The sequence below is a fragment of the Streptomyces sp. NPDC104761 genome (genome assembly GCF_055583445.1).
This window is the reverse complement of sequence record NZ_JBVJNZ010000001.1, coordinates 966,277-1,023,484: the sequence shown is the minus strand read 5'-3', so window position 1 is coordinate 1,023,484 and position 57,208 is coordinate 966,277. Positions and strand designations below refer to the sequence as shown.

Below are 57,208 nucleotides of genomic sequence, written 5' to 3'. Positions count from 1 at the left end.
GGTGCGGGCCTCCACGGCCAGGCCCGCACTGCGCAGGGCCGTGTGCAGGGTGTCGTCGGGCTCGGTCATGAGCGTGCCCGGCATGCCCTGGTGGACGGCGCCGGGTCCGGGCTGGACCACGTTGTAGGGCACCATCCCGGCGAGCACGGTGTGTCCCGGCAGGGCGGGGCGCAGGGTGGCGGGGTTGTGCAGGCCGTTCTGGAAGCTGACCACGACGGCGCCGGGGGCGAGGTGGGCGGCGAGGTCCTTGGCGGCGGCCTCGGTCCCGGCGGTCTTGACGGTGACCAGCACATAGTCGGCGCCGGCCGCGGCTTCGGGCTCGGTGGCGAGGGTCAGCCGCTCGGGCGCGAGGTGCACGGGCGGACGGGCGCCGACGGTGAGGGTGAGCCCTCGCTCACGCAGTGCCTCCATGCCGGAGGGGCGGCCGATGAACACCACCTCGTAGCCGGCCGCGACGAGGTGGCCGCCGAGATGGCAGCCGATGCTGCCGGCGCCGAGGACGGCGAAACGGGGCTTCGACACGGGTGACCTCCGGTGCATCGACGGTGGCGGCGCGGTTGCGGCCCGGACCGGTCGGCCACCCTAGCGTTCTCGGAGGGCTCGTCGGTGGCCTGTGCCTTCTCTGGTCCCCGGTCACCGCGAGCCTGCGGCCACCAGGGTCGCGGTGATGGGTTCGAGCTCGGTGATCAGCTCGTCGAGTTCGGCGGGGGACAGGGCGACGTAGGGCGGGGTGGCGAGTTCGTCGGTGAGGGTTTCGATGCGTTGTTTCGTCGCGCGGCCGGCGTCGGTGAAGTGGCCGTCGGAGTCGACGAGTCCGCGTTCGCGCAGGCCGTCCATGACCGCGGCCAGGCGCTCCTTCGGCAGGTGGTGAATGCGTCCGAAGGACTCCGGGGGGTGGATGCCCTGTTCCAGAGCGCAGAGCACGTGGGCCTCCGTGCCGCCGATGCGCGCGCCGACGAGAGCGGCGATGTGCCCGTCGCCGCGGTGCTCGCGGAGCATGGTCGCGGAATGCCACAGCCGGGCGACGGGATCGGCGGGTACCTCGAGGGTGCGCATGCCGGCGTACATCACCCGCCCTTCGGTGGGGGCGCTCGTCGCGGCCTTGGTGGTCAGGTCCGCGGCGCGCGCCAGGCCCGGTGAGTCGGCCGGCCCCGCGCCGAGGATGCGCCGCAGGGACGCCACGCTGCCCCGCTGCCGCGCGGCGAGGGACGCCTCGGGCGGGATGGTCTCCCATGCACGGGGGATGTGCCGTGCGGCTTCCCCGTCGGCGAAGTTGTAGAAGGCCGCGTGCACGACGTGGGCCGGCACGCGTCCCAGTGGTGCGGCGCGGCTGGCGAAGTAGCCGTCCCAGTATCCGCGGTGGCCGAGTGCGGCCAGCTCCTCGTTGCACTCTTCGGCCAGGTAGGTGACCAGGCAGATCGGCTCCAGGAGCTCGAACATGCGCCGGGCGATGTGAGTCATCGGGTGCAAGCGGGTGTTGCCCATCGGTCTCTCCGTTGGTGAGGTGTGCCGGCTTGGACCGTCCGGCACACCGAAAGTCATCGGCGGCCGAGGAGAGGCGGTGCGGAGGGGCATGCGTGCCGGCGACCGGCCGCCGCGCTGGTTCTGGAGGCCGTCCCGGCGACGCGTGCACCCGCTCCCCCGGCCGGCCTCACACCGAGAACTCGCGTATCACCGTGTTGCGGAACACCGCGCTGCCGCCGATCGTGAACAGTGCCAGCCGATTGTCCAGCAGGTACGGGAACACCTGGCTGGTGTGCACGTAGCGGCCGTCGTCGACGAACATCTCCACCGACGTGCGGTCCACCAGGATGCGCAGCCTCACCGTGCCGGCGGCCGGGTCGAACGGGGTGTGGCTCTCCTGCCACTTGCCGGACGTGTCGGCGTTGATCGTGTTGCGTCGGTTGAGGAAGGCGTAGTCGGCGTAGATCCCGGCGTCGATGTGCCGGCCGCCGTCGGGTGAGCGCCTCAGCTGGAGGCCGGCGCCGGTGAGCCGGGACCAGGTGATCTCGGTCGTCACCTCGTAGGAGACACCGGTGTAGTCGAGCACCTTGGTGCCGTCCACGGTCACGTCGCCCAGGTCCACGGTGCGGGAGACATGCGAGTCGAGGCCTGCGACGGGACGGGAGGCGAGGTAGTAGGTGCTGTCGGACGCCTTCTGCAGGGTGATCTCGCGGACGACGGAGTCGGTGCCGTTGAAGCCGTCGCAGTCGATGGTGGGGGTGGTGTGGGCGTAGTCCCAGTCGTTCACCCAGCCGATCGCGTACCGGGCGGCCGCGTCCACCGCGCCGCGGGCGTCCCGCTTCTCGAAGGTGACGGCGGCGTACCAGTCCCAGCCGTGGTCGAGCCACTGGGGGTCGTTCGCGTCAGGGGTGAACGCGCTGCCGTCGAAGGAACCCGTCCAGTAGGCGTACGTGTTGGGCAGCCCCGAGCCCTTGCCGTTGGCGCTCGCGCCGAGCACCCACTTGACGGTGCCGTCGCCGGCGGTGATGCGGAACAGGTCGGGGCACTCCAGGACGCCGATGCCGTCGTGGACGAATCCGTCCGCGTATGTCCAGGACTTGAGGTCGTCGGAGTGGTAGAAGCCGATCTTGTCGTTCTCGGCGAGGGCCATCACCCAGCGGTCCCGGTCCTCGTCGCGGATCACCTTGGGGTCGCGGAAGTCGGCGACGCCCGGGTTGGGCAGGACGGGGTCGGTCCCGTGGTTGCTGAAGGTGACTCCGCCGTCGGTCGAGTAGTACAGGAACTGTTCCTGGTGGTCGGTGCCGCCGCCGGGGGACATGGTGACGATGACGACGACCGCGCCGGCGCCGAGTCCGGCCGTGTTGCCGGTGTCGACCACCGCGGAACCCGACCAGAGGTCGCCGTTGGGGGTGGTGTCCTTGGGCACGGCGACCCCGCGGTCGGTGAAGGAGACCAGGTCCTTGGTGGTGGCCAGGCGCCACGCGGTACCGACGGCGCCGGTGAAGTAGTCGGCGTTGTAGAGGTAGTAGTAGTGGTACTCGCCGTCGATCCAGACGGGCCGCTGCGGGTCGTTCTTCCACTGGTCCGGAACCGTGAAGTGGTACGCGGCGCGGTAACTCGCCCCGCTCGCGGCGGCCTTGGCCTTCCTCTTGGTCGCGGCTCCGGGCTGCGGAGCGGCCGTGGCCGTTCCGGCGGGCAGCAGTGCGGCGGCGGTGCCCGCCGCCGATCCCGCGAACAGTGCTCTCCTGGACATCCCTGATGTTCCGGGCATGACGCATCGTTCCTCTCATGACGGCTCGTGAGGGCGCGTGGCGGCTCGTGTGAACGAGGACTGTAGACCTAACTCGTTAAAGGTCAAGCGTTCCCGACCCTTGACAGGCCTGTTGGGCGGTTCCCATCATCTGGGGCATCAACCCTGATCTAACACGAGTTAGGCCCGTTGGATGACTGACTCGCACCTCCCCCGCCGCACGCTCCTGCGGTACGGCGCGTACGGGGCGGGAGCGGCCGCCCTGGCCGCGACCGCCGCGAGCTGGGACCGGCTCACGGGAGCCGACATCCCCGGCCGCGACGACGGCTCCCTCGTCGTCGCCACCCTCGGCTCCGCCTTCGACCCGGCCACCGTCGACGCCCTCGCCAAGGGCTTCCACCGGCTCCACCCGGACATCCCGCTGCGGGTGAACGCGGTGCAGGCCGTCGACTGGTCGGATTTCTTCGCGAAGATCCTCACCCAGATCGCCGCGGGCAGCGCGCCCGACCTGGTGTACGTGGCCACCGAGGGCGTGCAGCTGTTCGCCCGGCGGCTCGGCGTGCCACTGGACCGCTGGGTACGGCGGGACGCGGCCGAGTTGCGTGAGTACTTCGCCGACGTCCACCCCTCGCTGGTGGAGTCGATGATGTACGAGGGCAACCTCTACCAGTTGCCGATGGAGTTCAACGCCGCCGACATGTACCTCAACAGGCAGGTACTCGAGCGGGCGGGCGCGGGATTCCCGGCGGCCGACTGGAGCCGCGACGACTTCACCGCGCTGCTGCGGGAGATGAAGCGGGCCGGCGACGCGCACTTCACTCCGTACTTCTGGACCAACCGGCTGTGGGGCGGCGTGGTGCCCTGGCTCTTCGCGAACGGCACGAACCTGCTCCGGGAGTCGAAGGCGCCCGGCGGCTCCTGGCTGTGGGACGCCTTCTATCCGGCCGCCGACCGGCGGGGGCGCGGCGGGGGCTTCCGCTGGACCACCCCGCAGGCCACCACCGACCGGGTCGAGGAGGCGTACGACTATCTCGCCTCCCTCGTCCGGGAAAACCTGTGCACCCGGCCCGAGGGCGGCAACGGCAGCAACCTGGTCGGCGTGTTCTCCACGAGCCGCGTCGGCGTCACGCCGGCGGGCGGATTCTGGGCGGGCGGTCTGCATCTGGCCGGCATGCGGGCCGCCGACTACGACGTGCAGTACTTCCCGCGCTGGCGCACCCAGCGCCACCAGTTCGGCGCGGCGGGCTACGCGCTGCTGCGCACCTCGAAGAAGCAGGAAGCCGCCTGGGAGTTCATCAAATACGCGGCCCGCAAGGACACCATGACCCGGCTGTTCCAGGGCAACCAGACCACCCCGGCCCGGCGTTCGATGCTGAACGCCGCCCGCTACGCCGCGAGCGGCCCCGCGCACTGGCAGGTCTTCTACGACACCCTCGACCGGTTCCCCGACACGGGCCCGATCCCCGCGCCACCGCAGGTCGCCGAGGTGACCGACGTCCTGCTCAAGTACACCGGCACCGCGCTGGCCTCACCGCGTGCGGTGGGTCCCGCGCTGCGCCGGATGCAGGGCGCCCTGGAGCAGGCCATGGAGCGTGAGGTATGACGAACACCCAGGTCCCGGCCGTACGTCCACGGCCCTCCGTGCCACCCGCCGTCGTCGTGCGGCGCTCCGTCCGCGACCGCGGCGCCCGGCTGCTGGCCGCGCTGTTCCTGGCGCCCACGATCGTCGGCATCGTCGTCTTCACGGTCGTGCCGATCATCGGGTCCCTCGTGCTGAGCCTGTTCCACTGGAACGTGATCGACCGGCCGCGCTTCGCCGGCGGCGCCAACTACCGTACGACGTTCACGGACTCGACCGTCCTGGTCTCCTTCCGCAACACGCTCCTGTTCATGGTCCTCGCGGTCGCGCTGCAACTGCTGATCGCGCTGGTGCTGGCGCTCGCGCTGACCGGGCGGATGCCGGTGTGGCTGCGCTCGGTGTTCCGGTCGGCGTTCTTCTTCCCTCTGGTGCTGTCCGCCGCTTCGATCTCGGTGGTGATGAAGTACCTGTTCAACCAGGACTTCGGGGTGGTGAACTGGCTGATCGGCGTGGTCGGCGTCGCGCCCGTGCCTTGGCTGACCTCGGAGCACGCGGCCATGGCCACGGTGATCCTGGTCTACGTGTGGCAGCAGTTCGGATTCTCGTTCCTGCTGTTCGTCGGGGGTCTGAACAACATCCCCAAGGAGATCCACGAGGCCGCCGCCCTCGACGGCGCGAGCGGCCTGCGCAAGCACCTCGGCATCACGCTGCCGCTGCTGTCGCCGACGCTGCTCGTCGCCTCCGTGGTCGGCATCATCAACGCCCTCCAGGTCTTCGAGCAGCCCTACGTCCTCACCGACGGCGGACCCGGCGACGCCACCCGCACCGTGGTGATGGTGATCTACGAGAGGGCCTTCGAGCAGCTCGACTTCGGCGAGGCGTCCGCGGTGGGCGTGCTGCTCTTCGCGCTGATCATGGCGGTCACCGCCCTCCAGTTCCGGCTCAGCCGGCGTTACGTCCACTACCAGTGAGCCGGTGAGCCGCATGAGCCAAGCAACCCTGTCCCTGAGCCGCGTACGCCACTCGCTCGCCCCGTGGGCCCGGATCGCCGGACTGACCGTGTGCGCCCTGCTGACGCTCGGCCCGGTCATCTGGACCGTCTCCACCTCCCTGCGCACTCCGGCCCAGTCCTTCGATCTGCCTCCGCAGGTCATCCCGGCGCACCCGACGACCGCGGCCTACCGAGGGGTCTTCCAGCAGATCGACGTGTGGCTGCTCGCCCTCAACTCCGCGCTGGTGACCGCACTGATCGCCCTCGGCCAGATGATCACGGCAGGTCTCGCCGGATACGCCTTCGCGCGCCTGGAGTTCCGTTTCAAGAAGCCGCTGTTCGGCCTGGTCCTGGCGACGATGATGGTGCCGTTGCAGGTCACCATCGTGCCCGTGTTCCTGGTGCTGAAGTCGATGCACCTCACCGACACACTCCTCGGCCTGATCATCCCGGCCTTCCCGACCGCCTTCGGCACCTTCCTGATGCGCCAGTACTTCCTCGGCATGCCGAAGGACCTGGGCGAGGCGGCCATGCTGGACGGCGCGGGGCCCTGGCGGATCTTCCGCTCGGTGTACGCGCCGCTGGCCGCACCCGGCCTGGCGATCGTCGGCGTGCTGGCCTTCAACTACCACTGGAACGAGTTCTTCCGCCCGCTGATCCTGGAGACCTCCAGCCAGAACTACACGCTTCCGCTGGGCCTGGTCTCTCTCCAGGGCAACCTCGGCACCGGGTCGATCTCGGTGGTCCTGGCCGGGGTCGTGCTCTCGATGCTCCCGGCCGTCGCCGTGTTCGTCGTCGGCCAGCGCCCGCTGCGCGAGGGCATCACGTCCGCAGGAGTCAACCGTTGAGCCATGACCCCAACACCCCGCGTCTCAGGGTCCGTCCGTCCACCGGCTGGATCAACGACCCCAACGGGCCGTTCCGCTGGCGGGACCGCTACCACCTCTTCTACCAGCACAACCCCGACGCACCGGTACACGCGAACGTCCACTGGGGACATGCCTCCAGCGCCGACCTCGCGCACTGGGAGCACCACCCGATCGCGCTCGCCCCGACGCCCGGCGGCCGCGACGAGGCCGGCTGCTGGTCGGGCTGCGTGGTCGACGACGACGGCACACCGACCGCTGTCTACACGGGAGTCGACCGTGCCCATGCCGGCCTCGGCGCCATCTGCCTGGCGCGGGCGGCGGACCCGGACGACGAGCGGCTGACCGAGTGGAAGCCGCTGCCGACGCCCGTGGTGACCGGGCCGCCGCCGGGACGGGACGTGGTGATGTTCCGCGACCCGTTCGTCTTCCGCCACGCGGACCGGCGCTGGGCCCTCGTCGGGGCCGGGGACGCCGACGGCACGCCGTCCGTCCTGCTCTACGACTGCGACGACCTGGCCGACTGGCGGTTCGCCGGTGTGCTGCTGGACGGCAGGGATCCGGTGGCCGTCGCCGCGTTCGGCGACAGGGCGGTGGGCTGGGAGTGCCCGCACCTGTACGAGACCGCGGGCGGCGACCACGTCCTCCTGGTGTCCCTGTGGGACGGGGATCCCTGCTCGACCGGATACCTGACCGGCCGTCTGCAGACGGACGGCCTGGGAACGTTGAGGTTCGTGCCGCGCACCGGCGGCCGGCTCGACCAGGGGCGGGACTTCTACGCTCCCGCCGTGCTCCAGGAACCGGGCCGCACACTGCTGTGGGGCTGGTCGTGGGAGGCCCGCCCGCAGGACGAGGTGCACCGGGCCGGATGGGCCGGCGTACTCACCGCGCCACGGGTCGTCGACGTACACCCCGACGGTTCACTGCGCGTCCGTCCGGCCCCGGAGCTCGACCTGCTCCGCCCGGCCGAGCCGTTCGTCACCGCGCCGGGCCGGGTTCCGCTGCCGACGACGTACGACCTGACGGTCACCGCCTGCGAACCGACCACGGTGAGCCTGCTCCGGGACGCGTCGGGCCGGAGCCTGGCCCTCCGGGCCGACCCGGCCGGCGGAACCGTCGTCCTCGACCGCAGTGCCTGGCCCCGGACCGGCAGGGAAGGTTCCGCCCCGATCACCGTGCACGTGCCGAAAGCGCCGGAACTCGCGCTCCGGCTGCTCGTCGACGGCTCGCTCCTCGAACTCTTCGTCGGGGAGCGGGCGATGGTCACCGAGCGCGTCTACCGGCGCCCGGGTGACATCGCCGAGCTGGTGGTCGAGGGGCCCGGTGCCCGGGTCACCGGCTGGGCGCCGGAGCCACGGAGGCGCGGCTGACCACGGGGCAGGCCAGACGCCGGACGGTCGCGGGCGGCGTCCGGCCGGTGTCGATGGCGTCCAGGAGCAGCCGGGCCGCCGCCTCGCCCATCGCCCGGTGCGGCAGCGCGACCGAGGTGAGCGGCGGGGTGAGGAACGCGGCCATGTGCTCCTGGTCGTCGTAACCGACCACCGACAGATCGGCGGGGACGTCGATCCCGAGCCGGGTCGCGGCGTGCAGGACGCCCGCCGCGACCCGGTCGTTGTAGCACAGGACGCCGGTGGGGCGGCGGTCCGGTCCGACCCCGTCGAACAGGCGCAGCGCCCCCGCGTATCCCGCCGAGATCTCCCCGCCGCCGCGCACGATCCACTTCTCGGGCACGGTGACGCCCTCGGCGCGCAGCGCGTCGCGGAAGCCGCGGGTGCGTTCGGCCGAGGCGATGTCGTCCAGGCCGCCGATCACGGCGAGCCGGCGGTGGCCCGCGTCGAGCAGCAGGCGGGCCGCGGTACGGCCACCGGCGCGCTCGGCGGGGACCACGGCGGGCAGGGAGTCGTCCTCGGGCAGGCAGTTGGCCAGCACGGAGTGGGTGCGGTGCAGGCCCTCGGGGACGCGGACCCGGCGCAGCGACATGGCCGCGTAGACGATGCCGTCCACGCGCCGGTCGAGCAGCTCCGCGACGGCCGCGTCCTCCTTGGCAGGGTCACCGCCGGAGTCGACGGTGAGGACGAGATGGTCGCTGCCCCAGGCCGTCTCCATGGCCCCGCGCAGCAGCCGGCCGGCGAACGGTGAGGACGCGATCTCGTCGGTGACCAGTCCGATCACGGCCGTACGGCGACGGCGCAGACCGCGGGCGACGGGATCGGGGCGGTAGCCCAGCTGTGCGGCGGCCTGCCGGATGCGGTCCTGGGTTGCGGGCGAGAGGTTGCCCTCGGCCCGGCCGTTGAACACGAAGGACACCGCGGTGTGCGACACGCCGGCGAGCCGGGCCACGTCCCGTGACGTCGGGCGCCCGGTGCCCGTGCTCCTGCTCTCCTCGGCACCGCCCACGCCGTCCGCCGCCCTCGCCCAGCCCGTCCCTGTCGATCACCGCCCACCCTATCCGCGGGGAGTGTCGCAGCACACGGGAGATCCCCGGGGTGCCGCGGGGTGGGCGTCCGTCGTGATCACCGGATCCCCCCGCAGGGCGGAGACCGCTTAGGACCGGGCGTCTGCTTCGCGGAGGCCTGCTGGGCGCACGGCGGGTGGACTCGCGCGGTCTGTCGGCTGGTGGTCAGCCCGGACTCATGCCGTCGCAGCGGTCGGGCGCCCGCCGCGATGTGCCGGGTGGCGGGTCGAGCCCACCGGACGACGGTCCTTGCGGGCCACCACCCAGGGCAGCTCCCGTCAGCCCCCGGACGCCGCCAGCGTCACCGACTTGTACTCGACGTACTGGGCGAGCCCCACCGCGCCGTACTCGCGGCCGATGCCGCTGGCCTTGTGGCCGCCGAAGGGGCCGTCGAAGGAGATGGGCGCGCCGTTGACGGTGACCGTCCCGGTGCGCAGGCGGCGGGCGACGTCGAGGGCGTGGGTCTCGTCGGCGGACCACACGCCGCCGGAGAGGCCGTACTCGGAGTCGTTGGCGATCCGCACCGCGTCGTCCTCGTCGTCGTAGGGGATGACCACGAGGACCGGGCCGAAGATCTCCTCCTGGGCGATCCGCAGGGAGTTGTCGACGTCGGCGAAGACGGTCGGGGTGACGTAGTTGCCGTTCTCCAGGCCCGGCGGAACCTGCGGGCCGCCGGTGACGAGCCGCGCGCCCTCCCTGATGCCGAGTTCGATGTAGTCGCGCACGCGCTGCTGCTGGTCCCGGCGGACCATCGGGCCGATGAAGGTGCCGGGGTCGGCCGGGTCGCCGACCTTGAGCGATTCCACCAGGTCCTTGAGGGCCGTGACGACGTCCTCGTACCGGCTGCGCGGCGCGAGGACGCGGGTCTGCGCGATGCAGGCCTCGCCGTTGTTGAGGAGCGAGGCGAACTTCAGTCCCGGCACCGCCCGTTCGAGATCCGCGTCCGGCAGGATGATCGCGGCGGACTTGCCGCCCAGCTCCAGGCTGACCCGCTTCAGCTGTTCTCCCGCGATGGCGGCGATCCTGCGGCCGGCCCGGGTCGAGCCGGTGAACGCGATCTTGTCGACGTCGCGGTGCGAGACGAGGTACTCACTGGTCTCCCGGTCGGCGGGCAGCACGCTGATCACGCCCTCGGGCAGCCCGGTCCGCTCCAGCAGCTCGGCGAGCAGCCCCATGCTCAGCGAGTTCTCCGGGGACACCTTCAGGACGACGGTGTTGCCGGCCAGCAGCGCGGGGATGATCTTCGCCATGGCCGCCGAGAACGGGGAGTTCCAGGGGATGACGGCGGCCACGACACCGACGGGCTCGCGGCGCACCACCGTACGGACCGCCGGGGCGGACTCCAGCGTCTCCTCCCAGCCGAACGCCTCCGCCGCCCCGAGGTAGGCCTCGGCCTGCCGGGTGAGCCCCGGCTGGCCGGCCCGGGTGAACCAGCGGGCCGAACCGTTCTCGGCCGAGATGACGTCGGCGATCCGCTCGGCGTCGGCCTCCCGCAGGGCGTTCAGCCGCCGTACGAGGGCGATCCGCTCCGCGGGCGCGGTGTGCGGCCAGGGGCCCTCGTCGAAGGCGGCGCGGGCGGCGGCCACGGCCCGGTCCACGTCGGCGGGCCGGGCCTGGGCGGCACGGCCGATGACCGCCTGGTCGTGCGGTGAACTGATGTCGAGGAGTGCCGGGTCGCTGGGCTCAGCCCACGAGCCCGCGATGTAGAGACGGTCGTACGTGATCATGTGCGTTCTCCGAAGGGTTCGAACGGCTCGGTGCGGTCATCTGTCACTTCAATGTAGCACTTATGAAAGTGTTCGCCTCAGACATGCGTCACAAGGTGCGACAGGTTCCACACGTGTGGATATGCTCTGGCGCGTGAGAGCCGACGCAGCACGCAATCTGGAAGCCGTTCTGACCACCGGGGCCCGTATGCTCGCCGTCGATCCGGGCGCGAGCATCGCCGCGATCGCCGCCGAGGCCGGTGTCGACCGGCGCACCGTCTACCGGCGGTTCGCGTCCCGCGAGGAGCTGCTCGCGGCCATCTACGAGGCGCGGTACGACGCGGTCGAACGGGCCGTCGAGAACGCCCGGCTGCGGGAGGCCCCGGTCGCGGTGGCGCTGCACCGGTACGTCGAGGAGATCATCGACGTCAACCGCACATGGCCGGTGGAACTGACCCGTCTGAAGGCCGACGACGCGATCCGGGAGCGGCGCGACGCCCTGGTCCGAGAGGTGGACGACTTCCTGCGGCGGGCCACCGAGGAGGGGCTGCTCCGCGCCGACCTGCCGCTCGCCTGGGCGAGTTCACTGCTGCCGCAGCTCATGCATCTGGCCTCGCGGGAGCTGCCCGAGCTCGGCGCGGCCCAGGCCGCCGACACGGTCGTCGACACCTTCCTGCGGGGGCTCGGGGCGCGGTGATCGTCACGGGGGTTGTGGCCGGCCCGTGCGTCTGATTGGGTACCGCGCGACGGAACAGGGGTGGGCGGCGTGGATCAGGCGGCAGGGCAGGACGTGCGCGGGGCGCTGCCCGCGGGGCTCGGGCAGGCGATACGGCGTACCGCCGCCGACATCACGGCCGTACTCGACGGGGTCGCCGACACGAGCGGGGCGGTACCGGGTTCGCGGTGGACGGTCGGCGAGGCGGCGGCCCATCTGGCGCTGGCCAACGAGCTGATGGCCGACCTCGCCCTGGGCCGGGAACGGCCGTACGGGGACGGCACGCCGCAGAGCCTGGCGGCGGCCAACGCCGAGTCGCTGGCCGTGTTCGGCGAGCGCCGGGCGGCGCCGCTCGCCGCGATGATCAGCGAGCAGGCGGAGCGGTGCGCCGACGCGCTGGCCGCGACGGCCGACGGCCCGGCGCCGGTGACCCCGCTCGGCCCGATGGAGCGGTCCGTGCTCGCCTCCTACCTGCTCACCCACATGCTGGGCCACGGCTACGACCTCGCCCGCGCGGTGCGCCGCCCGCACATGATCGACGCCGAACGGGTCGCGTGGTGCGTGCCGTTCCTGCTCTCGGTGATGCCGGCCGTCGCCGACGGCACGGCCACCGCCGGTCTGACCGCCCGCTACACGATCCGGCTGCGCGGTGGCGGCGCCTTCGGCGTCGCCCTGGCCGACGGCGCCGTACAGGTGGCACCGGAGCCGGCCGGCCACCCGGACTGCACGATCCTCATCGACCCGGTCGCCTTCCTGCTCATCGCCCTCGGCCGCCGCAACCCGTGGCTCGCCATGGCCCGGGGCCAGGTGTTCGCCTACGGCCGCAAGCCCTGGCTCGGTCCCCGCTTCCCCGCCCTCTTCGTCGCGCCCTGAGCGCCCGGCCGCCACGGCCACCGCCGTTGCCGTTTCCCCGCCCCCGGCGTCGACTCACCGGTCCGGCGGCACGGCGGCACCGCCGCCGCGCACTGACCCGGCCCGCTCCCAGCCGTCCCCCGTGCGGACCAACCCCGCTCGTCCAGAAGAGGCGCGCGGGCGTGACCGGTGTGACCGTGGTGGAAGGTATGGGCGCGCGCACGGATCCGAGGAGGCTGCATGGCCGAGGGAATGGTCGACGGCAGAGCGCCCCGCACTGCCCTGGTGGACGGCTCCGGCCGTCCCGTGCCGACCTTCGAAGCGATGAGTGCCGTCGCCGATGCCGTGCTCTACGAGGGTTACCTCCTCTACCCCTATCGGCGGTCGTCACCGAAGAACCGTGCCCGCTGGCAGTTCGGAGTCCTCTTCCCCCGCGACTGGGCGGAGGCGGACGGGCCGGTCAGACCGGGCGTGTCGGGTTCGGCGGACTCCTGGTACCAGCGGACGGAGTGCCTGCTGCGGGTGCGCCGGCCGGACGCGGTCGTGCGGCTGCGGGTGCGGTATCTGCAACTGCAGCACAAGCAGGTCGAGGACGCCGACGGGCGGCCCGTCGAGTCGCTGGCCTGCGGCGACGGGACCGTGCAGCTGACCTTCGAGGAGGCGGCGGCCCGCGCGGCCGACCTGACGGCCGCGCTGGACGAGGGCGAGCACAGGTTCGCGGTGGGCTCCCCGGCCGGTACCGACACCGAGGAACTGCCCGGCGGCGCCGGGCGGATCGTCCGCCACCGGGCGGAGGTGCGGGCGAGTACCGTCCTGGTGGCCGAGCGGCTCGGCGAGGACCTCTTCCGGCTCCGCGTACGCACCGCGAACGACGGGTGCGTGGGGGATCCGGGCGCCCCGCGCGACCTGGCCCTGCGGCACGCGCTCATCGCCACCCACACCCTCCTCGGCGCCGAGGGCGCGGAGTTCGTCTCCCTGGTCGACCCGGGCCGGGCCCTGAAGGAGGCCGCCCGGAGCTGCCGCAACGACTTCACCTTCCCGGTGCTCGGCGGCCCGCCCCCCGCCACCGCCGCCGAGGACGGCTCGGCGTCCGCCCTGCTGCTCTCCTCGCCGATCATCCTTCCCGACCACCCGCAGGTGGCGCCGGAGAGCCCCGGCGACCTGCACGACGCCGGTGAGATCGACGAGATCCTCACCCTGCGGACCATGCTGCTGACGGACGAGGAGAAGCGGGAGGCCCGGGCCACCGACCCGCGGGCCGCCGAGATCCTCGACCGGGTCGACACCATGCCGCCGGAGGTCTTCGAGCGCCTGCACGGTGCCATCCGCTCGCTCGAGCCGGCCGGCGGGGCGGCCTCCCCCGGCGGGCGTCCCGCCTGGTGGCAGGAGGGTGGCGACGACGGGCTCTCGCCCGCCACCGACACCGTCCTCGTCGACGGGATGCGGGTCGGGGGCGGCAGCCCGGTGCGGCTGCGCCCGCGCGGCAGGGGCGCCGACGCCCAGGACATGTTCCTGGCCGGCCGGACCGCGACCGTCGCCGCCGTCTTCCACGACGTGGACGGCAGCACCCACCTCGCCGTCACCGTGGACGACGACCCGGCGGCCGAACTGCACGGCTGGTACGGCCGCTTCCACTACTTCCGGCCCGACGAAGTCGAGCCGCTCGGGGGCACCGACGTCCCGGACCCAGCGGCGGCTGCCGAGCCGTCCCCGGGGCCCACTCCATCGGAGGCCTAGCGTATGAGCACCAGCAAGAACGGCACGACGGCCGTCACCGGCGAAGCCGGCCGGACCGACGGCGAGCACCAGGGGTTCGACGAGATCACCATCCTCTGGATCTCCGAGGGCATGAGCTGCGACGGCGACACCGTCTCCGTGACGGCCGCCGACCAGCCCTCCATCGAGGACCTGGTCCTGGGCCTGATCCCGGGCATGCCCAAGGTCAACCTGGTCAACAAGGTGCTCTCGCCGAGCCTGGGCGGGGAGGACTTCCTCGCGCCGTACCGGGCGGCCGCGCGGGGCGAACTCGAGCCGTTCATCCTCGTCATCGAGGGCTCCATCCCGAACCAGAACATCATCGAGGGCGACGGCTACTGGACGTCCTTCGGCAACCACCCGGAGACCGGTCAGCCGCAGACCCTCAACGAGTGGATCGACGAACTGGCGCCCCGGGCCTGGGCGGTGGTGGCCGTCGGCACCTGCGCCACCTTCGGCGGCATCCACGCGATGGCCGGCAACCCGACCGGCGCCATGGGCCTCGCGGACTACCTCGGCTGGGACTTCAAGTCCCAGGGCGGGCTGCCCGTGGTGAACATCCCGGGCTGCCCGGTGCAGCCGGAGAACTTCATGGAGACCCTGGTCTGGGTGCTCTACCACGCGGCCGGCACCGCTCCCCCGCCGCCGCTGGACCACATGCTGCGGCCGCAGTGGCTGTTCGGCCGCACCGTCCACGAGGGCTGCGACCGGGCCGCCTACTACGAGCAGGCGACCTTCGCGGCGGACTACAACTCGCCCAAGTGCCTGGTCAAGACGGGCTGCTGGGGTCCGGTCGTGAACTGCAACGTGCCCAAGCGGGGCTGGATGGCCGGTATCGGCGGCTGTCCGAACGTCGGCGGCATCTGCATCGGCTGCACCATGCCGGGCTTCCCGGACGCGTTCATGCCGTTCATGGACGAGCCGCCCGGCGGCACCCTCTCCTCGCTCGCCATCAAGCCGTACGGGGCGGTCATCCGCCGGCTGCGCGGCTTCACCAACGAGCTGGTCAACCACGAGCCGAAGTGGCGCCACAACAAGCGCAAGCTCACCAGCGGCTACGCCCCGCGCTGGCGCCCCTGACGCGCCACGGCCAGTCCCCCCACCCAGTCCCCCACAGCAAAGGTCAGCGAACGCCGATGACAACCGAGGCCCGGCAAAAGGGGCGCAAGCCCGCGCAGATCGTGGACATGTCCTGGGATCCGATCACCCGGATCATCGGAAACCTGGGCATCTACACGAAGATCGACTTCGCCAACCGGGAGGTGGTGGAGTGCCACAGCACCTCCTCCCTCTTCCGCGGCTACTCCGTCTTCATGAAGGGGAAGGACCCGCGCGACGCCGGGTTCATCACCTCCCGCATCTGCGGCATCTGCGGCGACAACCACACGACGTGCTCCGACTACGCCCAGCAGATGGCGTACGGCGTGAAGCCGCCGCCGCTGGCCGAGCACATCGTCAACCTCGGCGAAGCGGCCGAGTACATGTTCGACCACACGATCTTCCAGGACAACCTGGTCTTCGTGGACTTCTGCGAGCAGATGGTCAAGGCCACCAACCCGACCGTCCTGGCCCGCGCGCAGAAGACGAACGCGCCGCGCGGTGACATCCACGGCTACCGGACCATCGCGGACATCATGAAGGCCTTCAACCCCTTCGAGGGCGAGGTCTACAAGGAGGCCCTGAAGGTCTCCCGGACCACCCGCGAGATGTTCTGCCTGATGGAGGGCCGCCACGTGCACCCCTCCACCCTGTATCCGGGCGGTGTCGGCACCATGCCGTCGCCGACCGCGTTCACCGACTACCTCAGCCGGCTGATGCACGTCATCGACTTCGTGAAGAAGGCCGTCGCCATGAACGACGACGTCTTCGACTTCTTCTACGAGGCGCTGCCCGGCTACGAGGAGGTCGGCAAGCGCCGTGTCCTGCTCGGCTGCTGGGGTGCCTGGCAGGACCCGAAGGTCGTCGACTACCGCTACGAGAACATGGAGCGCTGGGGGCGGGCGATGTACGTCACCCCGGGCATCGTGGTCGACGGCGAGCTGGTCACCAACAGCCTGGTCGACATCAACCTCGGCCTGCGGATCATGCTCGGCTCCTCGTTCTACGAGGACTGGGTCAACGAGGACCCGTTCGTGACCCACGACCCGCTCGGCAACCCCGTGGACATGCGCCACCCGTGGAACCAGACGACCCTGCCGGTGCCGCAGAAGCGGGACTTCGAGGGCAACTACAGCTGGGTGATGAGCCCCCGCTGGTTCGACCAGCGCACCGGCGACCACCTCGCCCTGGACACCGGCGGCGGCCCGCTGGCCCGTCTCTGGTCGACCGCGCTCAGCGGCCTCGTCGACACGCCGTACATCAAGGCCACCGGCAGCAGCGTGCGGATCTCGCTGCCCAAGGGCCCGGAACTGCCGGAGACCACGCTGGAGTGGAAGATCCCGAAGTGGTCGAACACCCTTGAGCGCGACCGCGCCCGGCCGTACTTCGTCGCGTACGCGGCCGCCATGGCCCTGCAGTTCCTGGACGAGGCGATGGGCCTCGTCCGGTCCGGCGACACCAAGGTGTTCGAGGACTTCGAGGTGCCGGACGAGGCGATCGGCTGCGGCTTCCACGAGGCCGTGCGCGGGGTCCTCTCGCACCACCTGGTGATCAAGGACAAGAAGATCGCCAACTACCACCCGTACCCGCCGACCCCGTGGAACGCCAGCCCGCGTGACAAGTTCGGCACCCCGGGCCCGTACGAGGACGCCGTGATGGGCCAGCCGATCTTCGAGGAGAACGGCCCGGACGACTTCAAGGGCGTCGACATCATGCGCACGGTCCGCAGCTTCGACCCCTGTCTGCCGTGCGGGGTCCACATGTACACGGGCAAGGGCAAGACGCTCAGCGTCACGCACTCGCCGGTGTACGGGGCGAACCATGGCTGACGGACGGCTCGACGGCCCGGCGGTCGAGTCCCGGCTGGCCCGGCTCGACGGGCTGCTGGAGAGCCTGGAGTCCGCGCCGGGGCCGACCGGCGGCTCGGCCGTCGAGGCGGTGCGGCTGCTGACCGAGGTCTACGGCGAGGCCCTCGCCCGCGTCCTCGACCACGCGGACGCGCCGCTGGCCGGGCGGCTCGCCGACGACGAGCTGCTCGACCACCTCATGGTCCTGCACGGCATCCACCCGGACCCGCCCGAGCGCCGGGCCGCCCGCGCGGTCGAGCGGCTGCGCCCCGCCGTGCGGGACCGCGGCGGTGACGTCGAGTGGGCCGGCGTGGAGGGCGAGGTGGGCCGGGTGCGGCTGGCCACGGGCGGCGGTTGCGGCTCGGGGTGCGGCGGAGGTACCACGGAGGTGACCGACGCCGTCCGGGAGGCGGTGCTCGCCGCGGCCCCCGAGCTGGCCGACGTGCAGCCGGTGCCGGAGGCCCCGGCGCCCGCCTTCGTCCCCCTGGACTCCCTGCGCCGGCCACAGGAGGCCCGGTGACCACGCGGACGCCGCCCGGCGGAGCCCTGGCCCGTCTCATCCGCTCCTCGGCCGACCTGCGGCCGGCGGCCGGGGCGGCGGAGGTGTGCGACCTGTGCGCCGAGCCGCTGTCGCAGGACCATCCGCACCTGTACGACACCGGGCAGGCCGAGGTCCGCTGTGCCTGCCGGGCCTGCTCGGTGCTGTTCGCCGACGCGCGGCACGGCACCGGCGCGGGCGACGGCCAGTTCCGGCTGATCCCGACCCGCCGGGTCCGCCTGCCCGAGGTCGACACCGCGGCCCTCGGGGTCCCGGTCGGCCTGGTCTTCTTCGTGCCGCGGGCGGACGGCTCGGTCACCGCCGAGGGGCCGAGCCCGGCCGGGGCCATGCGCTGGGAGGTGGACGCGGCGGCCTGGCAGCGGGCGGTCGCCGGCTGCCCCCCGCTGGCCGGCATGACCCCCGATGTCGAGGCGCTGCTGGTGAACACCGTGCACGGCCTCGACCACCACTGGATCGTCCCGGTCGACGACTGCTTCCGCATGCTCGCCGTCGTCCGCCGGGAGTGGCGCGGCCTGTCCGGCGGTGGCCGGATGTGGCCGGCCGTGGAGCGTTTCTTCGAGGAGCTCACCGAGCGGCCCTGAGCCGAGCGGCCTCGGGGAACGGCAACACCGGAAGAGCAGGAAGGAGAACCCCATGGGCAGCATCAGGACAGGCCGCGCGCAGGCGAGGCCCGACACGCCGTCCCACGTGCCCGGTATGCACCAGGGCAACAGGGGCCCCTACACGAAGCAGACCGGACACCACCCGGACGGCACCGCCGACGCGCGGCGCTCGACCAACATCCACTGGAAGCGGCACGACGTGCTGCTGGACGTGATGCCGAACATCCCGCCCGGATGACCCAGAACGACAGGGAGTCCCCCGCATGAACCGAATGGACCACATGAAGCTGCACCGCAGGAGGACGGGTACGGCGGCCCAGCGTGTCCTGACCGCCGAGGTCGCGGTGGTGGGCGCGCTGCTGCTGGCGCTGTTCGTCACCGAGATCCCCAGCATGATGCGCGAGATGAGGATCTGGCGGATCGCCGGCGGGCTGCGCGCCGGTCACCGCTATCCGTGAGCCGGTCGTGCACGAACTGTCGATCGCGACCGCGATCGTGGAGCAGGCCGACGAGTGGGCCCGGGCGGACGGCGCGGACCGTGTCCGCACGGTGACCGTCCGGGTCGGCGAACTGTCCGGGGTCGTCCCCGACGCCCTGGACTTCGCCTTCGAGGTGGCCCGCGACGGCACCGCCCTCGCGGACGCCCGGCTCGTCGTCGAGCAGGTGACCGCGCACGCCTGGTGCGGGCCGTGCGCCGAGGAGTTCGCGGTGGGCATGCCGCCGTTCTTCTGGTGCCCGCGCTGCGACCGGCCCTCCACCGAGCTGCGCTGCGGCCGCGAGCTGGAGATCACCGCGGTCGAGTGACCCCGCCGGTGCCCTGGACGTCCGGGGCACCGGCGGGGTCATCGCCCCCCCGGGGGGGCTGCCGTCAGCAGATGCGGGGCAGTTGCTCGCCGAGCGGAAGATCGACGACCCGGGTGCCCCCGAGTCCGGTCGACACCACCACCATCCCGGGGTGCTCGGTCACGCACTCCCCGATCAGGGTCGCGCCGGCCCCCTGTGGATGGGCGCGCATCGCCTCCAGCACCGCCTCGGCGTCCGCCGGCGGGACGAAGGCGACGAGCCTGCCCTCGTTGGCGACGTAGAGCGGGTCGAGCCCGAGGAAACCGCAGGCCGCCGCGACCGCGTCCGGTACCGGCAGGGCGCGCTCGGCGAGCCGGACCCCCGTGCCCGAGGCGCGGGCGATCTCGTTCAGGGAGGCGGCCAGGCCGCCGCGGGTCGGGTCGCGCAGAACGTGGACGTCGGGGGTGACGTCCAGCATGGTCGCGACCAGGTCGGCCAGCGGCGCGGTGTCGCTGGCGATCTCGACGCCGAACTCCAGCCCCTCGCGCACGCTGAGCACCGCGACACCGTGCAGGCCGATCGGCCCGCTGACGATGACCGCGTCGCCGGGCCGGGCCCGCTGCGGCCGGATGTCGACGCGCTCGGGGACCAGGCCGACGCCGGCCGTGGTGACGTACACCCCGTCCCCGTGGCCGCTCTCGACCACCTTGGTGTCGCCGGTGGCGATCGTGACTCCGGCCGTCTCGGCCGCCGCGCCCATGGCCCGCGCGACGCGTTCGACGACGGACAGCTCGACGCCCTCCTCCAGGACGAAGGCGGCGGAGAGATAGGCGGGCCTGGCGCCGCTCATCGCCAGGTCGTTGACGGTGCCGTTGACGGCGAGGTCGCCGAGGCAGCCGCCGGGGAAGAACAGCGGCCGTACGACGTAGGAGTCGGTGGACAGGGCGAGGCGGGCGCCGCCGAGCTGGAGGACGGCGGAGTCGGTCATCCCGGCGAGGAGGGCGTTGCCGTAGGCGGGGGCGAAGATCTGCTCGATCAATTCGGCGGAGAGGGCGCCGCCTCCGCCGTGGCCCATGACCACGACCGGCTGGTCGCGGATCGGCGCCGGGCAGCTCCAGTTCGCGGGGTCGACGACGGTCTGCTCAGCCAACGGGGTTCATCTCCTCGCGCGGGAGCGCCGGTTCGGACATCCGGCGGTAGAGGTGGTAGGCGGCGCAGGCGCCCTCGCTGGAGACCATGGTGGCGCCGAGCGGGGTGCGCGGGGTGCAGGTGGTGCCGAAGGCCGCGCACTCGGTGGGCTTGATGAGCCCTTGCAGGACTTCGCCGGCGCGGCACTCGGCGGGTTCCTCGGTGCGGATGCCGGTGACGTCGAAGCGGTGCTCGGCGTCGAAGGCGCGGTAGGCCTCGCCGAGCCGCCAGCCGCTGCCGGGGATGCGGCCGATGCCGCGCCAGTTGCGGTCGGTGACCTCGAAGACCTCCTCGATCATCCGGATGGCGGCCGGGTTGCCGTCGGCGCGCACGGCGCGGGCGTAGGCGTTCTCCACCCGGTGCTCGCCGCGCTCCAGCTGGCGGACCGTGCGGCGGATGCCCTCCAGGATGTCGAGCGGTTCGAAGCCGGTGACGACGACGGGCACCCGGTGCCGTTCGGCGAGTTCGGGGTACTCGGCCATGCCCATCACGCTGCACACGTGCCCGGCGGCCAGGAAGCCCTGCACCCGGCAGGCGGGGGCGGTCATGATGGCCTCGATGGCCGGGGGGACCCGGACGTGGGAGACCAGCAGGGTGAAGTTGCCGAGGCCGAGACGTCTGGCCTGGTGGACGGCCATGGCGTTGGCGGGGGCGGTGGTCTCGAAGCCGATGGCGAAGAACACCACCTGCTTGTCGGGGTGGCGGCGGGCGAGCTGGAGCGCGTCGAGCGGCGAGTAGACCACGCGGACGTCGCCGCCCTCGCCCTTGACCCGGAACAGGTCCCGGTCGGTGCCGGGGACCCGCAGCATGTCGCCGAACGAGCAGAAGATCACGTCGGGGCGGGCGGCGATCTCCAGCGCCTTGTCGATGCACTCCAGTGGGGTCACGCAGACCGGGCAGCCCGGCCCGTGGATCAACTCGACCTCGTCCGGCAGGAGTTGGTCGATGCCGTGCCGGATGATGGAGTGGGTCTGGCCGCCGCACACCTCCATCAGGGCCCAGGGCCGGGTGGCGGTGGCCCGGATCTCGTCCAGCAGCCGGCGGGCCAGCGTGGGGTCGTTGAACTCGTCGAGGTACTTCACCGGGCCTCGCTCCCCTCGGTCTGCTGAGCCGCCTGCCGGGCCGCCTGCTGCCAGGCGTCGCCGAACTCCTCCTCCAGGAGCCCCAGTTCCTCGAAGAGCTTGAGGGAGGCCAGGGCCGACTCCTCGTCCAGGCGCTGCAGGGCGAAGCCCACGTGGACGATGACGTACTCGCCGACCTTGACGTCCGACACGTACTCCAGACACGCCTGCTTCTGCACCCCGCCGAAGTCGATCAGGCCGGTGAGGGGATCGGCCGTGTCGTCGATGCGCACGACTCTGCCGGGAACTGCCAAGCACATGGGTCACTCCGTCTCGTCGCTGACTGCCTTGCGTCGGTCGTCGTCGGGCCGCGGCCCGTGGGCCGCGACCACCAGTTGCCCGAGCGCCAGTCCGCCGTCGTTCGGCGGTACTTCGCCGTGCCGCAGGACCGTGAATCCGGCGTCGTGCAGCAGGTCCGCGCTCGCGTCCTCGAGGAGCGTGTTGGCGAAGACTCCTCCGGTGAGGGCGACGGTGTGCGCCCCGGTGGCCCGGCGCGCTCCGCGGCACAGGTCCAGGACCGCCCGCGCGACCCCGCGGTGGAAGCGGGCCGCGATCACCGGCACCGGGGTGCCGCGCCGCAGGTCGGCGATGATCGCGCACAGGGCGGGGCCGGGGTCGAAGGGGTCGCCGAAGGGGTACGCGGCCCTCTCCGCGCCCCAGGCCGCGCAGGCCTGCGCCTCCAGCTCCAGGGCTGCCTGCGCCTCGTACCCGGCGCGGTGGCACACGCCCGCGAGGGACGACACGGCGTCGAAGAGGCGCCCCATGCTGGAGGTGGCCACGCAGCCGACCAGGTTCGGCAACTGTCGCTCCAGCAGCCGGAGTTCCTCGGGGGAGCAGGCGGCGACGCTGGGCAGGTCGGCGTCCCAGGGCAGGCCGGCCGCCCACAGCCGGGCCAGGGCGGTCCGGCAGGGGTTGGCGACGCCCGCGTCCCCGCCGGGCAGCGGGGCCGGGGCGAGGTGGGCGAGGCGCCGGTAGCCGGTGTAGTCGGCGAGGAGCACCTCGCCGCCCCACACGGTGCCGTCGTCGCCGTAGCCGGTGCCGTCGAAGGCGACGCCGATGACGGGGGCGGTGCCGTCGAGGCCGGCCTCGGCCATGGCGGAGGCGATGTGGGCGTGGTGGTGCTGGACGAACACCGGTCTGCCGAGCCGCAGCCGGGTGGCGCGGCGGCGGGCCCAGGCGGACGAGTGGTAGCCGGGGTGGCGGTCGGCGGCGACGACTTCGGGGCGGACCCCGGTCAGCCGGCGCATGTGCCGTTCCGCCCGTACGGCCGCCTCCAGGGTGGCCAGGTCACCCATGTCGCCGATGTGCGGCCCCAGCCAGGCCAGGTCGCCCTCGCCCACGCACAGCGCGTTCTTGAGGTCGCCGCCGGCCGCCAGCGCGGGCCGGACCGGGACCGGCAGGCGCAGCGGGCGCGGCGCGTAGCCGCGGGAGCGGCGCAGGACCTGCTCGGTGCCGTCGGCGCGGACCCGCAGCAGGGAGTCGTCGCAGGGCGAGGCGATGGGCCGGTCATGGGCGAGCCAGGCGTCCACGAGGCCGGACAGCCGGGCCAGCGCCTCGTCGTCGTCCGTGACGATGGGCTCGCCCGAGCGGTTGCCGCTGGTCATGACCAGGACGCGGGGGCCGGGCGGGTCGCCGGGGAGGCCGAAGAGGAGGGTGTGGACGGGGGTGTAGGGCAGCATGACGCCGAGGTGCGGGCTGCCGGGGCAGACACCGGGCGCGAGCCGGGCGGCGGGGCGGGGGCGGAGCAGGACGATGGGGCGCCGGGGGCCGGTGAGCGCGGCCCGCTCGGCCGTCCCGATCTCGGCGATCCGTTCCGCCTCGGCGAGGTCGGCGCACATCACCGCGAACGGCTTGTCGCCGCGTGCCTTGCGGGTGCGCAGGGTGTCCACGGCCCGGGCGGCGGAGGCGTCGCAGGCCAGGTGGTAGCCGCCGATGCCCTTCACGGCGACGATCCGTCCCGCGGCGAGCAGTTCTCGTGTCCGTGCGAGGGCGTCACCGCCGCGAGCTGCTCTCACCCCGCTGCCGGCGGCGGGCACCAGCCGCAGCCGGGGGCCGCACTCCGGGCAGGCCACGGGCTGCGCGTGGAAGCGGCGGTCGGCGGGCGCCTCGTACTCCCGGGTGCAGGCGGGGCACATGGGGAAGCCGGACATGGTGGTGGCCGCGCGGTCGTAGGGCATGCCGGTGGCGATGGTGAAGCGGGGGCCGCAGTGGGTGCAGGTGATGAAGGGGTGGCGGTGCCGGCGGTCGGCCGGATCGGCCAGTTCGCGCAGGCAGTCGGCGCAGGTGGCGGTGTCGGGCGGGAGGAGGGTGCGGCCCGGGGCGGACTGTTCGGTGGCGCGGATGGTGAAGTCCGGGTCGGCCCCGGTGGCCGGCAGCTCCTCGACGGCCACGGCGGTCACGATGGCAAGGGGCGGCGGCTCGCCGGCGAGCCGCACGCAGAACCGTTCCACGTCGGCCCTCGCGCCCTCGACCTCGATGAGGACCCCGCTCGCCGTGTTGCTGACGAACCCGGTGAGTGCCAGGTCGGCGGCCAGCCGGTGGACGTAGGGGCGGAAACCCACGCCCTGCACGGTCCCGCGCACCGTGACGCGCCGGCGGACCGCCGTCGTCGTGGCGGGCGCCGTCACGAGGCGGTCGGGGCGTGGACGTGACCGTGCGGGTGCGGGGCGAGCGGCGGCCGGTGCGCCGGGGCGCCGTCCCGTACGGCGAGCACCCGCTCCAGGATCGTGTCGACGCCCTCCCCGGTGCGGGCGCAGGAGCGCACGATCTTCACCCCGGGGTTGACCCGCCGCACCTGCTCGGCGAAGGCGGTCTCGTCGAAGCCGGCCGGTCCGGCGAGGTCGGTCTTGGTGAGCACGACCAGGTGCGCCGAGCCGAAGGCGGTGGGGTACTTCGCGGGCTTGTCCTCGCCCTCGGTCACCGCCATCAGCACGATCCGCAGGTGCTCGCCGAGGTCGTAGGAGGCGGGGCAGACGAGGTTGCCGACGTTCTCCACGAACAGCAGCGCGGTGTCCGGCGGCAGCCAGCCCTCCAGGTGGCCGCGGACCTGCCGGGCCTCCAGGTGGCACAGCCCGTCGGTGAGCAGCTGCTTCACCGGCGCTCCGGAACGGGCCAGGCGCTTCGCGTCGTTCTCGGTGGCGAGGTCGGCGGTGAAGGCGGCGACGGGCACGCCCCGCTCCCCGGCCCGGGCCAGCACCCGGCCGAGCAGCTCGGTCTTTCCGCTGCCTGGGCTGGAGAGCAGGTTCACCACGCCGACGCCGCGCGCGGCAAGGTCGCCGCGCAGGCTGGCGGCCAGGCCGTCGTTCCTGGCCAGGACGGCCCGGGTGACCTCCTCCGACTGACACATGGGGACTCCGCTCCGGTGTTGAGGTTCGTCTGCCGCGGGCCGGTGGGGGCCCATCGCGCCCACACGGCGGCGGCCGCCCATCGGCTCAGCCCCGCACCCCCGCCGGGGCGCGTCCGCTCAGCGATCCTCCGCGCCGCCGGCGGCTGTCGGCGGGCGACCGGCCGCGGCGGGGGCCGCGGATTCCTCCGGGCGGTCCAACGCGGGCGTGACCAGGGGGTCGGCGAGCAGGGCCGGGACCAGGGTGTGCAGGGCGGCGACGGCCCGTGCGACCGCGTCCCGGACGGGGGTGCTGAGCCCGGGGGCGATGTCCTCGTCGCCGCGCGGCGGTTCCCCGGGCTCGCAGGCGAGCACGAGGACGCGCGGCAGGGGCTCCTCGCCCAGGTGGGCGGCGAGGGCGAGGACCTTCGCCGGGTCCATGCCGTGCGCCTCGGGCGGGGCGGCCGCGCGGCGGCCGGGGAGCTCGGGCTCGACGAGGGACAGGGTGCCGGGGCGTTCGCCGCGTACGGCCGCGTCCACCAGCAGGACCACCGACCATCCGTCGAGCAGGGTGTAGGCGAGGTCCATGCCCCGGATGCCGAAGTCCCGGACCAGCGCCCCGGGCGGCAGGGGGCGCTGGTCCAGGGCGCGGATCACCTCGGGGCCGAAGGCGTCGTCGCCGAGGAAGATGTTGCCGACGCCCGCCACCAGCAGCCGTGTCACCGGGCACCGCCCGGGACCTTGCGGACGAAGTCGGAGCGCAGCGCGTGGTAGGCGGCGTCCGGGTCGAAGAACAGGGCGTGCATGCGGGCGAGTTCGTCCTTCCGGTACTCGGCGAGCGGCCGTTCCTCCTCGTGGACCCGGCGCGCCGCGGCCTTGGCGGCGATCCGGCGGCCGAGATCCGGGGTGGCGGCGAGCTCGGCCGCCAGCCGCTCGACCTCGGCGGTGAAGCCCTGCGCGGGGACCGGCAGCAGCCGGTCGACGAGCCCGGTCCTGGCGGCGGTCGCGGCGCTCACCGGCCGGGCCTCCTCCGTCAGCCGCCGGGCCGTCTCCGCGCCGACGCGGCGCGGCAGGGAGTACGTCCAGAACTCCGAGCCGTACAGGCCCATCCGCCGGTAGTGCGGGTTGAGCACGGCACCTGCCCGGCACCAGACCTCGTCGGCGGCGAGGGCGAGCATGACGCCGCCGGCCGCCGCGTTCCCGCCGAGCGCGGCCACGACGAACCGGTCGGTGGTCCGCAGTACGGCCTCGACCAGGTCGTCCATCGCGTCGAGGTTGGCCCACGACTCCTCGGCGGGGTCCGGTGCGGCCTCGATGACGTTGAGATGGATGCCGTTGGAGAAGAAGTCGCGGCGGCCGCCGAGCACCAGGACCCGGGTGGGCCGGGCGAGGGCGTACCGGTAGGCGGCGAGCAGGCGCCGGCAGTGGCCGGTGCTCATCGCGCCACCGGGGAAGGAGAAGCTGACGAGGCCGACGTCGCCGTGCTGCCGGTAGCTGATGTCGGTCCAGGTGCGGCGCTCCGGGGGCAGTTCGAGCGGGGCGGGGCGCTCGGGGAGGTCCGGGTCGAGGACGTGGGTGGCGGGACGGCGGAAGGGGGCCGGGTCGCCGGAGTTCTTGCGGGGGCGCAGCTCGGGGATCCAGACGGCGCCGTCGCGGGTGGCCCGGCAGACCGCGCCCGCCCGGGTCGCCAGCAACTCGCCCGGCTCTCCGCGCAGCCGGTCCTCCGGGTGGCCGCCGTGCAGGAACACCTCGCGGCCGAGGAGTTCGTCCAGCACCCCCGGCTGCGAGTCGGCCCCGCGCAGCTTGCGCAGCACCGTCGCGGTGTCGTCGGCCGCCCAGTCGATCCGGCGCCGCTCCTGCCGGAAGGCGTCCCGCCAGACGACCTTGCCGTGGATCGCGGGGTCGCTCTGCGGCCGAGGCTTGTACGAACCGTCCGCGTACCGGCGTACGGCCCGGTGGACGGCGATGAGGGCCGCGTCGGCGGCCTCGTTGCGGTAGAGGTCGCTCTTGCCGACCGGCGACACCGGGAAGGTCTCGCTCGCCCAGACCGCGCCCGCGTCCATGGCCGCCTCGGCCTGGAGCACGGTCACCCCCCACTCGGCCGCCTGGCCGGCGATGGCCCAGTCGAGGGAGGACGGGCCCCGGTCGCCGAGCGGTCCGGGATGGACGATGAGGCAGGTGTGCTGCTGCCAGACGTCCTCCGGGAGTGCCGTCTTCAGCATCGGCGCGATGATCAGCTCCGGGTGCCGGTCCCGGACGGCACGGCGGACGGCGTCGGGGCCGTTGCCGGCGAGGACGACGTCCACCCGGTGGCCGAGGTCGGACAGTTCGGCGCAGACCCGTTGGGACAGGCTGTTGAACGCACTCGCGACGAGCAGAATGTCCATGGTGCGGCATATTCGTCGCTTCGACGGCTCCCGGAAAGGACCCGTGCGGCGTTTCGCCCGCCGTCCTGCGCCGGGCGGCCCTGTTCGGGCGGCGGGAACGGGAAACGGGGACCGTACGCCGGGCCCCTGGCGCGAAGATGGGTGCGCCCGTGCCGAGCGATCCCTCTTTGGAGCGTGCCGCGTGACGTCGTCGGACCGTGTCTGCGAACGATTCGAGGAACTCCTGGACACCCGCCCGGAGATCCTGCGGGAGGCAGCGGAGGACTTCGGCCGGCTGGTGTGCGCGCCGCCCCTGGGGGTGCTGCGGCCCTGGTCGGCGGCCGCGGTCCGGGACGCGCTGGCGTACGCCGGGCCGCGCGGGATCCCGGTGGCGGCGCGGTCCGGCGGTCACTCGATGTACGGCCAGGGGCAGGCGCCCGGCGGGATCGTCCTCGACCTGCGCGGGCTGAACGCGGTCGGTCCGGTGACCGGGGACCGGGTGGAGGTGCAGGCGGGCGCGCTGTGGCGGGACGTGCTCGCGACGACCCTGCCGTACGGGCTCGCGCCGCCCGTCCTCACCGACTACCTCGGTGCCGGCGTCGGCGGGGTGCTGAGCGTGGGCGGGCTGGGCGGCGCGAGTCACCGGCACGGCCTGGTCGCGGACTCGGTCCTCGAGCTGGAGGTGGTGACCGGCGCCGGTGAGCACCTGGTCTGCTCGCCGGAACGCCACGGGGACCTCTTCCACGCGGTCCTGGCCGGCCTGGGCCAGGTGGCGGTCGTCGTCCGGGCCGCCCTGCGCCTGTCCCCCGCACCCGCGCTGGTCCGCCGCTACTGCCTGTACTACCCCGGCCTCGACGCCTACCTGGCCGACCAGCGCCTGCTGGCGGCCGACGGGCGCTTCGCCTACCTCGAAGGCCAGGCCCGCCCCGCCGAGGACACCGCCGGCGGCTGGACGTACATGGTGGAGGCGGTGGCCGCCCACCGGGGAACGGTCCCGCCCGACGACCGGACCCTGCTCGCAGACCTCGGTTTCACCGCGTGCGAGACGGAGGACCTCGGATTCGCCGAGTTCGCGAACCGGGTCGCCGCCGACGAGGAGGTCCTGCGCGCGACCGGCGAGTGGTTCCACCCGCACCCCTGGCTGAACCTGCTGCTCCCCGACGACACCGCCGCGTCCGTCGTGACCGGCGTGCTCACCGACCCCGCCTTCCGGGACCTGCGTGAGAACGGCTTGGTCCTGCTCTACCCCCTGCTCACCCGCACCCTGCGGGCCCCGCTGTTCCGCCGCCCGCGCGGCGAGGTCGTCCACCTCCTCGCCCTGCTGCGCACCGCCGCCCCGGGCAGGGCCGACCCGATGGTGGCCGCCAACCGTACGGCCTACGGGCACGCGCGGGCGAAGGGCGCGGTCGCCTATCCGGCCAACGCGCTGCCGATGTCCCCCGGCGACTGGCGGGAGCACTACGGCAGCGGGTGGGGCACCCTGGCCGAGGCGAAAGGCCGCCACGACCCGCACGGCGTCCTGGGCCGGGGACACGGCATGGGCTGGTGAACGGCGGCGCAGAATCGGTGCGCCGGAGGTGTCGATCGCGCGGGGTGCCGTTCGTCGGTGGGGTGCAGGAAGCTTGTGAGGACCGGGAGGAACCATGAAGTACATGCTGCTGGTCTGCGGCGACGACACCGCTGACGCGTCCGGGATGGCACCCGTCGAACCCTGGGTGGAGGAGCACGGCGTCCGGCACGGGACCCGGTTGTACGGCCACCGGCTGCAGCTGCCGGACCGGGCGGTCACCGTACGGGTGCGGGACGGCGAGGTGCTGCGGACCGACGGGCCGTTCGCGGAGACGAAGGAGTACGTGGCCGGGTTCGACGTCGTCGACTGCGGCAGCCTGGAGGAGGCCGTGCGGATCGCCGCCGCGCACCCCGTGGCCACCATCGGGGCCATGGAGGTGCGGCCGTTCTGGGACGAGGGGCTGATGGAGGACGCGGAGACGGCCGTCCGCCGTCTCGACGCCGAGCTGACCGCGGCCGCCCACGACCGGGACGTCGACCGGATGACGGCCTGCTACGCGCCCGACGTGGAGGTCTTCGGAACCGCCGGTGCGGAGGTGCGGTCCGGAACCGGCGCGCTGCGCAAGGCGGTCGAGGCGTGGTTCGCGGCGCTGACCGGGCCGGTCCACCGCGAGGTGCTCGAACTCCGTGTGCGTCCCGGGGAGGGCAGCACCTTCAGCCACGCCCTGGTCCGCGTCCACGGCACCCGGGTGACCGGGGAGCCCCTGGACCGGGTGGTGCGGGTGACCACCGGCTACCGGGACACCGGTTTCAGCTGGCTGATCGCCCATGAACACGTCTCGGTGCCGCGGGAGGCGCAGCAGTCGTGAGGTACGTCCTGTTCCTCTGCACCCCGGTCGGCGGCGAGGAGCTCGGCCCCGCCGAGATCGCCGGGGACCCGCGCTTCGCCTCGTACGTCCACGAGGTGCCCGGCCGGGACGTCGGCAGGGGCGGTGCCCGGCTGCGACCCGGCGCCGACGCGACCACCGTGCGGGTCAGTGGCGACGAGGTACTGCTGAGCGACGGGCCGTTCGCCGCGACCGAGGAGTACATCGCGGGGTTCGACGTCGTCGAGGTCGCCGACCTCGACGAGGCGATCGCGCTGGCCTCCCGGCATCCCGCGGCGCTCGCCGGCGGCTCGGTCGAGGTCCGGCCGGTCTGGGAGTGAGCACCACGGACGAGGTCGAGGCGGCCGTCGCCGCCGCCTTCCGCGAGGAGTGGGCCCAGGTCGTCGCCACCCTGATCCGGGTGACCGGCGACTGGGACCTCGCCGAGGAGTGCGCGCAGGACGCCTTCGCGCAGGCGCTGGACCGGTGGCGGCGCGACGGGGTGCCGGGCCGCCCCGGCGCCTGGCTGACCACCACCGCCCGCAACCGCGCCCTGGACGTGCTGCGCCGGGAGGCGGTGGGGGCCAGGAAGCTGCGGGAGGCTGCGGTGCTGGCACGGGACGAGGGACCGTACGACCCGTTCGATCCGTACGACCCGTTCGGCGAGGGCGGGGAGGGCGGCGAGGGTGACGGCGGCGGGGTGGCGGACGACCGGCTGCGGCTGGTCTTCACCTGCTGCCACCCGGCGCTGCCGATCGAGGCCCGGGTCGCGCTGACGCTGCGCACCCTCGCCGGGCTGACCACGGCCGAGATCGCACGCGCCTTCCTCGTCCCCGAGGCGACGATGGCGCAGCGGCTGGTGCGGGCCAAACGGAAGATCCGCAACGCCGGCATCCCGTACCGGGTGCCGCCGGCGCATCTGCTGCCCGAGCGCACGACGGGCGTCCTCGGTGTGCTGTACCTGCTGTTCAACGAGGGGTACGCGGCCACGGCCGGTGACGACCTGGTGCGGGCCGGCCTGTGCGCCGAGGCGATCCGGCTGGCGCGGCTGCTGGCCCGCCTGATGCCCGACGAGCCGGAGGTCGTCGGGCTGCTCGCCCTGCTGCTCCTGCACGACGCCCGCCGGGACGCCCGGGTGGACGCGGCCGGCGACCTGGTCACCCTGGAGGACCAGGACCGCGCGGCCTGGGACCGCGCCGAGATCGACGAGGGCACCGCGCTCCTGGACGGCGCGCTGCGCCGGGGCCGCCCCGGCCCGTACCAGATCCAGGCCGCCATCGCCGCCTGCCACGCGACCGCGCGGGCCGCCGCCGACACCGACTGGGCCGACATCGCCGGCCTCTACGGGGAACTCCAGCGCTACGTCCCCTCGGCCGTGGTCCGGCTGAACCGCGCGGTCGCCGTGGGCATGGCCGAGGGCGGGGAGGCGGGGCTCGCCCTGGTCGCGGAGCTGGAGGCGGCGGACGACCTGACCGGCTACCACCTGCTGTCCGCGACCCGGGCCGACCTGCTGCGCCGCACGGGGCGGCTCCGGGAGGCGGCCGAGTCCTACGCGCGGGCGCTGGAGCTGGCGGAGAACGCGGCGGAACGCAGGTTTCTGACGAAGCGCCTCGCGCAGTGCCGGCCGGACTGAGCGCTCCGCCGGGACTGTCGCGAGCTGCCGTCCGCCGCCTGCGGACAGCCGCGCCGTCGTGGCTGGTCGCGCAGTTCCTCGCGCCCCTTCGGCGTTTTCGACCGCCGCGGCCCTCGCCACACCCGCCTGGGCGCCCGGGGGGTTCGCCGCAGGCCCCGGCCGGGGGCTGCCCCCACGTCGAATGCGGCAGCCCGCCGGAGTGAGCGCGGGACGGGCCGTGCCTAGCGTGAGGGCACATGGCAACGTTTCCTCTGAAGTCCGCCCTGGCGTTATCGGTGGCGGCGCTCGTACTGGCGTCCGCCCCGGCGGCCCTCGCCCGGTCGTCGCCTCCGGGGCCGGCCGGGCGCTGCGACATGCACGACGGCGTCCGAACGGCGCTGGCCCGGCTGACCGCCGACGACCACATCTCCGGAGCCTCGGTCCTCGCCGACGGCCCGTGCGGGCGCTGGACCGGGACCTCCGGTAGGGCCGACCTGCGCACCGGCCGCCCGATGAACACCACCGACCGGCTGCGTGCCGGAAGCGTGACCAAGACGTTCACCGCGACGGTCGTCCTGCAACTCGCCGCCGAGCACCGGCTGTCCCTCGACTCCACCCTCGACCACTACCTGCCGGGCCTGATCGACGCCCACGGCTACGACGGCCGGCGCATCACCGTACGGCAACTCCTGCGGCACACCAGCGGGTTGCCCGACTATCTCGACGCACCCGAGTGGGAGCACCCCGAGCGGCTGCGGTACCGCCACTTCGAGCCGGGTGAGTTGATCGCGCAGGCCCTGCGCCTCCCCCACCCGGAGGGGTCCTGGCACTACGCCACCACCAACTACCTGGTCCTGGGCCTGGTCGTCCAGAAGGTCACCGGGCACCGCCCCGAGGACGAGATCAGCAGCCGGGTGATCCGGCCCCTCGGGTTGCGCGACACCTACTGGCCGGGAGACGACACCCGTATCCGGGGGCCGCACTCCCACAGCTACTTCACGTCCGGCGCCGGGCGGCGCGTCGACGGCACCGACTGGAACGTGTCCTTCGGCGGAGTCGGCGGTGCCCTCGTCTCCACACAGGGCGACCTCACCCGCTTCGCCACCGCGCTGCTCGGCGGACGGCTGCTGCCGGCCGCGCAACTCGCCGAGATGCAGCGGACGGTGGCCGCCGATCCGGACCGGCTGTGGCCCGGTGCCCGGTACGGCCTGGGGCTCATCTCGTCGCCGCTGTCGTGCAGCGGGGTGTGGTGGGGACACGCCGGGACCGTGCCCGGCGGGCACCGCGCACTGGTCGCCGTCGCCCCCGGCGGACGCAGCGTGGCCGTCGCCCTGAACCAGGTCCCGGACAGCCTCCAGGCCGAACTGGACTTCCAGGACCTCGTCGACAAGTCCCTGTGCGACAGCGAAAGGACCTCCGCATGACCGGCTTCGCGGCCACGGCCGCCCTGGCCTTGGCGGGCGCTCTCGCCCTCGGCACCACCACACCGGCCGGCACGACCGCCCCGGACCCGCTGGCCCGTTACCACCACCAGCACCTCACCTGGAGGAGCTGCGTGCTCGGCCCCCACGACACCACCGGCCGGGACCTGGAGAAGGCGGGCGCCCAATGCGCCGACGTCACCGTGCCGTTGGACTACGCCGACCCGGACGGACGGACGATCACCGTCGCCGTCTCCCGGATCAGGGCCACCGACACCGCCCACCGCGTCGGCGCGCTGCTGCTCAACAGCGGTGGCCCGGGCGGGCAGACGCTCGGTGACCCGCCGTGGGTGCGGGAGGCGATGAAGGACACCGGCAAACGGTACGACGTGGTCGGCGTGGACCCGCGTTTCGTCGGGCGCAGCATGGCCATGGACTGCCACTGGCCCACCGGGTCGGGGATCCGCGGCCCGGGGCACGACCGGGCCGGCTTCGACCGCTCGACCGACTTCGCCGAGGAACTCGCCCGCGACTGCCGGAAGCACGAGGGCGACGTCCTGCCGTACGCCACCACCCGGAACACCGCGCGGGACATGGACGTGATCCGCGCGGCGCTCGGTGAACGGCGGATCTCCTACCTCGGCTACTCGTACGGCACTTACCTGGGCGAGGTGTACGCCACCATGTTCCCGGACCGCACGGACCGGGTCGTGCTGGACGGCGTGGCCGATCCCGACCGGTACGGCCCCCGCCTGCTGCGCGGCTCGGAGTCCGCCAACCGGCACGCGCTGCGGGACTGGGCCGCCTGGGCCGCCGCCCGCGACACCACGTACGGTTTGGGCCGCAGCCGGGACGCGGTCCTGACCGTCGTGGACCGCGTCCAGGCCGCCGCCGGGCGCGCGCCGCTGCGGGTGGGCGGCTACCGGGTGGACGACGGCGTCGCGCCGATGGTCGTCTTCAGCGGCCTCTCCCAGGACAACGACGCGGCGTACGGCGACCTCGCGGCGGCGGTCCGCGACCTGCGCGACGCGGCAGAGGGCAGGACCGTCGACCCGAGTCCCTGGCTCGCCGACACGCTCGGCTTCACGCTGACCGGCTCCGAGTCGGCGTACGGCAGTGTGCAGATGGCGATCCTCTGCGGAGACGTCGCCGCGCCCCGCGACCCGGAGACGTACTGGCGTGACGTCCGACGGGCACGCGCGCAGGACCCGTTGTTCGGTCCCGTGACCAACAACATCGGGCCGTGCGCCTTCTGGGACCCGCCGCGCGAGCGCCCGACCACGATCAGGGACGACCTGCCGGCTCTCCTGGTCAACGCGACCGGCGACCCGCGCACCGTCTACGCGGGCGCCCGGGCGGTGCACCGCGGCTGGCCCAGCTCCCGGCTGGTGACGCTGCGCGGTGCGGACCAGCACGCGGTGTTCGGGGTCTACGGCAGTGAGTGCGCCGACGCGGCGGTCAACGCGTACCTCGCCACCGGGCGACTGCCGGCGACGGACGTCAACTGCGCCGCGCGTCCTGTGCCAGCGCCCTGAACTCCGCCCACCGCACCCGTGGCCTGGGCAGGCCCCGTCGGCGCAGATAGCGGTCGGTGGCCTGCCTCGTGCTGCGCAGCACGCTCACCGCGTCGCTCACCCGGCCCGACCCCATCGGCTCCACCACCTTGCCCGGGACCAGCACCCAGCCGGAACCGGCCGCCCGCAGTTCGCCGCGCACGAGGGCGTTGTGCATGTGGTTGAGGCGTTCGTCGTGCCGGTGCACCAGGAGGGCGGCTGGGCCTTCGGTGGCCGGGCAGTCGGCCGGTACGTCCACGGCGAAGCCCTCGCCCGTGGGTACCGGCCGGGTCCGGGCGAGGAGCGGCGCGCCGGAGGCGTCGCGCGCGGCGAGCACGGCCGTCGGGAAGCGGGCGAGCTGCGCGGCGCCGACCAGTTCACCGGGCGGCGCGGCGGGCGTGGCGAACGCCGGCAACGGGGAGCGCACGACAACCTGTTGCGGCGTCACGGTGATCAGCAGGCGCAGGTAGTACCAGTCCATCACCAGCCGCATCGGTGCCGTGACGTACGACCTGCTGTGCGGCTGCCGTTCGAACAGCATCCGCCAGTAGTCCTCGGCGCCCTGCGGGCCGGTCATGATCTCGTCGGGGCACTCGGCGCGGCCGCCGACGAAGATCTGCGGGGGCTGCTCCAGGCCGCTGCCGGTGGGGTCGGAGAAGAGCAGGGCGACGCGGCCGTCCCGGCGGATGTTCAGCGCCTTCTGCGCGAACGCCAGGGAGGTGCTGAGCAGCAGCGTCCCGTCCGGGCGGCGGCGCACGGCCGTCGGCCAGGCCAGCGGGGTGCCGTCCCGGCCCAGGGTGGCGAACTCGCAGGTGCGGTAGGCGTCGAGGACGTCGAGCGGCGCGGAGTCGATGAGGGCCACGGTCTACTCCCCGTCCAGCGGGGCACGCATGCTCCGGCGGTAGGCGGCGTACTGGCGGCGGCCGACGGCCCGCCACAGCAGGCGGCCGATGAGCGGGGCCTTGCCCAGGAAGAAGGCGGTTTCCTCGGGAGTGGCCTCCTCCAGGATCGCACCGAGGGCCAGCAGGCGCTTGTTCTTGGGCAGCCCTTCCAGGCCGCGTTGTCCGACCAGTTCCCATTCCGGGACGGTGAGATGCTCGGCGACCAGCGGGAGCAGCGAGCGCTCCTCCTCGTCGAGGTGCTCGAGCAGCGCGATCCGGTGTGCGTCCAGGGCCAGCGCCAGTTCCTCGCCGGGTATCCGGTCTCCGGACCGCTCCCACAGGAGCAGCCACTCGTCGACCGCCGCCAGGGTGCGGTCGATCGCCTCGTGCTGCTCCGTCATCCGGTCCACCAGCGCCTCGTCGTGCGCGGCCCGGTCCCGCAGCAGCGGCCAGAGCAGTTCGTCCTCGGCGTGGTGATGGTGGTGCAGGCCGAGGGTGTAGTCGCGCAGGGCGGCGGCGACCCGCGCCGCAGCGGTCCGGTCGCCGTCGGGCACGGCACGCACCAGCCGGGGCAGCAGGGCCGACTCTCTGCGGAAGACGCGGTGGACCACGACCATCTCGTGGGTGTGCGGACGCTCTGTGGGGGCGGAGGCGCCGTGGCTGCTGTTGAGGGACACGCTTGCTTGCTCCAACATTCCGGTGTGTGCAATGAGTTGCCCACGGTCGCGCACACCTCTTGGCGTCCGCTTGGCGCCCGGCTTGGCAGCCCCGTCCAGTACGCGTTTAACGTCTGTTGACAGGATCGACGCAGTGCTCGGGTAGATTCCGGCGGCGTGCTGCGTTTGCGAGTCCTGGGTCCGCTGGGTGCCGAAGCCGCGGGGACGCCCGTCGAGTTGGGCGCCCCGCGGCAGCGCGCCGTGCTGGCGCTGCTGATCGCGGCCCGGGGCGGTGTCGTCCCGGTGGACCGGATGACGGACGCGCTGTGGCGGGGTGAGCCGCCGGCCAAGGCGGGGGTGTCGCTGCACGCCTATCTGTCCAACCTGCGCCGGTCGCTGGAGCCGGCACGCCCGCCGCGGGCCCCGGCCACCGTCCTGGTCACCGTGGCACCGGGGTACGCGCTCCGGCTGGCCGGGGACGCGGTGGACGCCTGGCGGTTCGAGACCTGGGTCGGACGGGCCCGCACCGCGCCGGCCGAGGAGGCCCGGCGGCTGCTCGCCGAGGCGCTGGGCTGGTGGCGCGGACCGGCCTTCGCCGAGCACGCGGACGAGGAGTGGGCCGCCGCCGAGGTGGCCCGGCTGACCGGGCTGTACGCGGAGGCCCGGGAGCTGGCCGTGGCCGCGGATCTGCGCACCGGCCGGGCAGCCCAGGCCGCTTCCGACGCCGAGTCGCTGGTCCGGGACGCTCCTCTGCGCGAGGAGGGCTGGCGGCTGCTCGCGCTCGCCCACTGGGCCTGCGACCGGCAGGCGGACGCCCTCGCCGCGGTGCGCCGCGCCGGCGCGGTCCTGCGCGCCGAACTGGGATGCGATCCCGGGCCCGCCCTGCGGGAGCTGGAACACGCGGTGCTCAACGGGCGGTTGGACGTGTTGCGCGCGGTCGTGCCCGAGCCGGCCGCCGCACTCCCCGCGCGCACCGGCCCCGGCCTGTTCGTCGGCCGGGGCCAGGAATTGCGCGCCCTCGCCGGGGCGGCCCGCGGCGCACGCGACGGCGGCGGACTGGTGCTGGTCACGGGCGCGGCCGGGGCCGGCAAGTCCACGTTCCTCGACCGGGGCGCGGGCCGGCTGCGCGAGGCCGGCTGGCGGGTGGTGGTCGGGCGCTGCCCCGAGTACGAGGGAGCTCCGCCCGCCTGGGCCTGGGTGGAGGCGCTCGGCGCGCTCGCCCGCGAGGTGCCCCCGGCCAGGCCCGAGGAGCTGACGGTGCTGCTGCGGGAGCCGGAGAGCACGGCCGTCCCCGCCCCGGACGGCGAGGCCAGCGCCGGCCGCTTCCGCATGCACCGCGCCTTCGCCGCCTGGCTGCGCGCCGCGGCCTCCCGGGCGCCCCTCGCCGTCCTCCTGGAGGACCTGCACCGGGCGGACGCCGAGACCCTCGCCCTCGTCGAGGCGGCGGCCGCGGTCACCGGAGTGCCCCTGCTCACCGTCGCCGGTTACCGGCCCGGGGAGGTCGGCGAGCACCTGCTCAAGACCCTCGCCCACCTCGCCCCCGCCGCCCCGTACCGGATCGCGCTCGGCGGACTGCCGCTCCGGGACACCGCCACCCTGGTGACCGCCGTCTGCGGCGCGCCCGTGGACCCGGAGACCGTGGCAGCGCTCGCCGAACGCACCGGCGGCAATCCCTTCTACGTCCTGGAGAGCGCCCGGCTCCTGGCCGACGAGGGCGCCCTGGTCGCGGTCTCCGAGGTCCCCCAGGGGGTGCGTGACGTGCTGCGCAGGCGCCTCGCCCTGCTGCCGGCCGCCGCCCGGTCCGTCGTACAGCTCGCCGCCGTGCTGGGGCTGGAGGCCGAGGTCGCGCTGCTCGTCGATGCCGCCGAGGCGGACGAGGAGCAGGTGCTGGAGGGCCTCGACGCGGCGCTCGCCGCCGAGTTGCTCGCCGAACCCGGGCCCGGCCGCGTCCGGTTCGTGCACGCCCTGGTCCGCGACACCGTCTACGCCGACCTCTCCGGCGCCCGGCGGTCCCGGCTGCACGCCCGTGTCGCGCGCCTGCTGCGCCACCACCGGCCCGGCGAACTCGCCGCCCTGGCCCACCACTTCGCCCGTTCCGGCAGCACGGCCGACGCCCCGCTCGCCGTCGACTACGCGCTGCGCGCCGCCGAGGCCGCCGAGCGGCGCTACGCCCACGACGTCGCCGTCACCCTGATCCAGCAGGCGATCGACACCTGTACCGCGACCACGGGCGACGACGTCCCGCCCGACCGGCTGATCGAGCTGCTGGTACGGCTGCTGGGCGCGCAGGTGCGCACCGGCGCCACCGACGCGGCCCGGCGCACCCGGCAGCGCGCGGTGGAACTCGCCGAGCAGGCCGACCGCGGCGACCTGGTGGCGGCCGTGTACGGGGCCTGGACCGAGCCCGCGGCCTGGCGCAGCCGGCTCGAAGGGCCGTACGACCGGACCGCGCTGGCCCGCCTCGAACGGCTCGCGGCCGATCCGGGTCTCGACGGGCCGACCAGGGCCCGCGTCCTCCAGGTCCTCGTCGACGCGGTCGCCGCCGAGGACCCGCCGCGGGCCCTGGCGGCGGCCCGGGCCCAGCTGGACCTCGCCCGTGCCGACGGCGAACCCCGGCTGATGGCCGCCGCGTTGATGGCCTCGGCACGGCTACTGCCGCACGAGCACCGGACCGGCACCCGGCCGGCGCTCACCGCCGAGCTGCGCGACCTCGCCCGGGCCCACGACCTGCCCGCCTACCGCTGGGTCTGCGAGAACCTGGACGCGATGACCGCCGCCGCCCGCAACGACCCTGCGGCCGTGCACCGGCACACCGCCGAAGGGCTGGTCCTCGCCCGCCGCTACCGGCTGGTGTGGGCGCAGGGGCTCAGCGCCGCGACCTCCGCCATGCTGGCCTGCGTTGCCGGGCGCTTCGAGGCGGCTGAGGCCGCCTACGCCGAGGCGGACACCCTGCTGCAGCGGGTGGGCGCCCACCACGCCACCGGCCTGCGCACGCTCGGGCTGATCACCATGCGGCTCGTCCAGGACCGCGCGGCCGACGTCGAGCCGCTGGTCCGGAAGGTGTACGAGGCGGCGCCCGGCCAGGTCGCGGTGGCGTGGGCGCTGGTCCTGGCGCGGCTGGGCAGACTGGACGAGGCCCTGGCCGTACCCGTCTCCGCGGAACCGCCGCGGGACCACCTCTACGGCCTGGAGCTCGACTTCCGCGCCCAGCTCGCCGTGGTGCACCGGGACCACGGCACGGCGGCCGTCCTCCTCGGGCACCTGCGGCCGTTGCGGGACCAGCTGGCCGGCGCGACGGGCGCGGCGTACGCGAGCCGTCCGCTCTCCCACGCGCTGGCCGACCTGCACCGGCTGCTCGGCGAGGACCGGGCGGCGGCCGAGGGCTACGCGCTGGCCGAACGCACCGCGCTCGCCTGGGGTTCGGCCCACTTGGCGGCCGACGCCCGCCGGGCCGCGGCGGACCTGGCCGAGGCCCGGGCCCGCCGCCGCACCTTCGCGACCTGACGGTCCGGCAGCGGGCCGCCCGCGTCGTCAGCCGCCGAGCGCGGCGTTCACCACCGCCTTCGCCTCCTCCTGCACCCGGGCCAGGTGGTCGGGGCCCTGGAAGGACTCGGCGTAGATCTTGTAGACGTCCTCGGTGCCGGACGGCCGGGCCGCGAACCAGGCGTTCTCGGTGGTCACCTTGATGCCGCCGATCGCCGCGCCGTTGCCCGGCGCCTCGGTGAGGACGGCGGTGACCGGCTCGCCCGCCAGGGTCTCGGCGGTGACCTGGGCCGGGGAGAGCTTGGCGAGGAGGGCCTTCTCGTCACGGGTGGCGGGGGCGTCGATGCGGGCGTAGGCGGGTTCGCCGAAGCGGGCGGTGAGGCCGGCGTAGTGCTCGGACGGCGTCTTGTCCGTCACGGCCGTGATCTCGGAGGCGAGGAGGGCGAGCAGGATGCCGTCCTTGTCGGTGGTCCAGACCGAGCCGTCGCGGCGCAGGAAGGAGGCGCCCGCGGACTCCTCGCCGCCGAACCCGATGGCACCGCTGACCAGTCCGTCGACGAACCACTTGAATCCGACCGGCACCTCGACCAGTTGGCGGCCGAGGTCGGCGGCGACCCGGTCGATCATCGAGGAGGAGACGAGGGTCTTGCCGACGCCGGCGTCCACAGCCCACTGCTCGCGGTGGCGGTAGAGGTAGGAGATGGCGACGGCGAGGTAGTGGTTGGGGTTCATCAGGCCGGCGTCGCGGGTGACGATGCCGTGCCGGTCGGCGTCGGCGTCGTTGCCGGTGGCGACGCGGAACTCGGCGCGCTTCTCGATCAGCGAGGCCATCGCGTACGGCGACGAGCAGTCCATGCGGATCTTGCCGTCCCAGTCCAGCGTCATGAACCGCCAGGTGGGGTCGGTGTACGGGTTGACCACGGTGAGGTCGAGGCTGTGCCGTTCGGCGATCCGGCCCCAGTAGGCGACGGAGGCGCCGCCGAGCGGGTCGGCGCCGATGCGCAGCCCGGAGGCCCGGACCGCGTCGAGGTCCAGGACGCTGGGCAGGTCGTCGACGTACACGCCCATGAAGTCGTAGCGGCCGGTGGCCGGCGCGGCGAGCGCACGCTCGTAGGGGATGCGCCGTACGTCCTTCATGCCGCCCGCGATGATCTGGTTGGCGCGGTCCTGGATCCAGGAGGTGGCGTCGGAGGCGGCGGGGCCGCCGCTGGGCGGGTTGTACTTGAAGCCGCCGTCGGCGGGCGGGTTGTGCGAGGGGGTGACCACGACGCCGTCCGCGAGACCGGTCGTGCGGCCGCGGTTGTGGGTGAGGATGGCGTGCGAGACGGCGGGGGTGGGGGTGTAGCCGTCGGCGCTGTCGACGAGGACGGTCACGTCGTTGGCGGCGAACACCTCGAGGGCGGTGACCTTGGCGGGCTCGGAGAGGGCGTGGGTGTCGGCGCCCAGGAAGAGCGGGCCGTCGGTGCCCTGGCCGCTCCGGTACTCGCAGATGGCCTGGCTCGTGGCGGCGATGTGGTCCTCGTTGAACGCGGTCGTCAGCGACGATCCGCGGTGTCCCGAGGTGCCGAAGGCCACCCGCTGGCCCGGGTCGGACGGGTCGGGGTGCAGCGCGTAGTAGGCCGTGACCAGCCGGGCCACGTCGACGAGGTCCTCCGGAGCCGCCGGCCGGCCCGCTCGCTCATGCGGCATGAGTCCACTTCCTCCGCAGTCGTTGATCGATCGCTCGCCGCCCATCTTTCCCTGTCGGCGGTCACGAACGCGAGTACGGCACCGGCCGCGCGCCGAAGACACGGCGGGTCCACGGCCGGTTCACAGCGGACGCACCGCCGAGGGCCCCCGGACGGTTCCGGCGGGCCCTCTCGTGTCGTGCGGTGTGGCGTGGTGGCGGTCAGTGCGGAGCGGGCGCCGTGCGCGCGGCGGCCGGGGCCTTCGCCGGCTTCGGGTTGAGGACGCGCTCGGCCAGCTCGCCGAAGAGCAGGCCGAATCCGCCCCAGAGCACCAGCTGGATGGCGAGTGCCGAGAGCCGGAACCGCCACAGCAGGGTGGCCGGGAAGTCCGCGGGCACCTCGTTGACGACCGGCAGGAACCGGTAGGCCAGCCCGATGACGACGGCGAACGCGGCCACCGCGAGGACGGTCGCCCACCAGGTGCCCAGCCGCGGCTGGAGCCGTTTGCCGAGGATGGTGGCGGCGACCGCGAGGAGCACGCTGAGGAGCATCATCAGGAAGTACAGCGTGGTCCGCTTGCCGATGGTGTCCGGGTCGCCCACCGACGGCGGGTTGGCCGGGTACTTCAGGAACGGCACCACGTACACGGCGGCCAGGGCGCAGCCGGACAGCAGCAGCGCCGTCGCCCGCGGCGAGAATCTGCCGACGCGGCCGAGGGCGAAGCAGTAGGCCAGGGCGGCGATTCCGCCGAAGGCGACCCCGTAGACGAGGACGCCGGTGGCGAGGCCGGCGGTGGACTGCAGGGAGCGGGAGACGACCTCCATCTCGTGCTCGTGCGCGTGGGCGTCCTCGAAGCTGATCGCCTTGTCGACGTTCGGCTCACCGAGCAGGTAGGCGACGACGAGGGCGAGCAGGCCGGCGGCCAGGCCGGCGAGCATGCCCCGCACCAGGAGGTTCCGGACCGTTGCGGAGTTCATGGGTGGTACGGCGCCCCTCGCGTCAGTGGCAGGGGAAGCCGAGCAGGTGGCGGGCGTCGTGCACCCACTCGTGGACGTCCGTGCCGCTGAACACGGAGGTGGCGCCCTGTTCGGCGCCGACGAAGTACAGCAGGATCAGCATCAGGATGCCGAAGAAGACCGCCCAGGGAGCTATCGCGGACAGCGGCAGCTTGGCGGGAACGGCGGGGGTGTTGGCGGTCGGCGGAGCGACGGTCTGCGCCATGGCAGGACCTCCTCTGGGAGTTCGCGTCCCAACTCGGTGGTGCACAGGACGACGGCCACGGGTCTGACTCACGAGCAGCTGTGGGGCTCTCGCATACAGTGGCGCGACCGTCCCGGATTCCCACCGGGTTCCGTCTCGCCGTCGTCGATATCGGACAGACCGTACCGCGTGTCAGGAGCACGGCCAAGACCGCACCATCAGGCGTGATCTTCGTCTCGCACCTGATGGGCGGGCGGTCGAGCGGGTCAGGCGGGTGGGGCGAGGCCCAGTTCACGGTCGCCGAGCGGGGCGAAGAAGCGGTCGACGTCGGCGTCGGTGACCTCGGTGAGGGCGGCCGGGGACCAGTGCGGGGTGCGGTCCTTGTCGACGACCTGGGCGCGGATGCCCTCCACCAGGTCATGGGTGGCGAGGGTCGCGCAGGAGACGCGGTACTCCTGGTCCAGGACCCGTTCCAGGGTGCCGAGTCGGCGGGCCCGGCGCAGCGCGGCCAGCGTGACCTTCAGGGCGGTGGGCGACCTGGTGAGCAGGGTGTCCGCCGCCTCCTTGGCCGCCGGGTCGCCGTGCGCGAGCAGCCGTTGGACGATCTCCTCGACGGTGCCGGCCGCGTAGCAGGCGTCGATCCACGCACGGTGCCCGGCCAACTCGCCGTCGGGTGGCCGCCGTACCCGCCGGGCGAGCGCCTCGGGCACGGGCAGGGTGGCGAGGTCGGCGACGAACGCGGGGATCGAGCCGGACGGCATGGAGTGGTCGGCGAGTCCGCAGAGCACGGCGTCGGCGGCGCCGATCGTGGCGCCGGTCAGGGCGAGGTGGGTGCCGAGTTCGCCGGGGGCGCAGCCGAGCAGATACGTGCCGCCGACGTCGGGCACGAAGCCGATCCCGGTCTCCGGCATGGCGATCCGCGACCGCTCGGTGGCGATCCGGACGCTGCCGTGGGCCGAGACGCCGACCCCGCCGCCCATCACGATGCCGTCCATGAGGGCGACATACGGCTTGGGGTACCGCGCGATGCGGGCGTTGAGACGGTACTCGTCCCGCCAGAACGCGGCCGCGGCCGAGCCGTCGCCGTCCCGGGCGTCGTCGTGGACGGCGCGGATGTCCCCGCCCGCGCACAGGCCACGCTCCCCCGCGCCGGTGATGACGACGGTCTGGACGGCGGGGTCCCGTTCCCACTCGGTGAGCGCCTCGTCGATGCGGCGCACCATCGCGTGGGACAGCGCGTTGATGGCCTTCGGCCGGTTGAGCGTGAGGTGCGCGGCCCGTCCGTCGACGTGCAGCAGGACGTGTTCGTCGGCGCCGGTCATCCGGACACCTCCGCCGGGCCGTCGGCCGCGATGAGGCGCATGATCTCGTCGGTTCCTTCCGGTTCGGGTGGACGCGTGGGTCATGGACGATCTTCTCCTGTCCACCGCGGCCGGAGCACGCCGACCCGGTCCCAGGTCCGGCGCCTGCCGGCGGCCGGTGTCAGTCGTCGGGGATGCCGGTTCCGCCGAGCGCGGGGACGGTCTTCTCCGGGCGGAGCAGGGAGCGGGCGCCGCAGCGGAACTGGTCGAGCTTGGCGAGGACGGTCCGGCCGACCGGGGTGTGGCCCCAGATGCTGATGCCCTGGTGGGTGCTGGGTTCCCAGGTGGCCTCGTCGATGACGATCGGCTTCCAGCCGACCTCCCACTCGAAGCCGGACGGGGTGCGGGCGTAGTAGGAGAGTTCCTTGTCGTTGGTGTGCTGTCCGACGGACAGGGCCATGTCGAAGCCGAGTTCGTGGACGCGTTGGTAGCTGCGGGCGAGGTCGTCCAGGCTTGCGGCCTGGATGTTGAGGTGCTGGACGCGGGTGCGGACGGGGTCGATCGGCAGGCCGCGGACGGCGGCGACGGCGATGGAGTGGTGGCGTTCGTTGACGCGCAGGAAGCGGATCCTGAGTTTGACGCCGCTGATGGTCTCGTCGATGGAGTCGGTGAGGCGGGCGTCGAAGACGGTGCTGAAGTAGCCGCGCGTCACGGCGGGTCTGGCCGAGGTGATGGCGACGTGGCCCATCCCGGAGTCGCCGGTGACCCAGCCGGACGCGACCATGCGCAGGGGCTCCGCAGTGGTGACCGGGGTGGTGTGGATCTCCTGGGTGATGCCCTTGGGCCCGGGGAAGCGGAGGAGTCGTTCGACGCCCCGCTGCTTCGCCTCCTCGGCGGTGCCCTTGATCACGGGGACGCCGTGGGCGCGGACCCGGGCCTCGATCTGCTCGAAGGTGGTGTGGTCGTCGAGGTGCCAGCCGACCGCGACCACGTCCTCGGCGGGCCCCCGGCGCAGCAGGAAGCGGCACTCGTGGCCGTCGAGGCGGAACCGCGTCAGACCCGTGTCGAGGTCGTCGTGGTGCATGCCGATGGCGTCGGTGCCGAAGCGGCGCCAGTCGGCGAACCGGTTCGTCTCGATGACGAGGTAGCCGAGGCGGACGGAGCCGAAGACGTCGGTCGGCGGGTTCATCGCCGGCCTGCCAGGAAGTCCGCGCACAGGCTGTTGAACAGTTCGGCACGCTCCCACTGCACCCAGTGCCCGGTGTTCGCCACCAGGTACAGGTCGCAGTTGGGCAGCCGGCCGGCCAGCATCCGGCCCCCGGCGGGCCGGTTGACCTTGTCCGCGGCACCCCACAGCACCAGGGTCGGCACGGGCAGCCGTGCCAGGCGCCGGTCGCGGGTGAAGTCCGTCTGCCACAGGGTGCGCAGGGACCTGGGACGGGTCAGCGGCGGGTTCGCGACGACCTCGGGGTCGATGCTGTCCTGGTAACGGGAGTCGATGACCGAGTCGGGCACCTCGGCCGCGTTGAAGACGAGATGGTCGCGGATGAACTTCTCCAGCTTCGGCCGCGAAGGGCCGTCCCCCGTGTAGTAGTCGAGGAGGGCGGTGAGGCCGCGGGTGGGCAGGGTGCGGGTGGTGCCGATGCCGCCCGGGCCCATCAGGACCATGCGGTCGACCCGGCCGGGGGTGTCCAGGGCGAGGCGCAGCGCGCAGGCGCCGCCGTAGGAGTTGCCGACCAGGTGGGCCTTTTCCAGGCCGAGGCGGTCCAGCACGCCCCGGATGTGGTCGGCGAGGTGGCCGAACGGGTCGGTGCCGTCGACGCCCTTGGTGCTGCGGCCGTAGCCGGGCAGGTCGGGGACGACGACCCGGTACTCCTGGGCCAGTTCGGCGATGTTGCGGCTGTAGTTGGAGACTCCCGAGGCGCCGGGGCCGCCGCCGTGCAGCAGCAGGACGGGCGGGCCGTCACCTGTCTCCGCGACGAAGATCTTCTTGCCTGCGACGTCGAGCAGGGACTCGTGCATCGGCGGCGGCGCGGTCCGTGTGGTCATGGGGCGGTCCTCACTGGGCGGAGACGGCGGCGGGCGGTGGCGCGGGGGCGAACCCGGCCGGTGGCGGCGGGAGTCGGGTGCCGGCAGGTGCGGCGGCGTAGACGTAGGCGTCGGGGCGCAGCGCGAGCGTGGCCACGCCGCGCCCGGCCAGCCAGGGCAGCAGCACTCCGTCGCTGTCGACGACCGCGCCCTCGGCCGGACGCGAGCCCGCGGGCAGGACGGCCAGCGAGGGCACCCCCTCCCAGGCGGGCTGCGGGCGGGTCGGGCCGAGGTGCAGCAGCAGCCAGCGGCCGCCGAGCACGTCGTCCAGCCGGACCCGTTCCCCGTCGGGGCCGGTCACCCAGGGCTGCGGGATCTGGTGCCCGGAGGCCTTGGTGCGGGGGCGGGCCTGGAAGCCCTGCGCGTAGGACGCGACCGGTATCCAGTGGGAGTCCACCAGCCGGGAAGCAAGACCCGGCACCCGGCGGACCGCCCGCAGCACGCCGTCGCGGACCCGGGACACGGGGCGCCGGCGTTCGGTGATGAGCCGGCCGACGAACACCGCCCGCCGGGTCACCTCCTTCACGTGCGGCTTGCGCTCGGCCTCGTAGGAGTCGAGCAGGCTCTCCGGCAGCTCGCCCCGCAGCACGGCGGCCAGCTTCCAGCACAGGTTGGCCGCGTCCCGTACCCCCGCCGCCATGCCCTGCCCGATCCACGGCGGCATCGCGTGCGCGGCGTCCCCGGCCAGGAAGACCCGGCCCACCCGGAACCGGGCGGCGAAGCGGACGTGATGGCTGTACACGGTGGCCCGGAGGATCCTGATCTGGTCCCGGCCGATGCCGTACCGGGACACCATCGCGTAGATCGCGTCGTCGCCGGTCAGCCGCTGCTCGTCGTCGCCGGGCAGGACCGGGAACTCCCAGCGGTGGTGTCCCAGCGGTGTCGGGCAGTCCACCGCCGGGCGCGCCGGGTCGCAGCGGAACCGCAGCCGGTCGTGGTCCGGCCACGGCCTGAGCATCTGCGTGTCGACGACCACCCAGCGGTCCTCGTACGTCCGCCCCTCGTACCCCACGTTCAGCTGGGCCCGGGTGAGGCTGGAGCCGCCGTCGGCCGCGATGACGTACCGCGCGCGCAGCCTTCGTAGCGAGTCGTCGGCAGCGGCCACCGTCAGTTCGACGCCGTCCGCGTCCTGACGCAGCCGCAGGCACTCGTGGCGGAGCAGCACCGACACGTTCGGACAGCGGTCGACGCCCTCGCGCAGGACCTGCTCCAGTGCGGGCTGGTAGAGGAACATCTGCGGCGGATGACCGTGGCCGCGCGGGGCCGGGGAGGCGCTGAGGAAGGTGCGGCCCCGCGCGTCGACGAAGTCCAGCGGCCGCTCGGCGAGCATGTCCAGCTTCAGCCGCTCGGCCAGGCCGATGCGCTGCCAGATCCGGATGACCTCCTCGTCCGTGGAGATCGCCCGTGCCCGGGAGTAGACGTCGGCCTCCCGCTCCACCACCACGACTTCGAGGCCCGTCCCGCCCAGCAGGTTGGCCGCGGTCACCCCCGTGGGTCCGAAGCCGATCACCGCCACGTCGTAGGCGTCGTCGTCGGTCCCGTCCACGGCTCTCGCCTCATTGCTCACCCGGCCACCTCATGTCGTTCCTGTCGCGGCTCTTGCTGTAGCGTTCGCTCCAATTGGAATGGCCACTACGGTAAGCAGGCCGTCGAAGGGCGGTCAAGTGCCGTCACGAGGGGAAAGGCACTCCCATGAACAGCGCATCCCGCCGCATCGACGTCCACCAGCACCTGATCCCGCCCTTCTACCGGGACGCCCTGGCCGGACACGGGATCGCGGAGGCGGGCGGTCGTGCACTGCCCGCCTGGAGCCCCGAGGCGGCGCTGGAGCAGATGGATCTGCTCGGCACCGAGACGGCGATCCTGTCCGTCTCCACGCCGGGCACCGGATTCCTCACCGACTCCGGCGAGGCCGCCGCCATGGCCGGGCGGCTGAACGACTTCTGCGCCGCGCTCGCCGCCGGGCACCCGGCCCGCTTCGGGTGGTTCGCCACCGTGCCGCTGCCGGACGCCGCCGCGGCGGCCCGGGAGGCCGAACGGTCGCTGGCAGGCCTCGGCGCCGACGGCGTCACCCTGCTCGCCAACACCGCGGGCGACTATCTCGGGGCCGACGGCCAGGACGCCCTGTGGCGGGTGCTCGACGAGCACGAAGCGATCGCGTTCGTGCACCCGGCGGAGCTGCCCGGTCCCGCCGTGGCGGGGGTCCCGCCGTTCGCCGCCGACTTCCTCCTCGACACCACCCGCGCGGCCCACCTCCTGGTGCGGGGCGGTGTCGTGCGCCGCTACCCGCGCATCCGGTTCGTCCTCAGCCACGCGGGCGGTTTCGTGCCGTACGCCTCCCACCGCATGGCCGTCGCCCTCGCGGCCGACACCGGGCGCAGCCCGCTGGACATCCTGGAGGACCTCCGCGGCTTCTACTTCGACACCGCGCTCTCCTCCAGCCCGGCGGCGCTGCCCACGCTGCTCGCCTTCGCCCGGCCCGGCCACGTCCTGTTCGGCAGCGACTGGCCGTTCGCACCCGCCGCGGCGGCCCAGTACTTCGCCACCGGGCTGGACAGCGGTGTCGACCCCGGCACGCTCGCGGCCGTGAACCGCGGCAACGCCGAGGCGCTCTTCCCCCGTCTGGCGGGCGCCCCCGCCCCGGCTCCCGCCGCACGCCCGTTCCCGTCCCGGCTGCGGCAGTCCGTGCGGCGCGCCGCGGCCCGCGCCGTCTTCCGGCTGGTCCAGCCCGGTACCGACTGAGCGGCCGCGCCGACTGCCCGGTGAACCGGCAGGGAACTCTTGGTCATGGGTTTCCCTGGACGGCCGTTCGAGTACAAAGGGCTGCCTAACATGAGGCGATCACGAACGGTACGAACCCCGGGAGCTCGGGATGGTGTTGTCCGGCCTCGACTGGAGGTCGCTGCGTCCCTGGACGGTCGTCGGTGTCGCCGTCGTGTGCCTGGTGGCCGGAGTGCTGGCGTTCACGCGCGACTCACGCCCCGCGCACGCCGGCCCGACCGCGCTGCCGCACACCACCGTGGAGGTCTCCCCCAGCCGGTGCGGCCGGGGCTGGAACGCCCCGGTCTCCGGTGTCCAGGTCTTCGACCTGCACAACCCGACCGACGGGGCCGCCGAGGTCTTCCTCGAGGACCCGAAGAGCCAGGCCGTGTACGGCGAGGTGGAGGACATCGGGCCCGGTACGACCCGGGAGCTGACCGTCCGGCTCGGCAAGGGCGCGTACGCGTTCAAGTGCGTGCCCGACGACGCCGACGCCGTCACCGGGCCGACCGTCCGGATCGCCAGGGGCAGCAGCGGCCCGGCCGCCGCCCCGGTCACCGAGCACGACCTGATCCCGCCGGCGCTCGCCTACCAGAAGTGGGTCGGCAACGGCCTGTCCGACGTCGTACGGCTGACGACCGCCCTGCGCGCCGCGGTCGACCGCGGCGATCTGGCCGCCGCCCGCACCGCCTGGCTGCCGGCGCACCTGGAGTACGAGCGGCTGGGCGCGGCGTACGACGCCTTCGGCGACGCCGACGGCGTGATCGACGGCACGGACGCGGGACTGTCCGGCGGGGTGCACGACAAGCACTTCACCGGCTTCCACCGGATCGAGTACGGCCTGTGGCACGGCGAGTCGGCCGCCGGCCTGCGCGGGCCGGCCGCGGACCTGGTGAAGGCGGTCACCGCGCTGCGCGACGACTGGGCGCAGACCCGGATGGACCCCGCCCAGCTGGGGTTGCGGGCGCACGAGATCCTGGAGAACACGGTGCAGTTCGAGCTGACCGGCCGTACCGACTACGGCAGCGGCAGCAACCTCGCCACCGCCCGCGCCAACCTGGACGGCACCGTGGAGGTCATGTCCCGGCTGCGCCCGCTGCTGGCCACCCGGTACCCGGATCTGCCTGGGCTGGAGAGCGAGTTGAAGCGGGCCGGGACGGTGCTCGGCCACTTCGGGCACGGCGGCGCCTGGACGCCGCCCGCGAAGCTGGGTCACCGGCAGCGCGAGGAGGTCGACGCGGTCCTCGGCGACCTGGTGGAGCGGCTGGCTTCGGTGGCGACCCTGTGCGATCCGCGGAGGACGGTATGAGCGCGAACGAGACGGCCGGCAAGGGCGGCGTGGGCCGCCGCGGGTTCCTGCGCGGCGCGGCCCTCGCGGGGGCCGGGCTGGCCGCCGGTGGCGCGGCCGCTCCCGCCACGGACAGCACCGCCCCGGGCACGATCGCGCCCTTCCACGGCGCCCGCCAGCAGTCGGCCATCGCCGCGCCCCGCCGGACGACCGTGTTCGCCTCCTTCGACGTCACCGCCGGGAGCCGGGCCGAGCTCAACGAGCTGCTGCACACGCTCACCGACCGCGCCCGCTTCCTCACCTCGGGCGGCACCCCGGACCCGGTCGGGATCACCGCCCCGCCCGCCGACTCGGGCGTCCTCGGTGAGCAACTCCCCTCCGGTGCGCTGGCGGTGACCGTCGGCGTCGGCGCCTCGCTCTTCGACGACCGGTACGGGCTCGAAAGGCTGCGACCGCGTCGGCTGACGACGATGCCGGCGTTCCCGGACGACGACCTGCGGCCCGAGTGGTGCCACGGCGACCTCAGTGTGCAGTTGCACGCGGACGACCCGGACACCGTGCTGCACGCGCTGCGCGACGTGGCCCGGCACACCCGGGGCGGGATACAGGTCCGTTGGCGGCTGGACGGCTTCACCAGCCCGCCCCGCCCGTCCGGCACCCCGCGCAACCTGCTGGGCTTCAAGGACGGCACCGCCAACCCGGAGACCGGCAGCGCCCGGGAGATGGACCGGCTGGTGTGGGTCGGCAAGGACTCCGGCGAACCGGAGTGGGCGGTGGGCGGAAGCTACCAGGTGGTGCGGCTGATCCGGATGCTGGTGGAGTTCTGGGACCGGGTCTCGCTCGGCGAGCAGGAGCGGATGTTCGGCCGCTCGCGCGAGTCCGGGGCGCCCCTGGACGGCAACGCCGAGCACGACACGCCTGATTACGCCGACGACCCCAAGGGTGACGTCATCCCGCTGGACGCGCACATACGGCTGGCCAACCCGCGCACCGCGGCCACCGCCGACCAGCGGCTGCTGCGCCGTGCGTACAACTACGACCGGGGTATGGACGGCAACGGCAACCTCGACATGGGGCTGCTGTTCTGCTGCTACCAGCAGGACCTGGCCCGGCAGTTCGAGACCGTGCAGAAGCGGCTGGCCGGGGAACCGCTGGTCGACTACGTCTCGCCGTTCGGCGGCGGCTACTTCTTCGCGCTGCCCGGGGTGCGGGACCGCAGCGACTGGTACGGACGCGCTCTGCTCGCCTGAGCTTGTTCGAACAACTCCGCGGCAATTCCGTAACCCACATGGTCAATACACAGTCAAGTTTTGCCCCAGCATCCCTGACCCGGTGTTCATGCGCACGCCATCATGACTCCGCCGCGGCGCCCGCAAGCGGGCGAAGCATCCCTGCCTGTACGACGCAGTGACGTTCATGCCCGGAGGGGAACCAGCATGGCCAGCACAGGAAGACGAACGGCGATGAGGAGCCTCGGCGCCCTCGCGGGGGCCGCCGCCCTCACGGTCCTCGGGGGCACCTCGCCCAGCTGGGCCGCCGTACCCGCCGGGCACGGCGGCGGCTCGTCGACCGCGACCCCGATCAAGCACGTGGTCGTGCTGTTCGACGAGAACATCTCCTTCGACCACTACTTCGCGACCTACCCGAAGGCCGCGAACACCGACGGCACGAAGTTCACGGCGTCGAAGAACACCCCGAAGGACATCGACACCGTCGCGCACGCCGGGCTGCTGACGAAGAACCCGAACCAGTACGCGCCGAAGCGGCTCTCCCCGTCGCAGGCGATGACCTGCGACCAGAACCACTCCTACGGGCCCGAGCAGCTGGCCTACGACGGCGGCAAGGCCGACCAGTTCGTGCAGAACACCGAGGTCGACAAGTGCAGCGGCGGCCTGTTCGGCGAGCCGGGCCTGGTCATGGACTACTACGACGGCAACACCGTCACCGGTCTGTGGAACTACGCCCAGCAGTACGCCCTCAACGACCGCTCCTACAGCTCGGTCTACGGCCCGTCCACGCCCGGCGCGCTCAACCTGGTCTCGGGTCAGACGCACGGCGCGATCTCGGTGGACCCGGTCACCGGCAAGCAGACGTCGACGCCCGACTCGTACGCCATCGCCTCGCCGAACGCGAAGGGCGTCGGCACGGTCGTCAACGACCCCGACCCGGCCTACGACGACTGCTCCGACAAGGACCACACCAGCACCAGCGCGCTGGCCGCGCTGCAGGGCAAGAACATCGGTGACCTGCTCAACTCCAAGAAGGTGAGCTGGGGCTGGTTCCAGGGCGGCTTCCGTCCGTCGACGGCCTACAACGGCACGTCCGGTTCCTACGCCAAGTGCGACACCACGCACACCAACGTCGGCGGCGCCTCCGTGGTCGACTACAGCCCGCACCACAACCCGTTCTCGTACTACAGGTCGACGTCCAACCCGCACCACGTGGCGCCGAAGAACGTGAACGAGATCGGTCACAACGGCCGGGCGAACCACAACTACGACCTGACCGACTTCACCGCGGCCGCCAAGGCGGGCAAGCTCCCGGCCGTCAGCTTCCTCAAGGCCGGCGAGTACCAGGACGGCCACGCGGGCTACTCCGACCCGACCGACGAGCAGCACTTCCTCGTCAACGAGATCAACACCATCCAGAGCTCGCCGCAGTGGAAGTCCACCGCGATCGTCATCGCCTACGACGACTCCGACGGCTGGTACGACCACGCCTACGCCAAGCCCCGCAACGGCTCCAAGGACACCACGGTCGGCTCCAACGGCAAGGCCCTGGACAGCGCGGCCTGCCAGGCCGGCCCGGCCGCGTCCGGCGGCTACGCCGACCGCTGCGGCCCCGGCACCCGGATGCCGCTGCTGGTGGTCTCGCCGTACAGCAAGGTGAACAAGGTCGACCACACCCAGACCGACCAGGCCTCGATCACCCGCTTCATCGAGGACAACTGGCACACCGGCCACATCGGCGACCACTCCTTCGACGCGACCGCGGGCTCGCTGACGCACATGTTCGACTTCCGGCACCCGAACAACAAGCAGGTGCTGCTGAACGCGGACGGCTCCGTCAAGCACATCGGCCCGATCCACCACGTCTCCGCGGTGAGCACCCACATCACCCCGGGTCCGCAGATGGTGAACACGGCAGCGACGACCGACTCCGGCCGGTTCCCGGCCCTTCCGGTCACCCTCGGTGCGGGCGCCCTGGTGGCCGCCGGCGCCACGGGCACGTACCTGACGCTCCGCCGCAGGCAGCGCACCACCGCCTGACGCCCCCGTCCTGACCCGCTCGGCACGGTCCTCCTCCCCGGACCGTGCCGAGCGGCGTTGCGTGACCGGTGCCGAGGGACGGTTCCGCACCCGGGCGATCAGGAGCTTTTCGTGGTCCAGCGGCAGCGGGCCGGCCGTGCGGTTGTCGTCCGTCCTGCGGCACGGGATGCTGAGGGTGCACGGAGGGAAGCGGTGCCCATGGGTCGTTTTCCGAACGCGGCCGACGTCGAATTCCACAGCCCACTGGACCTCACCAGGGCCGCGGCCGCGGTGCTGGACGCCGACGGCCGCATCTCGGGATGGGGCCCCTCGGCCCAGCGCCTCCTCGGGCACCCGGCCGAGGACGTGCTCGGCCGGCCGGCGGCCGTGCTGCTGGCGACGGATCCGGGACAGCGGCCCTCCTCGCTCTGCACGGCGCACCGGCCGCGCAGCACGGTCCTGGACCTGCTCCGCCGGGACGGTCGTACCCTGCGCGCCGCAGTGACCTTCAGCCCGCTGGTGTCCCAGGGCATGGCCGCGACCGTCGTGGTCGCGGCGGAGCTCGACGAGCTGCGCTGCTGGGAGTCGCAGCTGGCCATGTTGCAGGGGCTGGCCACCGAGTCCTCCGTGGGTCTGACGATCTTCGACACCGACATGCGGGTCGTCTGGGGGAACGTCTCCACCGATCTGGAGCTCGCGGGGGTCGCGCAGTACGTCGGTCGTCCTGCCGCGGACCTCTTCCCGGAAGGAGAGTTCATCTCCCGCCACCACCCGCCCGACGAGGACCAGATCATGGAGCACGTGCTCACGACGGGCGAGCCGATCATGGGCATGCACTACCGGGGACGGGCCCCCGCCGACCCGGTGCGCGAGCACGTGTGGTCCTGCTCGTACCACCGGCTGGTGGACGCCAGAGGCGAGCCGCTGGGGCTGTTCGAGGAGTCGCTGGACATCACCGACCGCTACCGGGCCCAGGAACGGCTGTCGCTGCTCGTGCGGGCGGGCAAGCGCATCGGCGCCTCGCTGGACGTGCGCCGCACCGCCGCGGAGCTCGCCGACGTGGCGGTGCCGCAGCTGGCCGACGAGGTGCTGGTCGACCTCCCGTCGGCGGTCATCGAGGGCCGGCAGCCGCCGACGGGTTCGGCACCGGGGCACAGCCTGCTGCGGATGCACGGCCGGACCCCGGAGGAGTTCCGGACCAGCCCCGTCTCCTATCCGCCGTCGTCGCCGCAGGCACTGAGCCTGGCCACCAGCCGTCCCGTCGTCGACGCCGCCCCGGCCGGGTCACCGGACGACCGGACACCGGGCGGGCGGCACTCCAGCCTGTTCGTCCCGTTGCTCGCGCGGGACGCGGTGCTCGGCCTCGCCACGTTCCGGCGCAGCAGCAACCCGGACCCGTTCGGGCCCGAGGAGCAGACCCTCGCGGTGGAGCTGACCGAGCGGGCCGCCGTCGGCATCGACAACGCCCGCCGCTACACGAGCCAGCACGCGGCGGCCCTGGTGCTGCAGCGCAGCCTGCTGCCACAGCACCTGCCCGAGCAGAGCGCGGTCGACGTGGCGTACCGGTATCTGCCCGCCGACAGCCGGGTGGGCGTGGGCGGCGACTGGTTCGACCTGATCCCGCTCTCCGGTGCCCGGGTGGGGCTGACCGTCGGCGACGTGGTCGGCCACGGCGTGCACGCGGCCGCGACCATGGGCAGGCTGCGCGCCACCGTACGGACCCTGGCCCTGCTGGACCTGGACCCGGCGGAGCTGCTGACCCGCCTCGACGGCCTGGTCGCGCAGGACTCCGAGCCCCACGCGGACGACGGGCTGGGCGACGAGGCGCTCGGGGTGACCTGCCTGTACGCGATCTACGACCCGGTGAGCGGCCGCTGCGTCTGGGCGAGCGCGGGGCATCCGCCGCCGATCGTGGCTGACGCAACCGGCTCGGTGGCGCTGTCCGCGCTGGCACCGGGACCGCCCCTGGGGCTGGGCAGCCTGCCCTACGAGAACGTCGAGCTGAGCCTGTCCAACGGCAGCGTGGTGGCGTTCTTCACCGACGGGGTGGTGGAGGACCGGCGCACCGACATCGACAGCGGTATCGACCGTCTCGCCCATGTGCTCACCTGGCAGCGGTGCCCGCTGGAGGAGCTGTGCGACCGGGCACTGTCGACGCTGCCGCCGGGGCCGCAGGCGGACGACGCCACCCTGCTGCTGATCCGCACCCGGCGGCTGGGGGCCGGCCAGGTGGCGGACCTGGAGCTGCCGCCCGACCCGGCGATGGTGGCGCGGGCTCGCACCGACACCGAGCGCCAGCTGGAGACCTGGGGCCTGGCCGACCTGGCGTTCACCGCGGAGCTGGTGGTGAGCGAGCTGGTCACCAACAGCATCCGGTACGCCACCGGGCCGGTGATGCTGAGACTGATCAAGGACCGCAGCCTGCTGTGCGAGGTCTCCGACAACGCGCACACGGCACCGCACCTGCGGCGGGCCCGCCGGGACGACGAGGGGGGCCGCGGCCTGTTCCTCGTCGCCCAGATGTCGCAGCGCTGGGGCACGCGCTACACCGGGTCCGGGAAGACCATCTGGGCCGAACTGGCCCTCCCCTGACCCGGGCGGGCCCACGGCTGCCGTTCTGCCGGCGCGGCCGGCGCGGCCGGTCCCGGCCTCCGGTGCAGGACGCGGATCGGGATCACCGGCAGCCACCAGTGCTCGGCGATGCCGAGGCGAGCCCACGGCGGTGTACGGACGGAGCGGGAAAGATCCCCCGGGCCGTGCGCTGCCCGTCGGGGAGATTTCCCGCCCCTCTTCCGGACGGGTGTCAGCCGTCGATGCGGTGCGTGGTCCAGAACGACGTCAGGTCGGTGCTGGTCGCGGCCTGGGCCGCCGCCTTGAACTCGGCGGTGGTCGAGACGCCGTACCAGTGCGAACCGGCGTAGCTCCTGAGGAGGTTGGTCATGGCGGTGTCACCGATGAGGCGGCGCAGGTCGTGCAGGGCGCACTTGCCGTAGCCGTAGACGACGGTGGAGTAGCGGGAGGAGTGGGCGTCCCAGTAGGCCATCGAGTTGGTGATCTTCTCTGCCGACGAGGCCCAGGAGACGCTGTTCCAGCAGTTGGTGCCGGTGAGTCCCTGCGCCAGGTCGGTGGCGTAGTCGGTGAACGCCTCGTCCAGCCAGGGGCTGTTGTACTCGTCGTCGCCGACGATGCCGTACCACCACTGGTGGCCGATCTCGTGGGTGAGCGCGGTGGTGCTGACGAGGTCGAGGACGAAGCCGGGGTACTCCATGCCGCCGAACCAGAAGTTGTTGTCGATGACCGCGTCCAGTTCGCCGTAGGGGTAGGCCCCGAAGCGGCCGGCGTGGGCGTCGACCGCCGACTTGGCGGTGGTGAGCATGGACTGGGCGCTGGAGGAGCTGATGCCCGAGACGGAGTAGATGTTGATCGGGACCCCGCCCGGGGAGGTGCCGGAGATCTTGGTGAACGGCCCGGCCGCCCAGGCGAAGTCACGGACCTTGGAGGCGGTCGCGGTGGTGACGGTACGGCCGCTGGTGCCCGGGGTGTCGACGGAGGTGCCGGTCGCCGGGACCAGGAGGCTGCTGGGGTGGTCCAGGCTCACCTTGAAGTCGGCGGCCAGGGAGTAGAAGGACTCGCCGTTGTTGGTGTACGGGTCCAGGTGCCAGCCGGAGCCGTCCCGGACCGCGAGGACGGGCAGCGCGTTGCCGATCATGCTGAAGGCGCCGTCGTGGCCGAAGCGGTCGGCGCCGCTGGGCACGGTGATGCCCAGGTCGAAGCCGATCGTGGTGCTCTGGCCCTGCGCCAGCGGCGTCGGCAGGGCGACCTCCAGGGCCGTGCAGGCGACCGAGAGGGCGCCCGCGGTCCCGCCGGTGACGTTGCTGACCGTGATCGGCGGGGCCGAGCAGGTGCCGTGGTAGTTGTCCCACAGCCTGAGATAGACCTCGCTGAGCGCGGTCGTGGAGGCGTTGGTGAAGGTCACGCTCTCGTGGCCGGTCCAGCCGGTGCCGGCGGAGTTGCTGGTCAGGCTGACGGTGTACGACGGCGAGGCCGGGGTGCGGGTGGTGTCACCGGGGGTGGTGGCGGCCGAGGTGTCGAGGGCGACGTCGTCGACGACGAAGCTGGTCTGGAGGCTGGAGTCCTCGGTGCCGGTGAAGGCGACGGTCACGGTCTGGCCGGCGAAGGCGGACACGTCGAACGACTTCTTCACGTACCCGGTGTTCTTGTCCAGGTTGGACCAGGTCGCCAGCGTGGTGCTCCCGATCTTCGCCGTGAGCTTGTCGTACGCCGTGGACGAGGTGGTCTCGGCGGTGTCGACGTGCAGCCAGAAGGAGAGCGTCGCGGCGCATCCGGAGGGGACGCTGACGCTCTGCGAGAGCGTGTCGGTGTGCGTGGAGCCGGTGCCGTCCAGCCACGCGAAGCTGGAGCCGCCGTGGGCGGACTGGCCGGAGCGGCTGGTGATCACACTGGTCGAGGACTGGGTCCAGGGGGACGTGCCGCTCTCGAAGCCGCCGTTGGTGATCAGCTGGCTCGGCGTACAGGCCGCGGGGGGGGGGGTGGGGGGGGGGGCGGCGGGGGGGGGGGGGAGGGAGGGGGCGGGGGGCGTACGGGAAGGGAGGGCGTGGGTGGGGGGAGGATGGTTGGGGGTTTAGCTCCCACGAC

General features: G+C 73.3%; 48 protein-coding genes and 1 riboswitch (1 of these 49 cut by a window edge). Of the genes, 26 read left to right on the top strand and 22 right to left on the bottom strand.

Annotated elements, in window-relative coordinates; translation table 11 throughout:
• The 3 genes from ACZ63F_RS04650 to ACZ63F_RS04640 all read right to left on the bottom strand — a co-directional run.
• Positions 1–522: the 5' portion of a 2-dehydropantoate 2-reductase gene (locus ACZ63F_RS04650; RefSeq protein ID WP_469708636.1), read on the bottom strand. It extends 483 nt beyond the left edge of the window; 522 of the gene's 1,005 nt are visible here — the first part of the coding sequence; its start codon is at positions 520–522; its stop codon lies off the left edge, out of view.
• Positions 523–633: 111 nt separating this feature from the next.
• Positions 634–1,485 carry an SCO6745 family protein gene (locus tag ACZ63F_RS04645; protein WP_469708634.1) on the bottom strand — a complete coding sequence of 284 codons (852 nt, stop codon included), beginning with the start codon at positions 1,483–1,485 and terminating at the stop codon, positions 634–636.
• A gap of 166 nt (positions 1,486–1,651) precedes the next feature.
• Positions 1,652–3,235, bottom strand: coding sequence for a glycoside hydrolase family 32 protein (locus tag ACZ63F_RS04640; protein ID WP_469708632.1), 1,584 nt, complete (start codon positions 3,233–3,235; stop codon positions 1,652–1,654).
• Positions 3,236–3,407: 172 nt separating this feature from the next.
• Here ACZ63F_RS04640 and ACZ63F_RS04635 point away from each other — a divergent pair, with 172 nt between their 5' ends.
• From ACZ63F_RS04635 to ACZ63F_RS04620, 4 genes are read left to right on the top strand one after another with little or no spacing between them, the layout of a single operon-like run.
• Entirely contained in the window at positions 3,408–4,817 is a 1,410-nt protein-coding gene (locus ACZ63F_RS04635) for an extracellular solute-binding protein (RefSeq protein WP_469708630.1), read from the top strand.
• On the top strand, positions 4,814–5,764 hold the full coding sequence (locus ACZ63F_RS04630) for a carbohydrate ABC transporter permease (RefSeq protein WP_469708628.1): 951 nt from the start codon (positions 4,814–4,816) through the stop codon (positions 5,762–5,764). Before ACZ63F_RS04635 ends, ACZ63F_RS04630 begins: the two co-directional genes overlap by 4 nt.
• Positions 5,765–5,777: 13 nt before the next feature.
• Complete coding sequence (locus tag ACZ63F_RS04625) at positions 5,778–6,632, top strand: carbohydrate ABC transporter permease (RefSeq protein WP_469708626.1); 855 nt, start codon at positions 5,778–5,780, stop codon at positions 6,630–6,632.
• Positions 6,629–8,020 (top strand): glycoside hydrolase family 32 protein, encoded by a 1,392-nt coding sequence (locus ACZ63F_RS04620; RefSeq protein ID WP_469708624.1) that lies wholly within the window; start codon positions 6,629–6,631, stop codon positions 8,018–8,020. Before ACZ63F_RS04625 ends, ACZ63F_RS04620 begins: the two co-directional genes overlap by 4 nt.
• Here ACZ63F_RS04620 and ACZ63F_RS04615 read toward each other — a convergent pair.
• Both ACZ63F_RS04615 and ACZ63F_RS04610 read right to left on the bottom strand, forming a co-directional pair.
• Positions 7,983–9,047 carry a LacI family DNA-binding transcriptional regulator gene (locus tag ACZ63F_RS04615; RefSeq protein ID WP_469708622.1) on the bottom strand — a complete coding sequence of 355 codons (1,065 nt, stop codon included), beginning with the start codon at positions 9,045–9,047 and terminating at the stop codon, positions 7,983–7,985. The genes ACZ63F_RS04620 and ACZ63F_RS04615 overlap by 38 nt on opposite strands.
• A gap of 336 nt (positions 9,048–9,383) precedes the next feature.
• The gene (locus ACZ63F_RS04610; protein ID WP_469708620.1) at positions 9,384–10,832 is read right to left on the bottom strand and encodes an aldehyde dehydrogenase; all 1,449 of its coding nucleotides are present in this window, start codon (positions 10,830–10,832) and stop codon (positions 9,384–9,386) included.
• 187 nt (positions 10,833–11,019) lie between these two features.
• On the opposite strand from ACZ63F_RS04610, the gene ACZ63F_RS04605 reads away from it, so the two are divergent.
• From ACZ63F_RS04605 to hypA, 10 genes are all read left to right on the top strand, one after another.
• On the top strand, positions 11,020–11,508 hold the full coding sequence (locus tag ACZ63F_RS04605; protein WP_469709327.1) for a TetR/AcrR family transcriptional regulator: 489 nt from the start codon (positions 11,020–11,022) through the stop codon (positions 11,506–11,508).
• 69 nt (positions 11,509–11,577) lie between these two features.
• On the top strand, positions 11,578–12,399 hold the full coding sequence (locus ACZ63F_RS04600) for a maleylpyruvate isomerase family mycothiol-dependent enzyme (protein ID WP_469708618.1): 822 nt from the start codon (positions 11,578–11,580) through the stop codon (positions 12,397–12,399).
• 219 nt (positions 12,400–12,618) lie between these two features.
• Positions 12,619–14,115 (top strand): hypothetical protein, encoded by a 1,497-nt coding sequence (locus ACZ63F_RS04595; RefSeq protein WP_469708616.1) that lies wholly within the window; start codon positions 12,619–12,621, stop codon positions 14,113–14,115.
• 3 nt (positions 14,116–14,118) lie between these two features.
• Complete coding sequence (locus ACZ63F_RS04590; RefSeq protein ID WP_457694855.1) at positions 14,119–15,213, top strand: NADH-quinone oxidoreductase subunit B family protein; 1,095 nt, start codon at positions 14,119–14,121, stop codon at positions 15,211–15,213.
• 56 nt (positions 15,214–15,269) lie between these two features.
• A complete protein-coding gene (locus ACZ63F_RS04585; protein WP_469708614.1) occupies positions 15,270–17,060 on the top strand; it encodes a nickel-dependent hydrogenase large subunit in 1,791 nt (596 codons plus the stop codon).
• Positions 17,053–17,598 carry a NifU family protein gene (locus ACZ63F_RS04580; protein WP_469708611.1) on the top strand — a complete coding sequence of 182 codons (546 nt, stop codon included), beginning with the start codon at positions 17,053–17,055 and terminating at the stop codon, positions 17,596–17,598. Before ACZ63F_RS04585 ends, ACZ63F_RS04580 begins: the two co-directional genes overlap by 8 nt.
• Positions 17,595–18,218: a DUF5947 family protein gene (locus ACZ63F_RS04575; protein WP_469708609.1), complete on the top strand. Its 624-nt coding sequence runs from the start codon at positions 17,595–17,597 to the stop codon at positions 18,216–18,218. Before ACZ63F_RS04580 ends, ACZ63F_RS04575 begins: the two co-directional genes overlap by 4 nt.
• A gap of 52 nt (positions 18,219–18,270) precedes the next feature.
• Positions 18,271–18,477 (top strand): hypothetical protein, encoded by a 207-nt coding sequence (locus ACZ63F_RS04570; protein WP_351960630.1) that lies wholly within the window; start codon positions 18,271–18,273, stop codon positions 18,475–18,477.
• 25 nt (positions 18,478–18,502) lie between these two features.
• Positions 18,503–18,697 (top strand): hypothetical protein, encoded by a 195-nt coding sequence (locus tag ACZ63F_RS04565; RefSeq protein WP_469708607.1) that lies wholly within the window; start codon positions 18,503–18,505, stop codon positions 18,695–18,697.
• A 7-nt stretch (positions 18,698–18,704) separates the two neighbouring features.
• Positions 18,705–19,043 carry a hydrogenase maturation nickel metallochaperone HypA gene (gene hypA / locus ACZ63F_RS04560; protein ID WP_469708605.1) on the top strand — a complete coding sequence of 113 codons (339 nt, stop codon included), beginning with the start codon at positions 18,705–18,707 and terminating at the stop codon, positions 19,041–19,043.
• A gap of 64 nt (positions 19,044–19,107) precedes the next feature.
• Here hypA and hypE read toward each other — a convergent pair whose 3' ends face one another.
• From hypE to ACZ63F_RS04525, 7 genes are all read right to left on the bottom strand, one after another.
• Complete coding sequence (gene hypE / locus ACZ63F_RS04555) at positions 19,108–20,097, bottom strand: hydrogenase expression/formation protein HypE (RefSeq protein ID WP_457695345.1); 990 nt, start codon at positions 20,095–20,097, stop codon at positions 19,108–19,110.
• A 67-nt stretch (positions 20,098–20,164) separates the two neighbouring features.
• Entirely contained in the window at positions 20,165–21,292 is a 1,128-nt protein-coding gene (gene hypD / locus ACZ63F_RS04550) for a hydrogenase formation protein HypD (protein ID WP_469708603.1), read from the bottom strand.
• The gene (locus tag ACZ63F_RS04545; protein ID WP_469708601.1) at positions 21,289–21,591 is read right to left on the bottom strand and encodes a HypC/HybG/HupF family hydrogenase formation chaperone; all 303 of its coding nucleotides are present in this window, start codon (positions 21,589–21,591) and stop codon (positions 21,289–21,291) included. Before ACZ63F_RS04545 ends, hypD begins: the two co-directional genes overlap by 4 nt.
• 3 nt (positions 21,592–21,594) lie before the next feature.
• Positions 21,595–23,958 (bottom strand): carbamoyltransferase HypF, encoded by a 2,364-nt coding sequence (gene hypF, locus ACZ63F_RS04540; RefSeq protein ID WP_469708599.1) that lies wholly within the window; start codon positions 23,956–23,958, stop codon positions 21,595–21,597.
• Entirely contained in the window at positions 23,955–24,677 is a 723-nt protein-coding gene (hypB, locus tag ACZ63F_RS04535) for a hydrogenase nickel incorporation protein HypB (protein ID WP_469708597.1), read from the bottom strand. The genes hypF and hypB overlap by 4 nt, the downstream gene beginning before the upstream one ends.
• A gap of 117 nt (positions 24,678–24,794) precedes the next feature.
• Positions 24,795–25,376 carry a hydrogenase maturation protease gene (locus ACZ63F_RS04530; RefSeq protein WP_469708594.1) on the bottom strand — a complete coding sequence of 194 codons (582 nt, stop codon included), beginning with the start codon at positions 25,374–25,376 and terminating at the stop codon, positions 24,795–24,797.
• Positions 25,373–27,040 (bottom strand): hydrogenase maturation protein, encoded by a 1,668-nt coding sequence (locus ACZ63F_RS04525; protein ID WP_469708592.1) that lies wholly within the window; start codon positions 27,038–27,040, stop codon positions 25,373–25,375. Before ACZ63F_RS04525 ends, ACZ63F_RS04530 begins: the two co-directional genes overlap by 4 nt.
• 181 nt (positions 27,041–27,221) lie before the next feature.
• Between ACZ63F_RS04525 and ACZ63F_RS04520 the strand changes: the two genes are divergently transcribed.
• The 6 genes from ACZ63F_RS04520 to ACZ63F_RS04495 all read left to right on the top strand — a co-directional run bounded on the left by ACZ63F_RS04520 (position 27,222) and on the right by ACZ63F_RS04495 (position 33,962).
• Positions 27,222–28,568, top strand: coding sequence for an FAD-binding protein (locus tag ACZ63F_RS04520; protein ID WP_469708590.1), 1,347 nt, complete (start codon positions 27,222–27,224; stop codon positions 28,566–28,568).
• A gap of 94 nt (positions 28,569–28,662) precedes the next feature.
• Positions 28,663–29,397, top strand: a complete 735-nt coding sequence (locus ACZ63F_RS04515; RefSeq protein WP_469708587.1) for a nuclear transport factor 2 family protein — start codon at positions 28,663–28,665, stop codon at positions 29,395–29,397.
• Positions 29,394–29,735, top strand: a complete 342-nt coding sequence (locus ACZ63F_RS04510; RefSeq protein WP_469708585.1) for a YciI family protein — start codon at positions 29,394–29,396, stop codon at positions 29,733–29,735. The genes ACZ63F_RS04515 and ACZ63F_RS04510 overlap by 4 nt, the downstream gene beginning before the upstream one ends.
• A complete protein-coding gene (locus ACZ63F_RS04505; RefSeq protein WP_469708583.1) occupies positions 29,732–31,027 on the top strand; it encodes an RNA polymerase sigma factor in 1,296 nt (431 codons plus the stop codon). Before ACZ63F_RS04510 ends, ACZ63F_RS04505 begins: the two co-directional genes overlap by 4 nt.
• 353 nt (positions 31,028–31,380) lie before the next feature.
• On the top strand, positions 31,381–32,430 hold the full coding sequence (locus ACZ63F_RS04500; protein WP_469708581.1) for a serine hydrolase domain-containing protein: 1,050 nt from the start codon (positions 31,381–31,383) through the stop codon (positions 32,428–32,430).
• Positions 32,427–33,962 (top strand): alpha/beta hydrolase, encoded by a 1,536-nt coding sequence (locus tag ACZ63F_RS04495; RefSeq protein WP_469708580.1) that lies wholly within the window; start codon positions 32,427–32,429, stop codon positions 33,960–33,962. Before ACZ63F_RS04500 ends, ACZ63F_RS04495 begins: the two co-directional genes overlap by 4 nt.
• Here the strand turns inward: ACZ63F_RS04495 and ACZ63F_RS04490 are convergent.
• Both ACZ63F_RS04490 and ACZ63F_RS04485 read right to left on the bottom strand, forming a co-directional pair.
• Positions 33,928–34,842, bottom strand: a complete 915-nt coding sequence (locus ACZ63F_RS04490; RefSeq protein ID WP_469708578.1) for a pyridoxamine 5'-phosphate oxidase family protein — start codon at positions 34,840–34,842, stop codon at positions 33,928–33,930. The genes ACZ63F_RS04495 and ACZ63F_RS04490 overlap by 35 nt on opposite strands.
• Before the next feature lie 3 nt (positions 34,843–34,845).
• Positions 34,846–35,538 carry a hemerythrin domain-containing protein gene (locus ACZ63F_RS04485; protein ID WP_469708577.1) on the bottom strand — a complete coding sequence of 231 codons (693 nt, stop codon included), beginning with the start codon at positions 35,536–35,538 and terminating at the stop codon, positions 34,846–34,848.
• Positions 35,539–35,694: 156 nt separating this feature from the next.
• Here ACZ63F_RS04485 and ACZ63F_RS04480 point away from each other — a divergent pair, with 156 nt between their 5' ends.
• A complete protein-coding gene (locus tag ACZ63F_RS04480; protein WP_469708575.1) occupies positions 35,695–39,021 on the top strand; it encodes a BTAD domain-containing putative transcriptional regulator in 3,327 nt (1,108 codons plus the stop codon).
• 27 nt (positions 39,022–39,048) lie between these two features.
• Here ACZ63F_RS04480 and pgm read toward each other — a convergent pair whose 3' ends face one another.
• The 7 genes from pgm to ACZ63F_RS04445 all read right to left on the bottom strand — a co-directional run bounded on the left by pgm (position 39,049) and on the right by ACZ63F_RS04445 (position 46,823).
• Positions 39,049–40,689: a phosphoglucomutase (alpha-D-glucose-1,6-bisphosphate-dependent) gene (pgm, locus tag ACZ63F_RS04475; protein ID WP_469708574.1), complete on the bottom strand. Its 1,641-nt coding sequence runs from the start codon at positions 40,687–40,689 to the stop codon at positions 39,049–39,051.
• Between the two features lie 199 nt (positions 40,690–40,888).
• Positions 40,889–41,644 carry a CbtA family protein gene (locus tag ACZ63F_RS04470; protein ID WP_469708572.1) on the bottom strand — a complete coding sequence of 252 codons (756 nt, stop codon included), beginning with the start codon at positions 41,642–41,644 and terminating at the stop codon, positions 40,889–40,891.
• A gap of 22 nt (positions 41,645–41,666) precedes the next feature.
• On the bottom strand, positions 41,667–41,888 hold the full coding sequence (locus ACZ63F_RS04465; protein ID WP_293990680.1) for a CbtB domain-containing protein: 222 nt from the start codon (positions 41,886–41,888) through the stop codon (positions 41,667–41,669).
• Between the two features lie 35 nt (positions 41,889–41,923).
• Positions 41,924–42,067: riboswitch (cobalamin riboswitch) on the bottom strand.
• 66 nt (positions 42,068–42,133) lie between these two features.
• Entirely contained in the window at positions 42,134–43,189 is a 1,056-nt protein-coding gene (locus ACZ63F_RS04460) for an enoyl-CoA hydratase/isomerase family protein (RefSeq protein ID WP_469708571.1), read from the bottom strand.
• Positions 43,190–43,349: 160 nt separating this feature from the next.
• Entirely contained in the window at positions 43,350–44,357 is a 1,008-nt protein-coding gene (locus ACZ63F_RS04455) for a VOC family protein (RefSeq protein WP_469708569.1), read from the bottom strand.
• On the bottom strand, positions 44,354–45,217 hold the full coding sequence (locus ACZ63F_RS04450; RefSeq protein WP_469708568.1) for an alpha/beta fold hydrolase: 864 nt from the start codon (positions 45,215–45,217) through the stop codon (positions 44,354–44,356). Before ACZ63F_RS04450 ends, ACZ63F_RS04455 begins: the two co-directional genes overlap by 4 nt.
• Before the next feature lie 10 nt (positions 45,218–45,227).
• On the bottom strand, positions 45,228–46,823 hold the full coding sequence (locus ACZ63F_RS04445; RefSeq protein ID WP_469708566.1) for a bifunctional 3-(3-hydroxy-phenyl)propionate/3-hydroxycinnamic acid hydroxylase: 1,596 nt from the start codon (positions 46,821–46,823) through the stop codon (positions 45,228–45,230).
• A gap of 125 nt (positions 46,824–46,948) precedes the next feature.
• On the opposite strand from ACZ63F_RS04445, the gene ACZ63F_RS04440 reads away from it, so the two are divergent.
• The 5 genes from ACZ63F_RS04440 (at position 46,949) to ACZ63F_RS04420 (ending at position 55,144) form a co-directional block, all read left to right on the top strand.
• Positions 46,949–47,998 carry an amidohydrolase family protein gene (locus tag ACZ63F_RS04440; RefSeq protein WP_469708564.1) on the top strand — a complete coding sequence of 350 codons (1,050 nt, stop codon included), beginning with the start codon at positions 46,949–46,951 and terminating at the stop codon, positions 47,996–47,998.
• Between the two features lie 130 nt (positions 47,999–48,128).
• Positions 48,129–49,325 (top strand): EfeM/EfeO family lipoprotein, encoded by a 1,197-nt coding sequence (locus tag ACZ63F_RS04435; protein WP_469708562.1) that lies wholly within the window; start codon positions 48,129–48,131, stop codon positions 49,323–49,325.
• Positions 49,322–50,554, top strand: coding sequence for an iron uptake transporter deferrochelatase/peroxidase subunit (efeB, locus tag ACZ63F_RS04430; RefSeq protein WP_469708560.1), 1,233 nt, complete (start codon positions 49,322–49,324; stop codon positions 50,552–50,554). Before ACZ63F_RS04435 ends, efeB begins: the two co-directional genes overlap by 4 nt.
• 186 nt (positions 50,555–50,740) lie before the next feature.
• Positions 50,741–52,573: a phospholipase C gene (locus ACZ63F_RS04425; RefSeq protein WP_469708558.1), complete on the top strand. Its 1,833-nt coding sequence runs from the start codon at positions 50,741–50,743 to the stop codon at positions 52,571–52,573.
• A 198-nt stretch (positions 52,574–52,771) separates the two neighbouring features.
• On the top strand, positions 52,772–55,144 hold the full coding sequence (locus ACZ63F_RS04420; protein WP_469708556.1) for a SpoIIE family protein phosphatase: 2,373 nt from the start codon (positions 52,772–52,774) through the stop codon (positions 55,142–55,144).
• A 211-nt stretch (positions 55,145–55,355) separates the two neighbouring features.
• On the opposite strand, the gene ACZ63F_RS04415 is transcribed toward ACZ63F_RS04420, so the two are convergent.
• Complete coding sequence (locus ACZ63F_RS04415) at positions 55,356–57,011, bottom strand: M1 family metallopeptidase (protein WP_469708554.1); 1,656 nt, start codon at positions 57,009–57,011, stop codon at positions 55,356–55,358.
• Between the last annotated feature and the right edge of the window lie 197 nt (positions 57,012–57,208).

What these genes read in the sequence shown, in the direction of transcription:
- ACZ63F_RS04645 (WP_469708634.1), bottom strand. Translation starts at nt 1,485, where the DNA reads ATGGGCAACACCCGCTTGCACCCGATGACTCACATCGCCCGGCGCATG.
- ACZ63F_RS04640 (WP_469708632.1), bottom strand. Translation starts at nt 3,235, where the DNA reads ATGCCCGGAACATCAGGGATGTCCAGGAGAGCACTGTTCGCGGGATCG.
- ACZ63F_RS04635 (WP_469708630.1), top strand. Translation starts at nt 3,408, where the DNA reads ATGACTGACTCGCACCTCCCCCGCCGCACGCTCCTGCGGTACGGCGCG.
- ACZ63F_RS04630 (WP_469708628.1), top strand. Translation starts at nt 4,814, where the DNA reads ATGACGAACACCCAGGTCCCGGCCGTACGTCCACGGCCCTCCGTGCCA.
- ACZ63F_RS04625 (WP_469708626.1), top strand. Translation starts at nt 5,778, where the DNA reads ATGAGCCAAGCAACCCTGTCCCTGAGCCGCGTACGCCACTCGCTCGCC.
- ACZ63F_RS04610 (WP_469708620.1), bottom strand. Translation starts at nt 10,832, where the DNA reads ATGATCACGTACGACCGTCTCTACATCGCGGGCTCGTGGGCTGAGCCC.
- ACZ63F_RS04605 (WP_469709327.1), top strand. Translation starts at nt 11,020, where the DNA reads ATGCTCGCCGTCGATCCGGGCGCGAGCATCGCCGCGATCGCCGCCGAG.
- ACZ63F_RS04595 (WP_469708616.1), top strand. Translation starts at nt 12,619, where the DNA reads ATGGCCGAGGGAATGGTCGACGGCAGAGCGCCCCGCACTGCCCTGGTG.
- ACZ63F_RS04590 (WP_457694855.1), top strand. Translation starts at nt 14,119, where the DNA reads ATGAGCACCAGCAAGAACGGCACGACGGCCGTCACCGGCGAAGCCGGC.
- ACZ63F_RS04585 (WP_469708614.1), top strand. Translation starts at nt 15,270, where the DNA reads ATGACAACCGAGGCCCGGCAAAAGGGGCGCAAGCCCGCGCAGATCGTG.
- ACZ63F_RS04580 (WP_469708611.1), top strand. Translation starts at nt 17,053, where the DNA reads ATGGCTGACGGACGGCTCGACGGCCCGGCGGTCGAGTCCCGGCTGGCC.
- ACZ63F_RS04570 (WP_351960630.1), top strand. Translation starts at nt 18,271, where the DNA reads ATGGGCAGCATCAGGACAGGCCGCGCGCAGGCGAGGCCCGACACGCCG.
- ACZ63F_RS04565 (WP_469708607.1), top strand. Translation starts at nt 18,503, where the DNA reads ATGAACCGAATGGACCACATGAAGCTGCACCGCAGGAGGACGGGTACG.
- hypE (WP_457695345.1), bottom strand. Translation starts at nt 20,097, where the DNA reads ATGGGCCACGGCGGAGGCGGCGCCCTCTCCGCCGAATTGATCGAGCAG.
- ACZ63F_RS04545 (WP_469708601.1), bottom strand. Translation starts at nt 21,591, where the DNA reads ATGTGCTTGGCAGTTCCCGGCAGAGTCGTGCGCATCGACGACACGGCC.
- hypB (WP_469708597.1), bottom strand. Translation starts at nt 24,677, where the DNA reads ATGTGTCAGTCGGAGGAGGTCACCCGGGCCGTCCTGGCCAGGAACGAC.
- ACZ63F_RS04525 (WP_469708592.1), bottom strand. Translation starts at nt 27,040, where the DNA reads ATGGACATTCTGCTCGTCGCGAGTGCGTTCAACAGCCTGTCCCAACGG.
- ACZ63F_RS04515 (WP_469708587.1), top strand. Translation starts at nt 28,663, where the DNA reads ATGAAGTACATGCTGCTGGTCTGCGGCGACGACACCGCTGACGCGTCC.
- ACZ63F_RS04500 (WP_469708581.1), top strand. Translation starts at nt 31,381, where the DNA reads ATGCACGACGGCGTCCGAACGGCGCTGGCCCGGCTGACCGCCGACGAC.
- ACZ63F_RS04495 (WP_469708580.1), top strand. Translation starts at nt 32,427, where the DNA reads ATGACCGGCTTCGCGGCCACGGCCGCCCTGGCCTTGGCGGGCGCTCTC.
- pgm (WP_469708574.1), bottom strand. Translation starts at nt 40,689, where the DNA reads ATGCCGCATGAGCGAGCGGGCCGGCCGGCGGCTCCGGAGGACCTCGTC.
- ACZ63F_RS04470 (WP_469708572.1), bottom strand. Translation starts at nt 41,644, where the DNA reads ATGAACTCCGCAACGGTCCGGAACCTCCTGGTGCGGGGCATGCTCGCC.
- ACZ63F_RS04465 (WP_293990680.1), bottom strand. Translation starts at nt 41,888, where the DNA reads ATGGCGCAGACCGTCGCTCCGCCGACCGCCAACACCCCCGCCGTTCCC.
- ACZ63F_RS04460 (WP_469708571.1), bottom strand. Translation starts at nt 43,189, where the DNA reads ATGACCGGCGCCGACGAACACGTCCTGCTGCACGTCGACGGACGGGCC.
- ACZ63F_RS04455 (WP_469708569.1), bottom strand. Translation starts at nt 44,357, where the DNA reads ATGAACCCGCCGACCGACGTCTTCGGCTCCGTCCGCCTCGGCTACCTC.
- ACZ63F_RS04450 (WP_469708568.1), bottom strand. Translation starts at nt 45,217, where the DNA reads ATGACCACACGGACCGCGCCGCCGCCGATGCACGAGTCCCTGCTCGAC.
- ACZ63F_RS04440 (WP_469708564.1), top strand. Translation starts at nt 46,949, where the DNA reads ATGAACAGCGCATCCCGCCGCATCGACGTCCACCAGCACCTGATCCCG.
- ACZ63F_RS04435 (WP_469708562.1), top strand. Translation starts at nt 48,129, where the DNA reads ATGGTGTTGTCCGGCCTCGACTGGAGGTCGCTGCGTCCCTGGACGGTC.
- efeB (WP_469708560.1), top strand. Translation starts at nt 49,322, where the DNA reads ATGAGCGCGAACGAGACGGCCGGCAAGGGCGGCGTGGGCCGCCGCGGG.
- ACZ63F_RS04425 (WP_469708558.1), top strand. Translation starts at nt 50,741, where the DNA reads ATGGCCAGCACAGGAAGACGAACGGCGATGAGGAGCCTCGGCGCCCTC.
- ACZ63F_RS04420 (WP_469708556.1), top strand. Translation starts at nt 52,772, where the DNA reads ATGGGTCGTTTTCCGAACGCGGCCGACGTCGAATTCCACAGCCCACTG.